Origin of the sequence: Roseinatronobacter ekhonensis (assembly GCF_900499075.1) — a bacterium.
Classification (GTDB): Bacteria; Pseudomonadota; Alphaproteobacteria; order Rhodobacterales; family Rhodobacteraceae; genus Roseinatronobacter; species Roseinatronobacter ekhonensis.
Genome location: NZ_UIHC01000008.1, coordinates 56,446 through 112,197 on the forward strand (window position 1 = coordinate 56,446; position 55,752 = coordinate 112,197).

At 62.8% G+C, this 55,752-nt stretch carries 55 protein-coding genes, 1 tRNA gene, 1 other RNA gene and 1 pseudogene (2 of these 58 cut by a window edge); 35 read left to right on the plus strand and 23 right to left on the minus strand.

Annotated features, from left to right (window positions below):
- Positions 1–458: the 5' portion of an ABC transporter ATP-binding protein gene (locus ROE7235_RS05745; protein ID WP_183073338.1), read on the minus strand. 235 nt of this gene lie to the left of the window's left edge; the window shows 458 of its 693 coding nt (coding positions 1–458); it begins with the start codon at positions 456–458; the stop codon falls past the left edge of the window.
- Complete coding sequence (locus tag ROE7235_RS05750; protein WP_121093716.1) at positions 451–1,737, minus strand: lipoprotein-releasing ABC transporter permease subunit; 1,287 nt, start codon at positions 1,735–1,737, stop codon at positions 451–453. Before ROE7235_RS05750 ends, ROE7235_RS05745 begins: the two co-directional genes overlap by 8 nt.
- A 150-nt stretch (positions 1,738–1,887) precedes the next feature.
- Between ROE7235_RS05750 and ROE7235_RS05755 the strand changes: the two genes are divergently transcribed.
- Positions 1,888–2,793 carry a class I SAM-dependent methyltransferase gene (locus ROE7235_RS05755; RefSeq protein ID WP_245963887.1) on the plus strand — a complete coding sequence of 302 codons (906 nt, stop codon included), beginning with the start codon at positions 1,888–1,890 and terminating at the stop codon, positions 2,791–2,793.
- A 6-nt stretch (positions 2,794–2,799) separates the two neighbouring features.
- Here the strand turns inward: ROE7235_RS05755 and ROE7235_RS05760 are convergent, their stop codons facing one another.
- From ROE7235_RS05760 to ssrA, 4 genes are all read right to left on the minus strand, one after another.
- Positions 2,800–3,756 carry a serine hydrolase domain-containing protein gene (locus ROE7235_RS05760; protein WP_121093717.1) on the minus strand — a complete coding sequence of 319 codons (957 nt, stop codon included), beginning with the start codon at positions 3,754–3,756 and terminating at the stop codon, positions 2,800–2,802.
- Between the two features lie 84 nt (positions 3,757–3,840).
- Positions 3,841–5,235, minus strand: coding sequence for a class II fumarate hydratase (fumC, locus tag ROE7235_RS05765; protein WP_121093718.1), 1,395 nt, complete (start codon positions 5,233–5,235; stop codon positions 3,841–3,843).
- 80 nt (positions 5,236–5,315) lie between these two features.
- Positions 5,316–5,783, minus strand: coding sequence for an SspB family protein (locus ROE7235_RS05770; RefSeq protein ID WP_121093719.1), 468 nt, complete (start codon positions 5,781–5,783; stop codon positions 5,316–5,318).
- Positions 5,784–5,880: 97 nt separating this feature from the next.
- Positions 5,881–6,230: a transfer-messenger RNA gene (gene ssrA, locus ROE7235_RS05775) on the minus strand.
- Between the two features lie 183 nt (positions 6,231–6,413).
- Here ssrA and ROE7235_RS05780 point away from each other — a divergent pair.
- The 4 genes and pseudogenes from ROE7235_RS05780 (at position 6,414) to ROE7235_RS05795 (ending at position 9,965) form a co-directional block, all read left to right on the plus strand.
- On the plus strand, positions 6,414–7,364 hold the full coding sequence (locus ROE7235_RS05780) for a metal ABC transporter solute-binding protein, Zn/Mn family (protein WP_121093782.1): 951 nt from the start codon (positions 6,414–6,416) through the stop codon (positions 7,362–7,364).
- A complete protein-coding gene (locus tag ROE7235_RS05785; protein ID WP_121093720.1) occupies positions 7,361–8,128 on the plus strand; it encodes a metal ABC transporter ATP-binding protein in 768 nt (255 codons plus the stop codon). The genes ROE7235_RS05780 and ROE7235_RS05785 overlap by 4 nt, the downstream gene beginning before the upstream one ends.
- 2 nt (positions 8,129–8,130) lie before the next feature.
- Positions 8,131–9,033: pseudogene (locus tag ROE7235_RS05790) on the plus strand (metal ABC transporter permease); the annotation flags it as partial.
- 11 nt (positions 9,034–9,044) lie between these two features.
- On the plus strand, positions 9,045–9,965 hold the full coding sequence (locus ROE7235_RS05795) for a metal ABC transporter permease (RefSeq protein WP_370743484.1): 921 nt from the start codon (positions 9,045–9,047) through the stop codon (positions 9,963–9,965).
- Positions 9,966–9,970: 5 nt separating this feature from the next.
- Here ROE7235_RS05795 and ROE7235_RS05800 read toward each other — a convergent pair whose 3' ends face one another.
- The 3 genes from ROE7235_RS05800 to ROE7235_RS05810 all read right to left on the minus strand — a co-directional run bounded on the left by ROE7235_RS05800 (position 9,971) and on the right by ROE7235_RS05810 (position 11,964).
- Positions 9,971–10,561, minus strand: a complete 591-nt coding sequence (locus ROE7235_RS05800) for a hypothetical protein (protein WP_245963888.1) — start codon at positions 10,559–10,561, stop codon at positions 9,971–9,973.
- 93 nt (positions 10,562–10,654) lie between these two features.
- Positions 10,655–11,320, minus strand: coding sequence for an alpha/beta hydrolase (locus ROE7235_RS05805; protein ID WP_121093722.1), 666 nt, complete (start codon positions 11,318–11,320; stop codon positions 10,655–10,657).
- On the minus strand, positions 11,317–11,964 hold the full coding sequence (locus tag ROE7235_RS05810; protein WP_121093723.1) for a DNA-3-methyladenine glycosylase family protein: 648 nt from the start codon (positions 11,962–11,964) through the stop codon (positions 11,317–11,319). Before ROE7235_RS05810 ends, ROE7235_RS05805 begins: the two co-directional genes overlap by 4 nt.
- Before the next feature lie 48 nt (positions 11,965–12,012).
- Here ROE7235_RS05810 and ROE7235_RS05815 point away from each other — a divergent pair, with 48 nt between their 5' ends.
- From ROE7235_RS05815 to ROE7235_RS05825, 3 genes are all read left to right on the plus strand, one after another.
- A complete protein-coding gene (locus ROE7235_RS05815) occupies positions 12,013–13,230 on the plus strand; it encodes an MFS transporter (RefSeq protein ID WP_121093724.1) in 1,218 nt (405 codons plus the stop codon).
- Between the two features lie 101 nt (positions 13,231–13,331).
- Positions 13,332–15,212: an acyl-CoA synthetase gene (locus tag ROE7235_RS05820; RefSeq protein ID WP_121093725.1), complete on the plus strand. Its 1,881-nt coding sequence runs from the start codon at positions 13,332–13,334 to the stop codon at positions 15,210–15,212.
- A gap of 116 nt (positions 15,213–15,328) precedes the next feature.
- Positions 15,329–16,147 (plus strand): transferrin-binding protein-like solute binding protein, encoded by an 819-nt coding sequence (locus ROE7235_RS05825; RefSeq protein ID WP_121093726.1) that lies wholly within the window; start codon positions 15,329–15,331, stop codon positions 16,145–16,147.
- Between the two features lie 65 nt (positions 16,148–16,212).
- On the opposite strand, the gene ROE7235_RS05830 is transcribed toward ROE7235_RS05825, so the two are convergent.
- The 4 genes from ROE7235_RS05830 to pdxH all read right to left on the minus strand — a co-directional run bounded on the left by ROE7235_RS05830 (position 16,213) and on the right by pdxH (position 18,069).
- Positions 16,213–16,289 (minus strand) — tRNA-Pro (locus ROE7235_RS05830).
- 67 nt (positions 16,290–16,356) lie between these two features.
- Positions 16,357–16,827, minus strand: coding sequence for a DUF192 domain-containing protein (locus ROE7235_RS05835; protein WP_245963889.1), 471 nt, complete (start codon positions 16,825–16,827; stop codon positions 16,357–16,359).
- 19 nt (positions 16,828–16,846) lie between these two features.
- Complete coding sequence (locus tag ROE7235_RS05840) at positions 16,847–17,374, minus strand: cold-shock protein (protein ID WP_121093728.1); 528 nt, start codon at positions 17,372–17,374, stop codon at positions 16,847–16,849.
- A gap of 89 nt (positions 17,375–17,463) precedes the next feature.
- On the minus strand, positions 17,464–18,069 hold the full coding sequence (pdxH, locus tag ROE7235_RS05845) for a pyridoxamine 5'-phosphate oxidase (RefSeq protein WP_121093729.1): 606 nt from the start codon (positions 18,067–18,069) through the stop codon (positions 17,464–17,466).
- Between the two features lie 195 nt (positions 18,070–18,264).
- Between pdxH and fabI the strand changes: the two genes are divergently transcribed.
- The 7 genes from fabI (at position 18,265) to rimO (ending at position 26,328) form a co-directional block, all read left to right on the plus strand.
- Positions 18,265–19,086 carry an enoyl-ACP reductase FabI gene (gene fabI / locus ROE7235_RS05850; protein WP_121093730.1) on the plus strand — a complete coding sequence of 274 codons (822 nt, stop codon included), beginning with the start codon at positions 18,265–18,267 and terminating at the stop codon, positions 19,084–19,086.
- Positions 19,087–19,089: 3 nt separating this feature from the next.
- Positions 19,090–19,593 (plus strand): xanthine phosphoribosyltransferase, encoded by a 504-nt coding sequence (gene gpt / locus ROE7235_RS05855; RefSeq protein WP_121093731.1) that lies wholly within the window; start codon positions 19,090–19,092, stop codon positions 19,591–19,593.
- 88 nt (positions 19,594–19,681) lie between these two features.
- A complete protein-coding gene (locus ROE7235_RS05860) occupies positions 19,682–20,446 on the plus strand; it encodes a MipA/OmpV family protein (protein ID WP_121093732.1) in 765 nt (254 codons plus the stop codon).
- A gap of 100 nt (positions 20,447–20,546) precedes the next feature.
- Positions 20,547–22,394, plus strand: a complete 1,848-nt coding sequence (locus ROE7235_RS05865; RefSeq protein WP_121093733.1) for a SurA N-terminal domain-containing protein — start codon at positions 20,547–20,549, stop codon at positions 22,392–22,394.
- Between the two features lie 3 nt (positions 22,395–22,397).
- A complete protein-coding gene (gene trpE, locus ROE7235_RS05870; RefSeq protein ID WP_121093734.1) occupies positions 22,398–23,924 on the plus strand; it encodes an anthranilate synthase component I in 1,527 nt (508 codons plus the stop codon).
- A 12-nt stretch (positions 23,925–23,936) separates the two neighbouring features.
- The gene (locus tag ROE7235_RS05875; protein WP_121093735.1) at positions 23,937–24,899 is read left to right on the plus strand and encodes a class I SAM-dependent methyltransferase; all 963 of its coding nucleotides are present in this window, start codon (positions 23,937–23,939) and stop codon (positions 24,897–24,899) included.
- Positions 24,900–24,942: 43 nt separating this feature from the next.
- Positions 24,943–26,328: a 30S ribosomal protein S12 methylthiotransferase RimO gene (gene rimO / locus ROE7235_RS05880; RefSeq protein WP_183073345.1), complete on the plus strand. Its 1,386-nt coding sequence runs from the start codon at positions 24,943–24,945 to the stop codon at positions 26,326–26,328.
- Between the two features lie 36 nt (positions 26,329–26,364).
- Here the strand turns inward: rimO and ROE7235_RS05885 are convergent, their stop codons facing one another.
- On the minus strand, positions 26,365–26,733 hold the full coding sequence (locus ROE7235_RS05885; RefSeq protein ID WP_121093737.1) for a DUF6746 family protein: 369 nt from the start codon (positions 26,731–26,733) through the stop codon (positions 26,365–26,367).
- A gap of 122 nt (positions 26,734–26,855) precedes the next feature.
- Positions 26,856–27,896, minus strand: coding sequence for a hypothetical protein (locus ROE7235_RS05890; RefSeq protein ID WP_147434171.1), 1,041 nt, complete (start codon positions 27,894–27,896; stop codon positions 26,856–26,858).
- 436 nt (positions 27,897–28,332) lie between these two features.
- Between ROE7235_RS05890 and ROE7235_RS05895 the strand changes: the two genes are divergently transcribed.
- The 5 genes from ROE7235_RS05895 to ROE7235_RS05915 all read left to right on the plus strand — a co-directional run bounded on the left by ROE7235_RS05895 (position 28,333) and on the right by ROE7235_RS05915 (position 33,416).
- The gene (locus ROE7235_RS05895; protein ID WP_121093739.1) at positions 28,333–29,232 is read left to right on the plus strand and encodes a phosphoadenosine phosphosulfate reductase; all 900 of its coding nucleotides are present in this window, start codon (positions 28,333–28,335) and stop codon (positions 29,230–29,232) included.
- Positions 29,233–29,390: 158 nt separating this feature from the next.
- Complete coding sequence (locus tag ROE7235_RS05900) at positions 29,391–29,987, plus strand: VOC family protein (RefSeq protein ID WP_121093740.1); 597 nt, start codon at positions 29,391–29,393, stop codon at positions 29,985–29,987.
- A 59-nt stretch (positions 29,988–30,046) separates the two neighbouring features.
- The gene (locus ROE7235_RS05905; protein WP_121093741.1) at positions 30,047–31,519 is read left to right on the plus strand and encodes a tetratricopeptide repeat protein; all 1,473 of its coding nucleotides are present in this window, start codon (positions 30,047–30,049) and stop codon (positions 31,517–31,519) included.
- Positions 31,520–31,593: 74 nt separating this feature from the next.
- Complete coding sequence (gene proS / locus ROE7235_RS05910) at positions 31,594–32,934, plus strand: proline--tRNA ligase (RefSeq protein WP_121093742.1); 1,341 nt, start codon at positions 31,594–31,596, stop codon at positions 32,932–32,934.
- Positions 32,935–33,056: 122 nt separating this feature from the next.
- Positions 33,057–33,416, plus strand: coding sequence for a hypothetical protein (locus tag ROE7235_RS05915; RefSeq protein WP_245963890.1), 360 nt, complete (start codon positions 33,057–33,059; stop codon positions 33,414–33,416).
- A gap of 57 nt (positions 33,417–33,473) precedes the next feature.
- On the opposite strand, the gene carA is transcribed toward ROE7235_RS05915, so the two are convergent.
- Positions 33,474–34,637 carry a glutamine-hydrolyzing carbamoyl-phosphate synthase small subunit gene (carA, locus tag ROE7235_RS05920; protein WP_121093743.1) on the minus strand — a complete coding sequence of 388 codons (1,164 nt, stop codon included), beginning with the start codon at positions 34,635–34,637 and terminating at the stop codon, positions 33,474–33,476.
- A gap of 193 nt (positions 34,638–34,830) precedes the next feature.
- On the opposite strand from carA, the gene ROE7235_RS05925 reads away from it, so the two are divergent.
- The 9 genes from ROE7235_RS05925 (at position 34,831) to ROE7235_RS05965 (ending at position 44,029) form a co-directional block, all read left to right on the plus strand.
- Positions 34,831–35,286 carry a GatB/YqeY domain-containing protein gene (locus ROE7235_RS05925; protein WP_121093744.1) on the plus strand — a complete coding sequence of 152 codons (456 nt, stop codon included), beginning with the start codon at positions 34,831–34,833 and terminating at the stop codon, positions 35,284–35,286.
- Position 35,287: 1 nt separating this feature from the next.
- Positions 35,288–36,523, plus strand: a complete 1,236-nt coding sequence (locus ROE7235_RS05930; RefSeq protein WP_121093745.1) for an AGE family epimerase/isomerase — start codon at positions 35,288–35,290, stop codon at positions 36,521–36,523.
- Between the two features lie 144 nt (positions 36,524–36,667).
- A complete protein-coding gene (locus ROE7235_RS05935) occupies positions 36,668–37,705 on the plus strand; it encodes a rod shape-determining protein (protein WP_121093746.1) in 1,038 nt (345 codons plus the stop codon).
- Between the two features lie 16 nt (positions 37,706–37,721).
- On the plus strand, positions 37,722–38,780 hold the full coding sequence (mreC, locus tag ROE7235_RS05940) for a rod shape-determining protein MreC (RefSeq protein WP_121093786.1): 1,059 nt from the start codon (positions 37,722–37,724) through the stop codon (positions 38,778–38,780).
- Entirely contained in the window at positions 38,773–39,351 is a 579-nt protein-coding gene (locus ROE7235_RS05945; RefSeq protein ID WP_121093747.1) for a rod shape-determining protein MreD, read from the plus strand. The genes mreC and ROE7235_RS05945 overlap by 8 nt, the downstream gene beginning before the upstream one ends.
- Positions 39,348–41,285: a penicillin-binding protein 2 gene (mrdA, locus tag ROE7235_RS05950; protein ID WP_121093748.1), complete on the plus strand. Its 1,938-nt coding sequence runs from the start codon at positions 39,348–39,350 to the stop codon at positions 41,283–41,285. Before ROE7235_RS05945 ends, mrdA begins: the two co-directional genes overlap by 4 nt.
- The gene (gene rodA, locus ROE7235_RS05955; protein ID WP_121093749.1) at positions 41,282–42,430 is read left to right on the plus strand and encodes a rod shape-determining protein RodA; all 1,149 of its coding nucleotides are present in this window, start codon (positions 41,282–41,284) and stop codon (positions 42,428–42,430) included. Before mrdA ends, rodA begins: the two co-directional genes overlap by 4 nt.
- The gene (locus tag ROE7235_RS05960) at positions 42,427–43,347 is read left to right on the plus strand and encodes a 2-hydroxyacid dehydrogenase (RefSeq protein ID WP_121093750.1); all 921 of its coding nucleotides are present in this window, start codon (positions 42,427–42,429) and stop codon (positions 43,345–43,347) included. Before rodA ends, ROE7235_RS05960 begins: the two co-directional genes overlap by 4 nt.
- Positions 43,348–43,447: 100 nt before the next feature.
- Positions 43,448–44,029 carry a hypothetical protein gene (locus tag ROE7235_RS05965; protein WP_147434172.1) on the plus strand — a complete coding sequence of 194 codons (582 nt, stop codon included), beginning with the start codon at positions 43,448–43,450 and terminating at the stop codon, positions 44,027–44,029.
- Between the two features lie 38 nt (positions 44,030–44,067).
- Here ROE7235_RS05965 and ROE7235_RS05970 read toward each other — a convergent pair whose 3' ends face one another.
- Positions 44,068–44,667 carry a rhodanese-like domain-containing protein gene (locus tag ROE7235_RS05970; protein ID WP_121093752.1) on the minus strand — a complete coding sequence of 200 codons (600 nt, stop codon included), beginning with the start codon at positions 44,665–44,667 and terminating at the stop codon, positions 44,068–44,070.
- A 250-nt stretch (positions 44,668–44,917) separates the two neighbouring features.
- On the opposite strand from ROE7235_RS05970, the gene ROE7235_RS05975 reads away from it, so the two are divergent.
- The 3 genes from ROE7235_RS05975 (at position 44,918) to ROE7235_RS05985 (ending at position 46,613) form a co-directional block, all read left to right on the plus strand.
- On the plus strand, positions 44,918–45,649 hold the full coding sequence (locus tag ROE7235_RS05975) for a 50S ribosomal protein L21 (RefSeq protein WP_121093787.1): 732 nt from the start codon (positions 44,918–44,920) through the stop codon (positions 45,647–45,649).
- A gap of 6 nt (positions 45,650–45,655) precedes the next feature.
- Positions 45,656–45,925 carry a 50S ribosomal protein L27 gene (gene rpmA / locus ROE7235_RS05980; RefSeq protein WP_121093753.1) on the plus strand — a complete coding sequence of 90 codons (270 nt, stop codon included), beginning with the start codon at positions 45,656–45,658 and terminating at the stop codon, positions 45,923–45,925.
- Positions 45,926–46,070: 145 nt separating this feature from the next.
- Positions 46,071–46,613 carry a GNAT family N-acetyltransferase gene (locus ROE7235_RS05985; protein ID WP_121093754.1) on the plus strand — a complete coding sequence of 181 codons (543 nt, stop codon included), beginning with the start codon at positions 46,071–46,073 and terminating at the stop codon, positions 46,611–46,613.
- A 59-nt stretch (positions 46,614–46,672) separates the two neighbouring features.
- Here the strand turns inward: ROE7235_RS05985 and infC are convergent, their stop codons facing one another.
- On the minus strand, positions 46,673–47,230 hold the full coding sequence (gene infC, locus ROE7235_RS05990; protein WP_306418853.1) for a translation initiation factor IF-3: 558 nt from the start codon (positions 47,228–47,230) through the stop codon (positions 46,673–46,675).
- Positions 47,231–47,387: 157 nt separating this feature from the next.
- Between infC and ROE7235_RS05995 the strand changes: the two genes are divergently transcribed.
- Positions 47,388–48,239, plus strand: coding sequence for a hypothetical protein (locus tag ROE7235_RS05995; RefSeq protein WP_121093756.1), 852 nt, complete (start codon positions 47,388–47,390; stop codon positions 48,237–48,239).
- 119 nt (positions 48,240–48,358) lie between these two features.
- Here the strand turns inward: ROE7235_RS05995 and ROE7235_RS06000 are convergent, their stop codons facing one another.
- From ROE7235_RS06000 to ROE7235_RS06020, 5 genes are all read right to left on the minus strand, one after another.
- Positions 48,359–49,288, minus strand: a complete 930-nt coding sequence (locus ROE7235_RS06000; RefSeq protein ID WP_183073342.1) for an SPOR domain-containing protein — start codon at positions 49,286–49,288, stop codon at positions 48,359–48,361.
- Between the two features lie 76 nt (positions 49,289–49,364).
- On the minus strand, positions 49,365–50,000 hold the full coding sequence (gene upp / locus ROE7235_RS06005) for a uracil phosphoribosyltransferase (RefSeq protein ID WP_121093758.1): 636 nt from the start codon (positions 49,998–50,000) through the stop codon (positions 49,365–49,367).
- Positions 49,997–50,989 (minus strand): adenosine deaminase, encoded by a 993-nt coding sequence (locus ROE7235_RS06010; protein WP_121093759.1) that lies wholly within the window; start codon positions 50,987–50,989, stop codon positions 49,997–49,999. The genes upp and ROE7235_RS06010 overlap by 4 nt, the downstream gene beginning before the upstream one ends.
- Positions 50,986–52,188 carry a phosphopentomutase gene (locus ROE7235_RS06015; protein WP_121093760.1) on the minus strand — a complete coding sequence of 401 codons (1,203 nt, stop codon included), beginning with the start codon at positions 52,186–52,188 and terminating at the stop codon, positions 50,986–50,988. The genes ROE7235_RS06010 and ROE7235_RS06015 overlap by 4 nt, the downstream gene beginning before the upstream one ends.
- Positions 52,188–52,580, minus strand: coding sequence for a cytidine deaminase (locus ROE7235_RS06020; RefSeq protein ID WP_121093788.1), 393 nt, complete (start codon positions 52,578–52,580; stop codon positions 52,188–52,190). The genes ROE7235_RS06015 and ROE7235_RS06020 overlap by 1 nt, the downstream gene beginning before the upstream one ends.
- A gap of 164 nt (positions 52,581–52,744) precedes the next feature.
- Here ROE7235_RS06020 and ROE7235_RS06025 point away from each other — a divergent pair, with 164 nt between their 5' ends.
- A complete protein-coding gene (locus ROE7235_RS06025; protein ID WP_121093761.1) occupies positions 52,745–55,024 on the plus strand; it encodes an NADP-dependent malic enzyme in 2,280 nt (759 codons plus the stop codon).
- 250 nt (positions 55,025–55,274) lie between these two features.
- Positions 55,275–55,752, plus strand: the start of a protein-coding gene (gene prpE, locus ROE7235_RS06030) for a propionate-CoA ligase PrpE (protein WP_121093789.1). 1,421 nt of this gene lie beyond the right edge of the window; only the first 478 of its 1,899 coding nucleotides appear in the window; the start codon lies at positions 55,275–55,277; its stop codon lies beyond the right edge, outside the window.

Below are 55,752 nucleotides of genomic sequence, written 5' to 3' on the forward strand. Positions count from 1 at the left end.
CCCGACAGGGCGGCGGGGCGGTGGCCTGCGCGCCCGGCAACGCCCACCCGGTCCAGAAGTTGCTGCGCGCGCGCGGATGCCTGCGCGCTGCCAACGCCGTTGGCCAGTTGCGGCAGCACGATATTTTCCAGCGCCGAGAATTCCGGAAGCAGATGGTGAAACTGGTAGATAAACCCGATCTGGCCGCGCCGCGCGGCGGTGCGGGCATCATCGCCCAGCCGGGTCATGTTAGTGCCGTCCACCAGCACATTCCCGGTATCGGGCGTGTCAAGAAGTCCGGCAATGTGCAGCAACGTCGACTTGCCTGCGCCAGACGGCGCCACCAGCGCGACCACCTCGCCCCTGTCCAGCGTGACCGAGACATCGCGCAGCACACGCACCTCACCCGGTTTGCCGGCGTTGTAGGTCTTGCAGATGCCTTCGAGCACAAGGGCACGGTCCAGCGCAGGATCACTCATAGCGCAACGCCTCTACAGGGTTCATGCGGGCGGCACGACGCGCGGGAAAGATGGTTACGATAAAGGACAGCGACAAAGACAAAGCCACCGATTTCAGCACATCTTCCAGCCGCAACTGGGCGGGCAGCGCATAGATGCCGCGAATGGCCGGGTCCCACACCCCGCCGCCGGACACATAGTTCACAAGGCTAAAAATCGGGTCTATGTAGATGACAAAGACACAGCCCAGCACCACACCCGCAAGTGTGCCAAGCAAGCCCACACTGGCCCCGCAGATGAAAAATACCCGCAGGATGGACCCTTCGGTCAGCCCCATGGTGCGCAGAATGCCAATGTCGCGGCCCTTGTTCTTGACCAGCATGATAAGGCCGGAAATGATGTTCATCGCCGCAATCAGCACAAGGATCGAGAGGATGACGAACATCACGTTATCCTCCACCTCGAGCGCGCGCAGGAATGACCCCGCGCTGTCGCGCCATGTCCAGAGCATGGCCCGCTCGCCGCTGGCCCGCAGAAGCGGCGCGCGCAGGCTGTCAATCTCGTCAGGATTCTCGACCATGACCTCCATCTCGTCGGCCACACCATCGCGGTTGAAATAGATCTGCGCGTCAGAAAACGGCATATAAAGCCTGGTGCGGTCGATGTCGTAGCGCCCGGCGGTGAAGATATACACCACCTCGTAGGCCGAAATGCGCGGGCTGGTCCCGAACGCCGTGCGCACCCCGTCGGGGGAAATAAGCCGGATACTGTCGCCGACGCCAAGGTTCAGCTCTCGCGCCACGCCCGACCCGATCGCAACGCCGTCGCTGAACCGCCCGATATCGCCCGAAGAGAATTCGGGATTGGCGACGCGCGGCAAGGTTGCCAGATTATCGGGGCTGATGCCGAACACCTCTACCCCGGTATTGCGGCTGTTGGCAGAGGCCATGACCTGCCCTTTGATCAGCGGAGCAACCCGCGTGACACCGGGGATCTCGGCCAACCGCTCGGCCATTTCGTCATAATCTTCAATCACGCGGCTGGTGCGCCCCGCTTCATCCACATGGACGGCGGAATACACCGTGACATGGGCATTCGCGCCCAGAATGGTATCGACGAATTCGGCGCGGAACCCCGAGCGCACGGCCAGAGTGGCGATAAGCGCGAAGACCGCAAGCATGACGCCGACGAATGAAATGACCGTCATCACGCTGACGCCGCCTTCGGCCCGGCGCGCGCGCAGGTAGCGCCACGCGATCATCCACTCGAAGGACGCGAAGGGCGGGGTGCTATGGGACATGAGCGGCTCTGGGGTTCGGGGCTGAGGGTTTGTCCCCGTCTGTCTAGCCCCTGCCCGCCACAAGCGCAAAGGCAAAGCACATCAAGGCGACTTGAACTTGGCGACATTTACGGTCACGGTTCCGCAACCAATCTGTGACAAGGTCACTCCATGCAATCCTATTCACGTGGCATCCGCAGCTTGCGCGGCCTTCTGGTTGAATTGATCGGGCTGTATCGTCGGCAGACGCGGGATATTCCGCTTCAGGTCTCTCAGGCGCTGGAGATCCAGCGCGATACCGTCGCGGCGATCGAAGAATTGCGCGGCGCGCCACTGATGGACTGCGATATTCTGGAAATCGGTCCCGGTCAGACGCGGCTGTTCCTGATGGCCACCGGGCTGACCAACCGCGCGATCGGCGTGGATATGGAACGCACGCCCGACCGGCTGGGGCCGGCGGCGCTGTGGCGTATCTGGCGTCAGAATGGCAGCTTGCGGCTGGTCAAGACGCTCGGGCGCTCTGTCATGGGCATAGACCGGCGCACGCGGGCCGAACTGGCGCGGCAACTGGGGGTGCGGCCTGCGCAGTTGCACAACCGGATCGTGCAGGGCGACGCGCAGGCGCTGCCCTTTGAGGATTCCAGTTTCGATGCCGTTGTCTCGACCTCGGTGTTCGAACATCTGGAACACCCCGATCAGGCCGCCGCCGAGGTGGCGCGCGTGCTGCGCCCCGGCGGTGTGGCCCGGATGATCACCCACCTGTATACCAGCCATACCGGCGCGCATGACACGCGCCTGTTTCTGGACCCGCACGCTCTGCCGCCATGGCCACATCTGCGCGCAGGCACACGCGACATGGTGCAGTCAAATTCCTACCTGAATGAATGGCGGCTGGCCGATTACCGGCGCGCGTTCAAGGACCAATGGCCGGGGCATTCGGACTGGTTGGGGATAGAGGACTATCCCGCGCAATCGGATCTGGACCGGCTGCGCGCGGCCGGCGAGTTGGAAGGCTTTGTCGATGACGAATTACGCGCTTCCGTGCTGATAACAAGCTGGCGCAAACCGGGCGGCTGATGCGCCTCAATATCCCAGCGCCTGATAGGTCCAATCCGTGTCGGCATCCGGGCGTGCCGCAAGCATGATCGCCAATGCGCCGCTATCACGGTCAAGGCGCACATCGCTCGAAAACCCCAGATCACCGCCCGAATGCCCGACCAGCGGGCCGTCGATTTCAAGGCCAGTGCCATAGCCCGCGCCCGTAGGGTCATGCAGAAGGTCTGCCATCAGGACCGGCGGCAACAGCGCGCCACCGAAGAGTGCGCGATAAAACCGCGCCAGGTCGCGGGCAGAGCCGATCACGCCGCCATCGCCCATCCCTTGGGTGATGTAGTAATCGCGCACGTTCCGACCATCCTCTACCGCTGCGGGAAAATCGCTGGGCAGAGGGCCCGACCCGAACACGAAGGCGGTTTCCATACCTGACGGATCAAAGACCAGATCGCGCATCACCTGCGCGTAGTCCTGCCCAGTCAAATGTTCCAGTATCAGCCCCAGCAGCACGTAATTGGTGTTGGAATAGTCAAAGCCTGCGCCCGGCGCGAAGACAGGTTCCATGCCATGGGCATAAGTCAGGGCCACGCGCGGGTTGTGCACTGCACGGCCCTGCGCCAGCGCATCTTCGACAAAAGCGTCGCCCAGATAATCCGGCAACCCGCTGGTCATGGTCAGCAGATGGCGCAGCGTCAGGGTATTGGGCAGGTCCAGATCGTCCGCAATGCCATCGGGCAGATAGGTTTGCGCGGCGTCCTCCAGTTGCAAACGCCTCTGCCCGACAAGGTGCAGGACTGCGACCGCCGTCATCGTCTTGCCGATAGAGGCGAGCGCGAAGGGCGTATCCGGCCCCGCGCCGCCCGCACCATCTACCCAGAGTGTCCCATCTGCGTCTTGCAGAAACCGGACCTGTGCCGTGTCAGCGGACTGGACCCCGCTGCCCAAAAGGGTCAGCACACAGGCAAATGCCGCAATCAGACCCTTCATCACCCGCGCCTTTCATGGACAGGAAATCGCGCATCGTGGTGCACCGCGAAAGGAACCGGGGGGTTTCCCCCCGGCGTCGCGACATCAGCCCTTGGGGCCGATCATATCCTCTGGCCGCACGACGCGGTCGAAGGTTTCGGCATCGACGAAACCCAAAGCAATCGCCTCTTCTTTCAAAGTGGTGCCGTTTTTATGCGCCGTCTTGGCCACTTTGGTGGCGTTGTCATAGCCGATGGTCGGCGCAAGCGCCGTGACAAGCATCAGCGATTCCTTCATCAGCTTGTCGATGCGGTCCACGTTGGCGCGGGTGCCCACGACCATATTGTCAGTGAAGGATGACGCCGCATCCCCCAGAAGCTGCATGCTCTGCAACACGTTGTAGGACATCATCGGGTTGTAGACGTTCAACTCGAAATGCCCCTGCGACCCGGCGAAACCCACCGCCGCATCATTGCCCATGACATGCGCGCAGACCATCGTCAGCGCTTCGGCCTGCGTGGGGTTGACCTTGCCGGGCATGATGCTGGACCCCGGCTCATTCTCCGGCAGGATCAACTCGCCCAGCCCCGAACGCGGGCCAGAGCCGAGCAGCCGCATATCATTGGCGATCTTGAACAGGCTTGCGGCGACCGTTTTCAGCGCGCCGCTAAACATGACCATCGCGTCATGCGCGGCCAAAGCCTCGAACTTGTTGGGTGCGGTCACGAACGGCAGATCGGTGATCTGCGCGATATGACCCGCGACCGCCATGTCCCAGCCCTTGCGCGTATTCAGGCCGGTGCCAACGGCAGTGCCGCCCTGCGCCAGCTCGTAGATGTGCGGCAGGCACATTTCCACGCGCGCAATACCCATTTTCACCTGATGCGCATAGCCGCCAAATTCCTGCCCCAGCGTCAGAGGTGTCGCATCCTGCGTATGGGTGCGGCCGATCTTGATGATGTCCTTGAATTCCTCGGATTTCGCGGCCAGCGCATCATGCAGCTTGGCCAGCCCCGGCAACAGCACGTCGCGCGCCAGCATGCCGATGGCGACATGCATCGCGGTCGGGAATGTATCATTGCTGGACTGGCCCATATTGCAATGGTCATTGGGGTGGACAGGGTCTTTCGACCCCATCTCGCCGCCCAGAATCTCGATCGCGCGGTTGGAAATCACCTCGTTCGCGTTCATGTTGCTTTGGGTGCCGGACCCCGTCTGCCACACGACCAGCGGAAAATTGTCATCGAACTGGCCGTTGAACACCTCGGTCGCCGCTTGCACAATCGCCGCGCCCCGACGGTCATCCAGCGTTCCCTGCTGCATGTTGACCAGTGCGCAAGCCCATTTGATCGCGCCGAGAGCGCGGATGATGGGCACCGGCTGCCGTTCCCATCCAATCGGAAAATTGATGATAGAGCGCTGCGTCTGCGCACCCCAATACTTGTCGGCGGGCACGTCCAGCGGGCCAAAACTGTCGGTCTCAACGCGGATGGTGGTCATTGCGGCGCTCCTTGCGGCTGTTTGTGCTTGGCTTAGCGCCAAGTTGCCGCAAGATCAATCAGCATACAGCCGCATACCGCCTACTTGCGGAACTGGTCCAGACTGACGACATCGGCGCTTTTTTCCTCGCGCTCGGCATCTTCCAGCATCGGCGCTTCCAGATCGTCGTCATCCTCGTCATCGGCGTCGTCATCCTGCTGCAACTCGAACCGCAGGCCGAATTCGACCGACGGGTCGACGAAGGTCGAGATGGCGTCGAACGGGATATACAAGGGTTCCGGCGCATTGCCGAAATTGAGCGTGATGGCAAAGCCGTTCGGGTCCACCACAAGGTTTTCGAACCAGTGCTGCACCACGAGAGTTATCTCTTCGGGGTAGCGGTCGCGCAGCCAGTCGGCCATCTGCACGTCGGGATGGCCGGTATCGACAGTAATGAAGAAATGATGCTCGCCGGGCAAACCATCTTCCGCCACACGGTCCATCACGGACCGGATCAGACCGCGCATGGCGTCATGCATCAGGTTGCCATAGTCGATTTCACCACTCATGCCGATCTTGCCTTCTCTCTCGCTATGCGCACCAACATAACCGAGTCGGACCCAAATGAAAGGGGCGCAATCGGGTTCGGTCACAAAATGCGGGGAAAGTGCAGGCTTCTGTTGCCAGGTGCCTGCGAACCCCGCCTTACGCGGCTAAGCGCAAGGGCTTAAGTTTCGGTTTGGTTACTGCTTACGCAGCAACTGCTACCGGAGCACGGTTGTCATTTGCAACTGTACGTTTTGCACCGATAACGGTGGTGGCTCACCGAGGCAAAGCATAACCCCTTTACACGTTCGTCGATCCTGTTTCGGCCCCATGATCCCCAAATGAAGGATGTTGGTGGAGCCGCCGGGTACCGCCCCCGGGTCCGATCCGCTTATTCCGAGCGCGTTTATGCCCATAGTCCCTTGCGAGACATGACAGATGTAAGCGCCTCGGGCGACCAGTGCAAGGGGGCGCGCAAACGGGCCATGCGTCGGCTGCCCTTGGATTATGCGCCAAGCCCCGCTCCGGGGTTTGTGATCGTTGCGTGATCGGGTTGCGCTTGTTTATGAGAATGATTTGCATTTACGTTGACGTTGCGACTTATTCGCAATAGATATCATCCAAGATCAAGGAGAACTGTTTCGATGCGTGCCATGACACGTTTTTTCAAAGGCCTGACGCTCGCCGCTGCCGCTGCCCTGTTTTCGGCCCCTCTGGCGGCGCAAGACCGGGTGCAAGTGGTGGCCACCACGGGAATGATCGCCGACACCGCCCGCGCCGTGGGCGGCGACTTGGTCGAGTTGCAAGCGCTGATGGGTCCGGGCGTGGACCCGCATGCTTTCCGCCAGACCCGCACCGACATTGTCGCACTGGCCCGTGCCGATCTGGTGCTGTGGAACGGCCTGTTTCTGGAAGCGCAGATGGAAGATTTCCTTCTGGAACTTGGGGAAACCGGAAATGTCGTGGCCGTGACAGAGGCATTGGCGCAAGATCGCCTTCTGGCCTCTGAGGATTACGAGGGCCGCTTCGACCCGCATGTCTGGATGGACCCGGCGCTCTGGGCAGATGTGACACTGGCAATACGCGACGCGCTGAGTGTGACACTGCCCGAGGGCGCCGACACATTCGCTGCCAACGCCGATGCTTACCTGCAAGAGCTTGCGCAGCTGGCAAGCTATTCGGACGAGGTTCTGGCCAGCGTGCCGCAGGATGCGCGCATTCTTCTGACATCGCATGACGCATTCGGCTATTTCGGGGCAGCTTACGGGTTCGAGGTGGTTGGCATTCAGGGCCTGTCCACCGCGTCAGAAGCCGGTCTGCGGCGCATTGCCGATCTGGTCGATATGCTGGTTGCGCGCGACATCGGCGCGGTGTTTGTCGAAACCTCTGTCAGCGACCGCAACATTCGCGCGCTGATCGAAGGGGCGGCGGCACAGGGCCACGAAGTCATCATCGGCGGCGAATTGTTTTCCGACGCCATGGGCGAAACCGGCAGCTATGAAGGAACCTATATCGGGATGATCGACCATAACGTGACCACCATCGCGCGCGCGCTTGGCGGCAGCGCCCCTGAACGCGGAATGAACGGACAGCTTGCCCAATGACGGATTTGCCCGCTCATAGCCCCCTTGCGGTGCGCGGCCTGAGCGTGACCTATGGCGACAAACCCGCCGTGCAGGCGGTGGACGCCACCTTCCCACGCGCGGCCCTGTCTGCGATTATCGGGCCGAACGGGGCGGGCAAATCTACCTTTCTAAAGGCCTGCCTTGGCATAATCCCGCGCCTGTCGGGCGAGGTGTCGATCTTTGGACAACCCTTTGCACAAGCGCGCGGGCGCGTGGCCTATGTGCCGCAACGCGCCAGTGTCGACTGGGATTTTCCGACAACCGCGCTGGAGGTGGTCCAGATGGGCCAATACCGCCGTGCGGGGCTGTGGGGTCGGCTGTCGGGCAGCGCCCGCGCGCAGGCGTTGGACTGTTTGAACCGCGTTGGCATGGCAGATTTCGCCACCCGCCAGATCGGACAATTATCGGGCGGACAGCAACAACGCGTGTTTCTGGCCCGTGCCCTGGCCCAAGAGGCCGATCTTTATCTGCTCGACGAGCCGTTCGCCGGGGTGGATGCCGCGACAGAGCGCGCGATTGTCGATGTGCTGCGCGGGCTGCGCGCCGAGGGGAAATCGGTCATCGCCGTGCATCATGACCTGTCCACGGTCGAAGACTATTTCGACCATGTGTTCCTTATCAACCAGCGTGCGATGGCCGAAGGGCCGGTTGCCCGTGCCTTCACCCCCGATGCATTGCACGCCACGTATGGCGGTCGGCTCGGTCTGGCAGCCGCCCCGCAGACGGTGCAGGCAGCGGAATGAGCCTGGTTCTGGATGCGCTGACTTTGCAAGCGGGCTATAACGCCGCGCTGGTCGCCACAGGTGCGGCGCTGCTTGGTGTGGCCGCCGGAGCGTCGGGCAGCTTCTTGCTGTTGCGCAAGCGGGCACTTGTGTCGGACGCGGTCGCGCATGCTGCGTTGCCGGGCATTGTTCTGGCCTTCATGGTGATGGTGGCCTTTGGCGGTGCGGGCCGGTCGCTGGCGGGGCTGTTGCTGGGTGCGGCCCTAAGCGGCGGCGTGGGCCTGCTGGCCATGACATGGATCACCAAGCGCACCCGGCTGGCCGAAGATGCCGCCATCGGCGCGGTTCTGGGCGTGTTTTTCGGCGCGGGCGTGGTGTTGCTGACACTGGTGCAGACCATGCAGGCCGGGCGTCAGGCCGGGCTGGAAGGGTTTTTGCTGGGGTCCACCGCAGGGATGCTGCGCGAGGATGCGATCCTGATTGCGCTTGGCGGCGCGGTGGTGCTGGCGTTGTGCTGGCTTATGCGCCGCCCCATGACGCTGGTGGCGTTTGACCCCGCCTATGCCGCCACGCTTGGCTATAACACGCGCGCGATTGACCTTGCGATGATGGGTCTGGCAACAGCGGTCACGGTCATCGGGCTGAAGCTGGTCGGGCTTGTGCTGATCGTGGCGCTGCTGATCATCCCGCCCGCCGCCGCCCGCTTCTGGACCGAACGCACCGGCGTCATGGTCTGGGTTGCGGGCGGTATCGGCGGGGCGGGTGCCTATCTTGGGGCGGCCATCTCGGCCACCGCGCCCGCCCTGCCCACCGGCCCGATCATCGTGCTGGTTCTGGCGGCGGGGTTCACATTGTCGATGCTGTTTGCCCCCGCGCGCGGCATCCTGGGCGGGGCGCTGCGCCATGCGAGGCTGCGCCGCCAGATGCAAAGGGGCGAATAATGGGGGCGGAATTCGTTCAATTCTCGCTGACCCCCATCCTGATCGGGATGTTTGCGGCCATGGCCTGCGCCCTGCCCGGCAACTTCCTGATCCTGCGCCGACAGGCCCTGATCGGCGACGCAATCAGCCATGTCGTCTTGCCCGGCATCGTCGTGGGCTTTCTGGTCAGCGGCACGATCGCGGCGGGACCGATGGGGCTTGGCGCGGCAGGCGCGGCCCTTGTCGCCGTGGTACTGATAGAGGCGATCCGCCGCTTTGGCAGGGTCGAACCGGGCGCTGCGATGGGCGTTGTGTTCACAACCATGTTCGCCGCCGGCGTGCTTTTGCTGGAACAAACCGGAAGCGCGCAGGTGCATCTGGACGTGGAACATGCGCTGATGGGCAATCTTGAACAGTTGATCTGGCTGCGCGCGTCTGGCTGGGCGTCACTGACCGACCCTGCGGCACTGGCCACCCTGCCCCCCGAATTGACGCGCATGGCGCTGGCTTGCGCGGTTATCACTGGTCTGGTGCTGGCCTTCTGGCGCTGGCTGAAAATTGCGACCTTTGACGAAGGCTTCGCGCAGTCGCTGGGCATTCCCACGGGCGCTTTGGGCTTTGGGTTGGTGATTGCCGCCGCCCTTGCCGCCGTGGCCGCGTTTCAGGCGGTGGGGTCCATTCTGGTCATCGCCATGTTCATCTGCCCGCCCGCCGCGGCACGGTTGATGACCAACTCTCTGACATCCCAAGTCTGCTGGTCGCTGCTATTCGCCGCGCTCTCGGCCATCTTCGGCTATGTGCTGGCAGGCTACGGCCCACTCTGGCTGGGCGGGCAGCACGCGGTGTCCGCCGCCGGCATGATTGCCGTGGTGTCAGGCATAATTCTTGGGCTGGCGGCGCTGCTCGGACCGTGCCGCAAGGGCGCACAGGCAATCTGACCGGATCAGCCGCCCTGCATCATCTTTTCATGCACCGCTTGCATGCCGCGCTCGGCCATGTCGCTGACCTCGGCCGCATGGACATGCAAAGCTGCCACCATTTCGGGATCGTCAGAGGTCTGCACCACGACGATTCCTGCCTCTGTCATCTCGATCTCTGTCTCGATCGCGTCGGGACGTTCGAAGAAAATGTCTAGCGTCCGGCTTTGGATAGCGATCTGCGGATCGCGCCCCTCTTCCACCCACGCGATCATGCCGACAACATGGCTGATAAGAGCGGCCATCACATCGGGATCGGTCGCGCTTGTGACGGTGCGAATTCCATTGGGAAGCAGGTCGACCTCGCGGCGCAGGGTCTGGAAGTTGCGGAACATCACTGCGAGTTCTTCGCTTTCCAGCTCCGTCGCATCAAGGCCGCGCAAACCGGGCATGGCCGCCTCGTCATGGCCGGTGCCGTCCGCTCCGTGCCTATGCGCATGGATTCCGCCATGCCCTATCATCTGCGCAATGGCGCGGTGGTCGGACAGGTAAAAGGCCGCTCCAAGCGCGCCTGCTCCAAGCAGAACACCGGCGATCACGGCCTGTTTCAGATGCATGTCTCTCTTCCACTCACATGTCGCCATATTGCACGGCTTTGGGGCTGGGACACGCGCAATCTATGGCCGTCACACGATTGTGCGGGCAGCGCGCTAGCTCGGCAGTTTGTCGCGCAGAAACGACAAAGCCAGTGACAGCCCGTCATGCGCGATGCCATGCGCCGTGCCTTTGGAAATGTGGCTGTAGGTCTCGAACCCTTCGGCGACCAGCGCGTCGGCGGCCTCGGGCAAAGAGGCAACCGGCACCACGTCGTCCTGATCGCCATGGACCAGCAACACTGGCGGGCGGCTGACGGTTTCGGCCTCTAGCAACTCTGGCGCAAGCAAACGGCCCGAAAAACCGACAATGGCCGCTACGGGCGCGGCGCGGCGTGGCGCGACATGCAGGCTTAGCATCGTGCCTTGGGAGAAACCAACCAGCGCCAGCGCCTCGGGGGCAAGCCCCTCGGTTTCCAGAATACCGTCCAGAAAGGCGTTGAAATCCTCCGCAGCCGCGACAAGCCCCGCGCGCGCCTGCTCTTCGGATGAGCCGTCGATCCACGGGATCGGGAACCATTGGAACCCCATGGGGTTTGCGGCGCTGCGCTCTGGCGCGTCGGGCGCGTAGAACACAGTATTCGGCATGTGTGGCCCCAACGGATCGGCCAGCCCCAACAGGTCGGACCCATCCGCGCCATAGCCATGCACGAACACCACCGCAGAGCTTGCTTTGCCCCCGTTTGCCGGTCCGCGCTTTTCCGATTGCAATACCCGTGTCATATGACGCCTTCCCTGTCGGTTTCCACCCGGTAATAGGCCCACAATAGCCCCGCCGCAACCGTGCGCCACGGCGACCACGCCTCGGCCATGCGGCGCATGGGGGCCTCTCGCGGGCGGTCGGGCAACTCGAACAGGCGGCGCGCGGATTCTTGCAGCGCCAGATCGTTGGGCGCGAAGACATCGGCGCGGCCAAGGCTGAACATCGCGTAGATCTCGGCGGTCCAGCGGCCAATGCCGGTGACTTGCACCAAGGTCGCCGTCACCTCGGCATCGGGCGCGTGGCGCAGCGCGTCAAAATCGATCCCCGCCTCTGCCAGCGCCCTTGCATAGCGGATTTTCTGGCGCGACAGGCCGGGGGCGCGCAACGTCTCGTCATCGGAGGCCAGAACGGCCTCTGGCGTGGTCAGGCCCGCCGCCTCCATCCGCTCCCAGATGGCGCGCGCGGCATGGGTGCTGACCTGCTGGCCAATGATCGCCCCCAAGAGATGCGCGAACCCCTCGGGCCTGCGCCGCAGCGGCGGAGTGCCTGTCAGCGCCAACGCATGGGCAAAACGCGGCTCGCGCGCGGCCAGCCATTCCGCCCCTTCGGCCATGCAATCCTCTGTGGTCAGGATGCGGCCAATCGGCGCCGGTTCATTGCACATGTAAAACACCTCTTCCAAACGGGCCAGAGCCGCGCTAATCCTGCGCGCATGACAGATACGATTGCAACCCCCGCCAATGCCCGCGCAAAACGCAACGTCCTCGTGCTTGTGGCCGCGCAGGCCGTGGTCGGGGCGCAACTGCCGGTCATGTTCATCATCGGCGGGCTTGCAGGGCAGATGCTGGCTCCCAACCCGTGTTGGGCCACGCTGCCCATTTCGATGATCGTGCTCGGGTCCATGCTGGCCGCGACGCCGCTTGCGGGCATTATGCAAGCCTACGGTCGGCGCGCCGGGTTCTGGCTGGCTTGTGCCTGCGGTGCGGCGGGCGCGATGCTGGCGGCGTATGGGTTGTATCAGGGGGCGTTCCTGATCTTTCTGGCCGGCAGCTTGCTGTCGGGCGTCTACATGTCCGCCAACGGGTTCTACCGCTTTGCCGCGACAGACACCGCCACCCCGGAATTCCGCCCCAAGGCGATTTCCTATGTTATGGCGGGCGGGTTGTTTTCAGCGATCTTCGGGCCTCAACTGGTTTCGGCCACCTCCGATTCCATGGCGATCCCCTTTCTGGGCACCTATCTGGCGGTCATCGTGCTGAACGTCGCGGGCGCGGCGCTGCTGGGGTTTCTGGACATCCCGACACCCCCCAAAGCCGAAGAGGGCGCCTTTTCTGGCCGCCCTGTGCGCGAATTGCTGTCCAGCCCGGTGATCGCGGTCGCGATCATCTGTGGCACGGTGTCGTATGCACTGATGAACCTTGTCATGACCTCTACCCCTTTGGCGGTGGTCGGCTGCGGGTTTGAAACCGGCGACGCGGCCAATATCGTCTCTGCGCATGTTCTGGCGATGTATGCGCCGTCATTCTTTACCGGCCATCTGATCGCGCGGTTCGGCTCGCGGGTTATCGTGGCGGCGGGACTGGTCATCCTGGCACTGGCGGGCGCAGTTGCCATGTCGGGGGTAGAGCTGGAGCAGTTCTACATCGCCCTGATCCTGCTGGGGATTGGCTGGAATTTCGGCTTTATCGGTGCAACCACAATGCTGACCGCTGCCTATTCGGTGGAAGAGCGTGGGCGCGTTCAGGGGTTGAACGACATGATCGTGTTCGGCGGCGTGTTTCTGGCCTCGCTCAGTTCGGGCAGCCTGATGAATTGCTCTGGCGGGACCACGCAAACCGGATGGCAACTGGTCAACATGGCGATGGTGCCGTTTCTGGTGCTGGCGGGGTCTGCGCTGATCTGGCTTGCGGCACGCCCCAAGGACGCCTGAAACCCGCCTGACGCAACGTGATATACCTGTTTCACTTGCGCGCCCTCCGTGCCGGTGCTTTTCTGTGCGCTACAAAAACGCCGGAACGGGAGGGGGAAGGCATGCGGGATTTCAGATCACCCGAGGATGTGCGCACGGTCGAGGCCGAAAGCACATGGGATACGCGCGACTTGCCTGTGTCGGTCTATGACGCGCTGACCCGCGCGCGCGACCGCTTCGGGGACCGCCCGGCGATCTCGTTTCAGCTATTCTCTGACCCAAAGGCCAAGGCCGAAACCTACACATGGTCGCAGCTTCACAACCGCGTCACGCAGGCAGCGAACTTGTTTCGCAGCCTTGGCGTGCAAGAGGATGACACGGTCGCCTATGTCCTGCCCACGCTGAACGACACGGCGATCGCGCTGTTGGGCGGCATGACCGTGGGGCGCGTGAACCCCATCAACCCCTTGCTGGAGCCGGACAAGATCTCTGCCATCCTGCGAGAAACGGGCGCGAAAGTGGTGGTCACGCTCAAGGCGTTTCCGAAAACCGATGTCGCGCAGAAAGTGGCAGAGGCGGTCGCCCATGCCCCCGATGTGAAACATGTTCTGGAAGTGGATCTGCTGCGCCACCTGTCACCGCCCAAAAGCTGGATCGTGCCGTTCATCCGTCCCAAGGTGACGGTGCATCACCACGCCAAGGTGCAGGATTTCCACGCCGCGATGTTCGAATGCAGCAAGGCGCTATCCTTCGCCGCGCCCGATGCCGACCGCGTGGCAGCCTTTTTCCACACCGGCGGCACAACCGGCACACCGAAAGTGGCGCAGCACCGCTTTGGCGGCATGATCTACAATGGATGGCTGGGTGCGGAGTTGTTGTTCACCGAAAAGGATGTGCTGCTCTGCCCCTTGCCGCTATTCCATGTCTTTGCCGCCTACCCGATCCTGATGTGTTGCATCATGTCCGGCGCGCATGTGGTCTTTCCGACCCCGCAAGGCTACCGCGGCGAGGGCGTGTTCGACAATTTCTGGAAACTGATCGAACGCTGGGGCGTGACCTTCATGATCACCGTGCCCACGGCGCTCTCGGCGCTGATGCAGCGCCCGGTCGATGCGGATGTGTCGAGCTTGCGCACCGGGATATCCGGGTCCGCGCCGCTGCCAAAGGAGCTGTATCGCCGGTTCGAAGAGGCGACAGGTGTGCAGATTTCCGAAGGCTACGGGCTGACAGAGGCCACATGCCTTGTGTCCTGCAACCCGGTGGACGGGCTGAAAAAGGTCGGCTCTGTCGGCATCCCGCTGCCTTATACAGAGGTGAAGATCCTGCGCGCCGGACCGGATGGTTTCAGCGAATGTGCAACCGACGAGGTGGGCGAGATCTGCATTTCCTCGCCCGGCGTGTTCGAACGGTCCACCTATACAGAGGCCGACAAGAACCACGACCTGTTCGCGCATGACCGCTTTTTGCGCACGGGCGATCTGGGGCGCATCGACGCCGACGGTTACTTGTGGATCACGGGACGCGCGAAAGACCTGATCATTCGCGGCGGCCACAACATTGACCCCGCAGAGATTGAAGAAGCGCTGCTGACCCATCCCGCCGTCGCCTTTGCCGGTGCAATCGGCCAGCCCGACCCTGTGGCGGGCGAAATGCCCTGCGCCTATGTCGAACTGGTGGACGGGGCAGAAGCCAGCGCCAGCGACCTGCTGGCCCATGCGACACCCCGCATTTCGGAACGTGCGGCCATTCCCAAACATATCGAAGTGCTGGATGAGCTGCCCAAAACCGCCGTCGGCAAGGTTTTCAAACCCGATCTGCGCAAACGCGCGATCACCCGGGTTCTGGATGGCGCGCTGTCCGGCGCGGAGCTGGATGCCCATGTATCAGAGGTTGTCGAGGACAAGAAACGCGGACTTGTGGCGCAGATTGCGGGGCCCGATGCCGCAGACCCGCGGCTTGCCGCCCTGATGGACAGGTTTACCGTCGCGTTTGACCCGAAATAGAGTCTTTCGCGCCACATTCGCCGACTCATCGCCCATGCGCGCCCGCCTGATCGCTTGACAAGACGGGGGCACGGTTGGATTCTTGTGTCAAAACAAAGAACTGATCGAGGCAGATAATGAGCAGGCACGCAAAAACCGCAGGCGCGGTATTGTCCGTTGGCGTTCTGGCCGCTTGCGGTGGCGGCGGCGGAACAGCACAGATCGACCCGCCCAACAGTTTCACACTGGGCACCAGTGGAAATGTCAGCGCGTCGCGCGCGGATGTATCCCGTAACTCGGATGGGCGCATCGTTCTGAACATGACCGAAGGCGAGATGTCCGGCATGACGGTTCTGTGCGAAGACCAAACCATGGGGCGCTGTCAGGTCGTCGGCGGCCCAGCGGGCACCAGCGCGGATGGCACCTTGGTCCAGCGATTGGCCGGAAGCTACGCCTTTGTCGGCAACTTCGCCGTTTTGCAAATGGTCGATGGCGTTTTGGTCAGCAACAACCAGCTTGTGCATGCGGCTTTGCCGGAAACGTCCAGCATCACCCCGACATTGCCCGCAGCGCAAGCAAGCTATACGGGCGCGTTTCAGGCCGGATACGGGCTGGAAAGCGGCGAATCCGGTCTGATGTCGGGTAGCGCGCAATTGATCGCCGATTTCAACACCGGCCAGTTGTCGGGCGCAATCGACGGCGCGACCGAAGGCGGCACCGGCATCACCGCAAGCTTCAACAACATCACCATAAACGCCACAAATGGCGAGTTCACCTCGACCGATGATACGTTGATCCTGTTTCAGGGGGCAGAGGCTGGCGGCGACATTCACGGCGCGTTTTACGGGCCAAATGCAAATGAAGCGGCTGGCATCTTCAACTTCGGCAATGCCGCGGGCGGCATGAGCGGGTTGTTCCTGACCTGCCACGGCAACAGCGCCGACTGCCTGAACTGATCCAAAATTGCGCGCCGTGGCCGATCAGTCGGCCCGGCGCATCCCAAGTCTGCAAATTTGAAAGATGGTCGGGGCGATAGGATTCGAACCTACGACCTACGGTACCCAAAACCGTCGCGCTACCAGGCTGCGCCACGCCCCGACAAGGTTGCTTTACTCGGCCCTGCCAGCAGAGGAAAGAGCGAATTCGCCGCCCGCGCTGATTTCTTTCATTCGCTGGCGGCAGGCGGGCAAGGCCAAAGCGCCTCGTCTTGATCCAGCCGCGGGTGACGCAGCGTGCTGCCCGTTTCGATGCCGAAAGTCTGGGACAGCCCGCCGTTGATTTCCAACACCATCAACACGTTATCTCCGCCGGGGATCGGCGTTTCGTCCAAAGGGCGCGCGTTATGGTGTATATGCGTGATCTCGCCATCGGGCTCGACAAACAGCATATCCAGAGGGATGAGCGTGTTTCGCATCCAGAAAGAGGCATTGGTCGGCGCCTCATAGATGAACAGCATTCCCGCAGAGCGCGGCAGGCTTTCACGATTCATCAAGCCTTGGGCACGGGTAGCAGGCGTGTCGACCACTTCGACCGAAAACCGCGCCTGCCCCCACGGGCCACGCAGGTCCACGCGGTCGGGCGCGCATTGCGCGCCGGCCTGCGCCGCAAAGACCGCCACCATGGCACCAGCGGCCATGACCGCCCTGCCCCAAAGCCTAGCTTTCATGCAGCGCGACCTCCCACGGTTCAATGACCACCGCCATACGACCGCGTTCGCCATCGACCACACGAATGGCGATAGCTTCACCCGGCATCAACTCTGCCAGACCGGCCCGGCGCAGGGTTTCCATATGGACAAAGACATCTTCGGGCTTGCCGAAGCAATTGGCAAAACCAAAGCCCTTGACCTTGTCGAACCATTTGACTCGCGCGGCCTGCAACGGAACGGAACGGTCTATTTCCGGCGTCGCGCTGTCGGGGTCATCGGATTGCCCAACGCTGTCCACAGGCGGCAACACAGCGAACACCTCTGTGACCTGCAACCCGCGCGCGGTGCGCTGCACGGTGACGGTCATGCGCGCATTATCGCAAACAGAGCTCAGTCCGAAATTGCGCAACGCATTGGCGTGTAACAAAATATCGGGCCCGTCATCTTCGGCCACAATAAACCCAAACCCCTTGGACGGGTCGAACCACTTCACGGTTCCCTGAACCTTTTGGTCTGGATCATAGTCAGATGCCATGCTGTCTCTCGCTCGTCTTCGTGGCGCTCTGTGGCGCAATTTTGTGAGATAGCCGGAACTTTGGCCAGTACAAACCCGTGCACGTCCCGCTAGGGAGCAAGCCGTGTGATCGCCCAGTCGGCGGCGGGATCCGCTCTGCGCCATTGAAAGCGGTCATGCAAGCGAAAAGCACCATCTGCCCAGAACTCTACTTCGCTCGGCACAATGCGCACACCCCCCCAGAATGGGGGGCGTGGCGGGTTCGTGCCGTGCTTTGCCGTCTGTCGCGCAACCTCTGCCATCAAGCTGGCGCGCGAGGCGATCGGCTGCGATTGCGGAGAGGACCATGCTCCGAGCCTGCTTTTCAGAGAGCGGGACGCGTAATAGGCATCCGCTTCGGGCCCCTCAAAGCGCGTCGCCTGACCACGCACGCGGATCTGGCGGCGCAGCGATTTCCAGTGCAGGACAAATGCTGCCGATCCGCTGGCGCTGATTTCTTGGCCCTTGGCGCTGGTGTAGTTGGTGTAGAACACGAAAGAGTCGTCCAGAATGTCCTTCAACAACACCATCCGCGCGTTTGGCAGACCATCCGCGTCCACGGTGGCCAGCGCGATTGCGTTTGGATCATTCGGTTCCAGCGGTTCCGCCTCTGCCAGCCATCTCCGCGCAATCTCGAATGGACTATTTCCGGCAAATATGCCGTCCCGTTCGGTCACTCGTCTACCACTTTCGCGTGTGTTTCAAAGGTCAACTAAAGCAATGCGTGCGCAGCGACCCGGTTGAAAATAATATGTATCATTAAAGTCAGATGATGCAAGCGCAGCGCCGCGACCAGATGTTCCTGCGTGCAGTCGCTTGCAGCGTTCGGGCCGATAGCCTAAACCATGTGCAACGGGTTTAGGAGCAAGATCATGTCCCTTTTGATGAGCGGCAAACGTGGCCTTATTATGGGCGTCGCCAATGACAAGTCCATCGCATGGGGCATTGCCAAGGCCCTGGGCCAGCACGGGGCCGAACTGGCCTTCAGTTACCAAGGCGAGGCCCTGAAGAAACGCGTGTTGCCGTTGGCTGAAAGCCTGGGCACAGCGCATCTGTTTGAATGCGACGTGACCGACATGGACTCCGTCGACGGATTGTTCGCCGCTCTGGAGGCGCAGTGGGGCACGATTGATTTCGTCGTCCATGCCATAGGGTTTTCGGACAAGGCCGAATTGCGCGGACGCTATGTCGATACCAGCCGCGACAATTTCAACATGACGATGGACATCTCGGTCTATTCCTTCACCGCCGTGTGCCAGCGCGCGGCCAAGCTGATGCCCGAGGGCGGCAGCTTGCTGACCATGACCTATTACGGCGCCGAACAGGTCATGCCGCATTACAACGTCATGGGGGTGGCGAAAGCGGCCTTGGAAGCGTCGGTAAAGTATATCGCCGAAGACCTTGGTAAAGACGGCATCCGCTGCAACGCCATCAGTGCCGGGCCGATCAAGACGCTCGCGGCCTCTGGCATCGGGGATTTCCGCTATATCATGAAATGGAACGAGCTGAACTCTCCGCTGCGCCGCAACGTCACGCAAGATGAGGTCGGCAAGGCTGCGGTCTACCTGCTGTCGGACCTTGGCACCGGCACCACGGGCGAGAACCTGCATGTCGATGCGGGCTACCATGTCGTGGGCATGAAAGCCGTGGACGCGCCCGATATCGACGTTGTCACCGGCAAGAAGGACGCCTGAGCCATGAATGACCGCCTGCCGCATGAAAAAGGCTTTCACATCAGCTGGGACCAGATCCACCGCGACAGCCGCGCGCTGGCGTGGCGGCTGGACAAGCATGGCCCCGATGGCGGCGACTGGCGCGCAGTGGTTGCGATCACACGCGGCGGGCTGGCCCCGGCCATGATCATCGCCCGCGAACTGGACATCCGCGTGGTCGATACGATCAGCGTGAAATCCTACGATCATCAGACGCAGGCAGAGGCCACGGTGCTGAAAGCCCCGCAAGCCGGGATCATGGGCGATGACGGCGAGGGTATCTTGATTATCGACGATCTTGTCGATACGGGCAAAACGCTGGAACTGGTCCGCCGCATGTTCCCCAAAGCGCATTTCGCCACCGTCTACGCCAAGCCGCAAGGGCGCGAGATGGTCGACAGCTTCATCACCGAGGTCAGCCAGGACACATGGATTTTCTTTCCGTGGGACATGGCGCTGCAATATGTCGAACCCTATCGCGGAACCTAAGATTCAAGCTTCGTAAACCTTATGTGACTAGACTCCGCGAGGATTGCGGCCAACTGTCGTGGGTAGCAATTTCGCAGAAAGCCAATCTATGCCTGTCATGCGCCATATCGCCATCGCGTTCGCTGCGTTCGCCTCCGCCGCGCCTGCTGCGGCGCAAGACTCTGCTCTGGCCTTTTCGCTGACGGGCGGCGCACGGGTTGCGCCCAGCTATTTCGGTGCCAGTGGTACAAGCACGACGCCCACTTTCGGCTTCGGGTTTGGCGGTCTACGGTTTGGCGGCGTTGAACTGGGCGATCCAGATGCGCCTATGCTGTTTGCGCCCGGTGCCGGGCTGCGTGGCGCGTTCCGCTATATTCCGGAACGTGAAGGGCGGAACGAACTTGCGGGCCTGAACGATGTGGACGCGGCGCTGGAATTGGGCCTTGGCCTGCATTACACGGCGGATCTGTGGCAGGTCTATGCCGACCTGCGCTACGGCGCGGTCGGGCACAAGGGGCTGACCGCAGAGGCGGGCGCAAACCTGATTTACCGCACCGATAGCGGCTTGGTGCTGCATGGCGGGCCGCGCGCCGAATTCGGCTCCAGCCAATTTACCAACAGCTATTTCGGGGTCACGGGCGCAGAATCACTGGCCTCTGGCTTGGGGGCTTTCACGGCTTCGGGGGGCGTCTATTCCGTCGGTCTGGAACTGGGTGCCTACCAGCCGCTGGGCGACACATGGGGCATAACCGGCCTGTTGCGCTATGACCGCCTGCGCGGGGATGCCGCGCAATCGCCGATCACCCAACAAGGCAGCCGCGACCAGATCAGTGCCGAAATCGGGCTGACGCGGCATTTCAACTTGCGATTCTGAGGGCTTGGCCCGCATCCCGGTACGGGCAACGCTTGCCCCCGCCCGACGCATTCTCTAGACAGTCGGAAACGTCTTTCCCCTGCTGAACGAGAGTGGCCGCATGTCATCGAACAAGAATTCCACAGGTAAGAAACTTGGGGCCGGTTTGCTAATGGGCCTGCTGGCACTCAGCCTGTTGGGGTTCGGGGTCGAAGGGTTTGGCACCGCGCGCCAAACAATCGGCACAGTGGGCAGCCGCGACATCACCGCCGATGAATACGCCCGCACGCTGCGCAACGATATGCAGGCGTTGCAGGGCCAGCTTGGCCAGCCTGTCACGATGGAACAGGCACGCCTGTTCGGTTTGGACCAGCGCGCGCTGGAACAACTGATCGACCGTGCGGCGCTCGACACCGAAGCAGAGCGGCTTGGCGTCTCGGTGGGTGATCCGACAGTGCAGGCCGAAATTCTGGCCATCCCGAATTTTCAGGGGTTGAATGGCGGCTTCGACCGCGAATCCTACCGCTTCGCACTGGAAAATGCGGGGCTGTCGGAATCGGAATTCGAAACCTCTATCCGCGAGGAAATCGCCCGGTCCATCCTGCAACTGGCCGCCGTCGGCGGTGCCAGCGCTCCAGATGGGCTGGTGGACCCTTTGTTGAACTATCAGGCGCAAACCCGCGATTTCACCATGGTCACGCTAGGACCGGATGACCTTGAAACCCCTGTCGGCCAGCCCGATGACGGCGCGCTGACCGCGTATTACGAGGACAATCTGGACCGCTACACCCTGCCCGCCGGGAAACGGTTGGACTACGCATGGATCACACCGGAAATGCTGCTGGATACGCTGGAGGTGGACGAGGATGAGTTGCGCGAGGCTTACGAAGCCCGCAGCGCCCAATACCGCCAGCCAGAACGCCGCCTTGTAGAGCGGCTGATCATGCCCGACATGACCGCCGCCGAGGACGCGATTGCGCGCATCAATGCCGGAGAGACTACCTTTGAAGAGGTCGTCGAGGCGCGCGGCCTGTCGCTGGAAGATACCGATCTGGGCGACGTGACCCAAGACGCGCTTGACGCCGCCGGGAATGCCGTTTTCGCGCTGTCAGAGCCCGGCATGGCCGGACCGGTCGAGACCAGTCTTGGCCCCGCGATCTTTCGGATGAACGCCATTCTGGCTGCGCGCGAAACCCCGTTTGAGGACGCCCGCGAGGAATTGCGCGACGAGGTCGCGCTGGACCGCGCCCGCCGGATATTGGGGGATAACCTTGATCTCTATGAAGATCTGCTCGCAGGCGGAGCCACCGTCACGCAACTGGCCGACGAAACAGAGATGCAGGCGGGCCAGATTGACTGGCGCCCCGACACCCAAAGCGGCATTGCGGCCTACGAGGAATTTCGCGACGCCGCCCGCGCCGTCGAAGCCGGGGATTTCGCAGAAATCACCATCCTTGAAGATGGCGGCATGTTCGCGCTGGAATTGGTCGAAGAGATCCCGGCCGCCCCGCGCCCGCTGGACGAGATTCGCACGCAGGTCGTGCGCGACTGGCAGACCGAGGAAATCCAGTCGCGGCTACAGGCACAGGCGGATGACCTGATCGCAGAGGTCAATTCGGGGACCGCGATTGACGCCCTCGGCCTTGATAGCCTGCGGTTTGCCGATCTGTCGCGCTCTGACCCCGTGCCCGACCTGCCGCGCGCCGTTCTGACCCGTGCATTCGAACTGAACACAGGCGCGCTGGACACCGTGGCGAATGGTGCGCAGGTCTATCTGGTGCAACTGCACGACGTGGCCGCCCCCGCCCCGGACGAAGACAGCACCCAGCAAATTCGCAGCGCGCTGGAAACGCAGATCACACAAAGCTATACGCAAGACCTGTTCGGCTATTTCGGGTCCGCATTGCGTCAGAACATGCAGATCCAGATCAATCAGCCGATGATTGACGCGGTTCAGCAGAGCTTCTGACCGATGGCCCGGCTGACCCCCGATTTCGAGCAATTCGAGGCCGCATGGGCGCGCGGTGAGAACCAGCTTGTCTATATGCGCTTGGCGGCTGATCTGGATACGCCGGTGTCGCTATATCTGAAGCTGGCGGGGGCGGCGCGTGATAGCTTTATCCTTGAATCCGTCACCGGCGGAGAGGTGCGCGGGCGCTATTCCATCATCGGGATGAAGCCCGATCTGGTTTGGCAATGCCGCGATGGCAAGGCCAGCCTGAACCGTCAGGCGCGCTTTGATCCCGACGCATGGGACGCGCAGCAGGCCCCGCCATTGGATGCCCTGCGCGCGCTTCTGGCGGAATCGCGCATGGATATTCCCGAAGACCTGCCCGCCGCCTGCGCGGGTTTGTTCGGCTATCTGGGCTATGACATGATCCGGCTGGTCGAACACCTGCCCGATGTGAACCCCGACCCGATCGGTGCGCCCGATGCGCTGATGCTGCGCCCCTCTGTCGTGGCGGTGCTGGACGGGGTGAAGGGCGAAGTGATCGTGGTTTCGCCCGCATGGGTCGCGGGCGGTCTGCCCGCGCGCGCAGCCTATGCCCAAGCCGCCGAACGGGTGATGGATGCGGTCCGCGATCTGGAACGCGGTCTGCCAAGCGCCCCGCGCGAGCTGACAGAGACCGATGCCCCCATTGGCGCGCCGGTGTCGAATTTCGCGCTGGATGACTATCTGGCAGCGGTCGAGACCGCCAAGGACTACATCCGCGCAGGCGATATTTTTCAGGTCGTGCCCTCGCAGCGCTGGTCGCAGCGGTTCAAACTACCTCCATTCGCGTTATACCGGTCCTTGCGGCGGATGAACCCTTCGCCCTTCATGTTCTATTTCGACTTTGCCCTGTCCGAAGGGCCGTTTCAGGTGATCGGCGCGAGCCCCGAAATTCTGGTGCGCTTGCGCGATGGCGAGGTGACGATCCGGCCGATTGCGGGCACGCGCCCCCGTGGCGCGACCCCCGAGGAAGACCGCGCGCATGAGCAAGACCTGCTGGCCGATGAAAAGGAACTGTCCGAGCATCTGATGCTGCTGGACCTTGGCCGCAACGATGTCGGGCGCGTGGCCCGCATTGGCACTGTGCGCCCGACAGAGGAATTCGTGATCGAGCGCTACAGCCATGTCATGCATATCGTGTCGAACGTGGTGGGCGAATTGGCGGACGGTCAGGACGCGCTCTCTGCGCTGTTGGCGGGGCTGCCCGCAGGCACCGTTTCGGGCGCGCCGAAGGTTCGGGCCATGCAGATCATTGACGAGCTGGAGCCGGAGAAACGCGGCGTCTATGGCGGCGGCGCGGGGTATTTTTCCGCCAATGGCGAGATGGATATGTGCATCTGCCTGCGCACCGCCGTTTTGAAGGATGAGACGCTCTATATTCAGGCCGGTGGCGGCGTGGTGTATGACAGCGACCCGCAGGCCGAATATGAGGAAACCGTCAACAAATCCCGCGCGCTAAGGCGTGCCGCCGAAGAAGCCGGGCGTTTCGCGCGCGGCAACGGCTAACGAGAGCCGCCCATGCCGCACGCCAAAACAACCCCGTTCGCCATGCCCTTGCCCGACGCACTGGCCCATGTCGACCGCGTGTTCGGCATAGGCACGATACTGGCCGACGAAGGGCAGGACATTGTCGCGCCCTATTATGTGCAGTCAGAGCCGGGCTATAAACGCGTGCATTCCGAGAAGGGCTGCATGCATATGGCGCTGAACACTGACGGGGTTTACACCGCCGACGGGTATTTCACGCAAATCCGCGAAGTGGCCGACCAGATCCGGCAGGTTCAGGCAACCCGTGTTCTGGAATTGGGCAGCGGCATGGGGTTCAACACCATCGCGCTGGCCCCGGATCATGGGCAGGTGACCTTCACGGGTCTTGACCTGATGGCGCATCATGTCAGCACCGCGCGCAACGATGCCGGTCATCTGCCCAATGCCAGCTTTCGGCAGGGCAGCTATACGGAGATTCCGGAGGATCTGCGCGGGGCAGATGTCGTGTTCGGCTTTGAAACCTTGTGCTATGCCGCCGATCTGGATGCCGTAGCAGACCAGATCGCCGCCGCGCTGGCGCCGGGCGGGCGGTTCGTGATGTATGACGGATTTCGCCGCGCCGATTTCGCCGCAGCGCCCCAAGATGTCCAGACCGCCGCGCGCCTGTTCGAGGTGACGACGGCCGTGACCAACGGGTTTCACACCATCGAAGCCTGGGACGCAGCGCTTCGCCGTGCGGGGCTTGTGGTGCTGCGCTCGCAAGACCTGACCGATGCCTCTATCGCGGGGCTGCGCTATCTTCACAACCGCTCTGCGCGGTTCTTCCGGTCGTGGAAATACCGGCTGTTGCGCCATGTCATGCCGAAATACCTGATCCGAAACGCAGTGGCCGGGCTGGTTGGGCCATATATGATCGAAGGGGCCGGACCGCGCTCTGGCGACACGATGGGCGCGATCACCTATTCGGTGCTGGTCGTGGAAAAACCACGCTGATTTAGCACTTTTCCGAAGGGCCACGCGCGCGTATATGGCGGATATGTCCCAGAACCCGCCCCAGCTTCGCCCCGATCTCGCCCCGCGCGCGCAACTGCGCGATGCCGCCCCCCGTCCCGATCAGCCCACCATCGGCATGGTCAGCCTTGGCTGCCCCAAGGCACTGGTCGATAGCGAGCGCATCCTGACGCGGCTGCGGGCCGAAGGGTATGCGATTTCGCCCGATTACACGGGCGCGGATGCGGTGATCGTGAACACCTGCGGGTTTCTGGACAGTGCCAAGGCCGAAAGCCTGGATGCGATTGGCGAGGCGTTGACCGAAAATGGCCGCGTGATCGTCACCGGCTGTCTGGGGGCGGAACCCGACTACATCACCGGCGCGCATCCGCGCGTGCTGGCGGTGACCGGCCCGCACCAGTATGAACAGGTGCTGGATGCGGTGCACCGCGCCGTGCCGCCCAAGCCCGACCCGTTCATAGACCTTTTGCCGGAAAGCAGCGTCAGCCTGACACCGCGGCACTACAGTTACCTCAAGATTTCAGAGGGCTGTAACCACAAATGCAAGTTCTGCATTATCCCCGACATGCGCGGGCGGCTGGTCAGCCGTCCGGCCCATGCGGTGGTTCGGGAAGCTGAAAAACTGGTTGCGGCGGGCGTGCGCGAATTGCTGGTCATCAGCCAGGATACCTCGGCCTATGGCGTCGATATCAAACATGGCGAAGACAGGGGCCACCGCGCGCATATCACCGATCTGGCGCGCGACCTTGGGTCTTTGGGCGCTTGGGTGCGGTTGCACTACGTCTACCCCTACCCGCATGTGCGTGATCTAATTCCGCTGATGGCCGATGGGCTGGTGCTGCCTTACTTGGACATTCCGTTTCAACACGCCCATCCCGATACACTGAAACGCATGGCGCGCCCTGCCCATGGGGAACGCACGCTGGACCATATCGCGGCATGGCGCGACATCTGCCCCGAAATCGCGCTGCGCTCGACCTTTATCGTCGGCTATCCCGGTGAGACCGAAGAAGAATTCCAGACCCTGCTGGATTGGCTGGACGAAGCACAGTTGGACCGTGTCGGCTGTTTTCAATATGAAAACGTCGCCGGTGCCCGCGCCAATGCCCTGCCCGACCATGTGCCCGACGCGGTCAAGGCCGAGCGCTGGGAGCGCTTCATGCACAAGGCCCAAGCCATTTCAGAGGCGAAACTGGCCGCCAAAGTCGGACAGGTGATGCAGGTGATTGTCGATGACGTGGACAGCGATGGCATTGCCACCTGCCGTACCAAGGCGGATGCGCCGGAAATCGACGGCAACCTGTTCATAGACGAGGGCGCGGGTGGGCTGACGCCGGGCGATATTGTCACCGTAGAGGTGGACGAGGCTGGCGAGTATGACCTTTGGGGCAAACTGCACGCGCCGAGCTGAGGTGGCGGCGCGGAATGCTCCGCGCCGCGATACCGTTTACGGCACGATTTTTTGCGCCGTCTCCAGATAATCCAGGCCGTATTCGCGCAGCCGCGCGCCATTGCTGCCCTCGGATGCCTGATGCACATATTCCAGCCTGACAGCCAGATCTTCGCTATCCGCGATCAGCTTGGCCAGTGCAACTTCAAGCGTATAGCTTAGCTGGTGCACATCTTCCATGTCATTGGGGGTCAGGCTGTCCTTGGCAAGAATCGTCGCCATGATCTGGTTATACTCGGAAAAGTTGGACAACGCCTGTTCCAGCGCTTCCGAGGGCTGCGGTGCGTAATGATCGACAGCGTCTTGAGACAGCGCAGGCGTGGCCGCGAGCAAGGCGGCAAAAGCCAGCGGGGCAAGATATTTCATAGGTTTGGTCCTTCAGCCATGAGTTTGCGAATGGTCAGGAATGGCTTTGACCGCAATTGCGCATGGCTTGCCCTAACCCGAGTATTATTATCGGGTATTTGGACAACAGGCAAGACCCGCAGTCAGTTTTCTGCGGCGGGAATGGCGCGGGGGGTATGCGCCTCGTATTGGGTGCCCAGCCAATCGGTTGCGCAGCTATCGACCGCCGAAAGCTTCTCGCGGTCGGCCTCGCGCATGCGTGTGGACCGCATCAGCATGATCCGCCGCGCCAATGCGGCCCGTCCGCGCGGGCTGGCGGCAAACACCTCGTCAGGAATAAGCGCGTTGGCAGGCGTGCCATGGGTCAGCAACGCCTGATAATCCCCCAGCGCATGATACAGCGCCATAACGCAGTGCTCTTGGGTGGCAGGGCAGACCGCTTCGCAGGTGGCGCGCAAATGCAGCGCGGCAGGGGCCTGCGCCAGCCAGTCGGCCAAGTCGGCCTTGGTGGGCCGTGCGCCCTTGTGATAGCGGTGTTGCGGGTCGCCCGGGTGCAGCGCGGCGGCGCGTGCCTGCGTCAAAGTGCGATCCCGCCCCAGAAACAGCAGCGTGTCTGGATACCAGTCTTGCGCAATCACGCTGTCCTTGAATCCGTGTTCCTGACGCTTTGCCAAGCTTGTCAGGGCAAGCGCCAAGGCGCGCGGCTCTGACATCGCTGCGAATTGCGCCGCGGTGTCCAGATCGGCACCGGGCCGGAACACAGATGTCCAAGCCTGCGCAAGCGGATCCCCCTCTTTAGCCGCAAGATGCAACCAGTTTTGCCCCGATATGCCGCCGGGCGCGCGCAACAGCGCGATACGCCCGTCGCGGGGCAACGCCAACACAGCCGGTCCCTGCAAGGCGGCGTGCTTGTCGATCAGACCCAACAAGACCTGCGCCGTAACATCGCCCGCTTGCGCCAGACCGGCCAGCGTCTGCAACCCTGCCAATTCGTCATCCGAAAGCCACGCGTCAATCGCGGCATCAAGACGCGCCGAGGACATGCCAGAGGTCTGCGCCTGCGCCGCTTGGTAGGGCGCGAAACCAGCGATAGCCATAAGCCCCAGAACCGCCACAAGCCCGAAGAGCAAGGGTCGTTTCCCCGCCCCTTGCGTTGCTGCCAATGGACGCCTGCGTGTTGTCATGCCACGACTATGACGCGCACCATGCCGCGCGACAAGCACCTAGATGAAAAAAGCCATAGCACCCGGACAGACCCAGACCGCGCCAGAAAAAACCCGCCCTTCGCAGGGCGGGTCACTCACCCGCGTGTCGGCGGGACAGGGAGGAAAGTGTTTCCGACCCGATCGCCGAAAACATATATATGACTATGATGTTTGACGCGCATCCACCTTGATCTGGATCAAGGAGATTTGGGCAAGACCCCGATTGCGCGTAAAAATGCGCGAACAATAGACGCCGAAACACCGAATATGGGCAATATTGAGAACAATTATTTCTTCCCGCCATGTTTTTGCCCGATTTCTGCCGCGTCCCGGCCATGTCTCGTTTGCCAGCCCCATAGGCGGGCTGTAGTTTGGGCGCCACACATGCCTTCATCCATGACCCGGCAGGACACAGATGACAGATATTGATCTTTCCACCGCGCGCACAGACGCCGAATGGCTGGCCCGCCTGGACGAACTGGGCGATGAGCTGGGCGCATTCACACCCTTGGGCGCGCATCATGCGGCGTTTTATGCTGATGGCGACGACACACTGGTCGTCAGCTTTGAAACCGTGGCCGAATGCCGTGCAACCGGCCCCGAGCACAAGCCCTTGGGGCTGCTGGTCGCTCAAGCCAATGGCTGGTCGAACCTGAGCGTGATCGCCCGCGCCCCGCGCTGGTTTCGCGACACCGAAGTGCTGGATTTCTTCGACGCGCAGATTGACGAGGGTTTTTTCGAGAGCTTCAAGCGCGTGCTGTTCTACGGCGCGGGCATGTCCGGCTATGCCGCCTGTGCCTTCAGCCTGACCGCACCGGGCGCTACCGTGCTGGCAATTGCCCCGCATGCCACGCTCGACCCGAAAATCGCACCGTGGGAGCGGCGGTTCAAATGGGCCCGGCGGCTGGACTTCCGGTCGCGCTTCGGCTTTGCGCCAGACATGCTGGACGGCAGCCGCAACGCGTTTGTTCTGTATGATCCGTCGCAGCGCGCCGACAGCATGCATGCCACGCTGTTCCGTCGCCCGTTTGTGCATCTGCTGCGGACACCCCGCCTGTATGCCCCAACGCAAGAAGCGCTGGCACGGATGGACCTGCTGGCCCCCATGATCGAACTGGCCGCAACCGGACACCTGAACGGCCAAAAGGCGGCGGCGCTGCTGCGCACTCGCCAGACCGATCAGGGCTATCTGCACGCCCTGACCCGCAAGATGGCCCGCAGCGGCCGCCCCACCCTGACCGCCATCGCGGCCCGACACGCGCTGGCGCTGGCCCGACCAAAAGCCAAGCACAAACAGGCCGAACCCGTGGCGTGACCCATCCCCGCCTGTCGCGGCGGACAACGGTCAGCCATGAGTATTTTTGGCAAGATGAAATAGGCGTTTCAGCCCCAAACAGGCTCTGTGCAGGGGCGAACATGACATCGCGGGCGGTTCGGGCTAGTGTTATGGCACCGTCAGACACGAGGCCCGCCATGACCGACACGACCCTTCGCAAGATCCAGACCCAAGGCGTACACCATATCACGCTGATCGGGGCAGACCGGGACAGCTCCATTGCCTTTTGGGAAGGGGTGTTGGGGATGCCGTTCATCTTCGACCAGCCCAATCTGGACGACCCGGATGAGGGGCACCTGTATTTCGACCCGGGCGACGGGCGGTTGATCACGATTTTCACCAACGAGACCCGCAAGCCCGACCCCGCTGCCGTGCCAGAGGCGACGGGCAGCCTGCACCATCTGGCCTTCAACGTCTCTCAGGCGAGTTTCTGGCAAATCGCGGCGCGGCTGGATGCGCGCGGGGTGCGGCATTCGGGGCCGGTGGATCGCGGGTTTATGGACTCGATCTATTTCCGTGACCCGCTGGGCCTGCGCATTGAATTGGCCAGCTACCGGTTCGAGCCGCCCGAAGGCTGCCGCCACGCCGATGTGATGATAGAGGCGCACCGCGTCCGCGTGGCAAACGGCGACCGCAACATCCAACGCGAACATCTGGCCGATGCGATAGAGGCGCTGGTGGAGCGACGGCAGGACTCGCTGAGTGCGGATCGGAGCGCGAAGAAGGGGTATTGAGGGCGCTGGACAGATGACCACCTTGAGGTCAGACTGCTTGTACAATTTGAGCAGGCAGCATGATTTCAAATATCCTTTCAAAACTCGAAGAAGAAGCAACATTGGTGCAAGCACTGGCGGCAATGGCCGCGCTTGCTCTGTTTGGTTTTGGCATCTTCAAGGGCATGATCTGGCTTTGGAATAGGCTGTTCGCACAGCCCAAACCCGCAAAAGTAGAAGCCAGGGTTACCTTCGCTGACGAGCAAACCCGGCTGACCATGCCGGAGTTTCTGCGCATGCGAAAATTGCTGCGCGACGATATCATCGCCGAACTCGACCGCGCGGATGATGAGGAACGCAAGCGCCTGCAAGCGCGCATCAACGACCTGACCGCACAGATCAATGACCCCGAAGGCGCGTTCGAGGCAGAGCGCAAGCGCTTGGCCGATCTGGAAGACAAGCTGTTGCGCGAGGGCAATGAACTGGGCGCGGAGCGGCTGAATTCTGCCATTGCGAAGCTGCGCGCGGGCAACACGGATGAGGCGGAAGCGATCTTTTTGGAAATCGCCGCACGCGAGGCCATGGCCGTGCAAGGCGCCGCGCGGGCCGAATTCGGCTTGGGCGAAATCGCGGAATCGCGGGTGGAGTGGCGGGCGGCGGCGCAGCACTACGCACGGGCGGCGGAGCTGGACCCAAGCTATGACACGCTGATCAAGGCCGGGGATTTGTTGTGGCGAGCGGGGCAGTATGAGGCGGCTTTTGAAAAGAACAAACGCCTTGTCGAATTGTCAAAGCAGGACTTCGGCGCGCGCGACCCGAAAACAGCGACGGCTTTGAACAACTACGCAGAATCACTCCGCGCTGCTGGCCAATATGCAGAGGCAGAGCCGCTTTACCGCGAGGCGTTGGAGATCGGGCGCGAAACGCTCGGCGACCGGCATCCCTCTTTAGCCATCCGCCTCAACAACCTCGCCGGGCTGCTGCGCGCCACCGGGCGGCTTGCAGAGGCAGAGCCGCTTTACCGAGAGGCGTTGGAGATCAGGCGCGACACGCTCGGCGACCGGCACCCCGACACGGCCCAAAGCCTCAACAACCTCGCCGGGATGCTGCACGCCACTGGACAGCATGCAGAGGCAGAGCCGCTTTTCCGAGAGGCGTTGGAGATCGGGCGCGACACGCTCGGCGACCGGCACCCCGATGTGGCGAGCAGCCTCAACAACCTCGCCGCGTTGCTGGAAGACACCGGGCGATATGGAGAGGCGGAGCCGCTTTCCCGAGAGGCGTTGGAGATCGGGCGCGACACGCTTGGCGACCGGCACCCCGATGTGGCGATCTGGACCAACAACCTCGCCTTTTTGCTAGAAGCCACCGGGCGGGCTGACGCGGCGACGCCGCTTTTTCTGCAAGCGACCGCGATTTTCCGCGCCGCGTTGGGCGATGACCACCCCAACACGCAAACAGTCGCCCGCAACACGCTGATCCACCTGCGCGAGCACGCCCCCGCCCACCCCGACCGGGCGGCGCTCGACGCCGTGTTCGGCGCGGCGGAGTAAGCACAACCCGCCTTGCCCCTGCCCGCGTCACCCCTTACACCTGCGGCGAAACGCCCGCTGCCAAAGGACCCACCATGCGCCTGACCCGCTATTTCCTGCCCGTGTTGAAGGAAACTCCGTCCGAGGCGCAGATCGTCAGCCACCGGCTGATGCTGCGCGCCGGTATGATCAAGCAGGCCAGCGCCGGGATCTATTCGTGGCTGCCCTTGGGCTACAAGGTTCTCAAACGCATCGAGCAGATTGTGCATGAAGAACAGATCCGCGCGGGGCATATCCCGATGCTGATGCCGACGTTGCAATCGGCGGACCTGTGGCGCGAATCCGGGCGGTATGACGCGTTCGGGGCCGAAATGCTGCGCATCACCGACCGGCACGGGCGCGACATGCTGTATGGGCCGACGAATGAGGAATTGATCACGGATATTTTCCGTTCCCATGTCGGCAGCTACAAGGATTTGCCGCTGACGCTGTATCACATCCAGTGGAAATTCCGCGACGAGGTGCGCCCGCGTTTCGGCGTGATGCGGGGTCGCGAGTTCCTGATGAAGGACGGGTATAATTTCGACCTGACCAAAGAAGACGCGCTGCACGCCTATAACCGCCACCTGGTCAGCTATCTGCGCAGCTACGAGCGGATGGGGCTGCAAGCCATCCCGATGCGGGCGGATAGCGGCGCAATGGGCGGCGACAACACGCATGAATTTCTGGTGCTGGCCGAAACGGGCGAGTCGGAAGTGTTCTATGACAGCGCGATCACCGACCGGACATTCGGCGACCGCGCGGTGGATTACGACAGCGTGCCAGAGTGCCAAGCGGTGCTGGAAGAGTTCACCAGCCGCTACGCGCGCACGGATGAAACCCATGACGAATCCGCGTTCCACCAGCAGGTGCCAGAAGAGCGCCGCCGCGTAGCGCGCGGGATAGAGGTGGGGCAGATCTTCTATTTCGGCACCAAGTATTCCGAGGCGATGGGCGCGACCGTCGTGACCCCCGATGGCGGCCGCGTGCCGGTGCATATGGGCAGCCACGGGATTGGCGTGTCGCGTCTGCTGGGCGCGATCATCGAAGCGAGCCATGACGACCGCGGAATCATCTGGCCCGAAGGTGTGACGCCGTTCCATTGCGGGATCGTGAACCTGAAGCAAGGCGATGCGGCGGCGGATGCGGCGTGCGAGAGCCTGTATAAGGCGTTGACTGCCAAGGGGTTGGAGCCGCTTTACGACGACCGGTCCGAGCGCGCGGGCGCGAAATTCGCCACGATGGACCTGATCGGCCTGCCATGGCGCATGACCGTCGGGCCACGCGGGCTGCAAAAAGGTGTGGTCGAACTGACCTCGCGCCGCACGGGCGACAGCGAGGAACTGACGCCAGAAGCGGCAGTGGACCGGATTGCGCAGATTTACGCGCAAATATAGCCGGCGGTCTGCCCCGGCCCAGCGATAACGCCGATGTTATGCGGTGTTATCTGCGTGGCGATTGCCACAATCGCGCGCGATACACAGATGTTAGTTACCTTAACATGAAAGGACTTACATCAATGTATCGCGCGGCTTTCCTGCCTGCACTTACAACCGCTGCCCTGATTGCGCTGCCCTTTGTCGGGATGGCCGGATCAGCGATGGCCGACACCGTCATCCCCATATCAGAGGCCAAGCGCGGCATGATGGTGACGGTCGCCGGCACGGTCGAGCAGATTACCGATGAGGATGAATTCATCCTATCGGACCCCAGCGACAGTATTCGCGTTTATGTCGGGCCAAACTGGGTGCCCGCCGATGTGGGCGAGGCCGTGACGGTGCACGGCTTTATCGACAATGACCTGCTGCGCGAGCTTTATGCCCGCACGATCACCGTGGCCAATGGCGAGATTGTCACCTTCGAGCGCATTTACGAGTAACACGAACGGGTCAGCCGCCTGCGGTAGCTGGCCCGCACCAATTGGGTGGCGTAGCCCTTAGCTGGCAGCGACCTTTCGCGCGGACATGGCGTCGGCGAAGCGTTCGAACAGGTAGAAGCTGTCTTGCGGGCCGGGGCTGGCTTCTGGGTGGTGCTGAACGGAAAACACCGGCTTGCCTTGCAAACGAATGCCGCAATTCGACCCGTCAAAGAGCGAGATATGGGTTTCCTCGACACCTTCGGGCAAGGTCTGGCTATCCACGGCAAACCCGTGGTTCATCGAGGTGATCTCGACCTTGCCAGTTGTGTGATCCTTGACCGGATGGTTCGCGCCGTGATGCCCATGGCTCATCTTGATGGTGCGCGCGCCAAGCGCCAGCGCCAGCATCTGGTGGCCAAGGCAGATGCCGAACACGGGCAGATCGGCTTTCAGCACGTCGCGGATCATCGGGACGGCATAGTCGCCCGTTGCAGCAGGGTCGCCCGGCCCGTTGGACAGGAACACCCCATCCGGGTTCAAAGCCAGCACATCTTGGGCGGTGGCCGTCGCAGGCAGCACGGTCACATCGCAGCCGGCAGATGCCAGACAGCGCAGGATGTTGCGTTTCGCGCCGTAGTCGATGGCGACAACCTTGTGCTGCGGGTCTGTCTGGCGGGTATAGCCCTCGGGCCAGGCCCACCGCATTTCATCCCAACGGTAGGATTGCGCGCAAGTCACCTCGCGCGCCAGATCAAGGCCGACAAGCCCTTTCCATGCGCGCGCTTTGGCGACCAGAGCTTCCAGATCGAACACACCATCGGGATTGTGCGCGAGCGCAACATGTGGCGCGCCTTGCAGGCGGATCGCGCGGGTCAGGCGGCGGGTATCCACACCGCCCATGCAGATGCGCCCGCGCCGTTCCAGCCACGCAACCAGATTTTCCTGTGCCCGCCAGTTGGATGGCGATGTCGGGTCCCATTTTACCACCATCCCGGCGGCGACGGGATCGGCGGTTTCGTCATCTTCTGCCGTCACGCCGGTATTGCCGATATGCGGGAAGGTAAAGGTCACGATCTGTCCGGCATAGGACGGGTCCGTCATGATCTCCTGATAGCCGGTCATCGCGGTGTTGAAACACAGTTCCGCCACCGTCTCGCCGGTCGCGCCGAACCCGTGCCCGTAAAAAATGGTGCCATCGGCGAGTGCAAGGCATGCGGTGGGTTTGAGTGGCTGGGCACACATTGCGACACGACTCCGGGCTGGTCTGAATTTGGCGCAACCTATTGACCGGGACGGAAAGAATCAAGCGAAACCGGCCAAGGGCGGAAATCTTGCTATGCTATTGTTTTATGATGTTTTAATACCCGTTGCCGCCGCCACGCCGTGCGCCTAGTATGCCAGCCTTAGCACCGCTTACCACAGGAAGGGACCGCGCATGTCCATGCGGGACAAGATTACGACCGCGCTGAAAACCGCGATGAAAACGCGCGACACCGACCGCCTTGCCGCGTTGCGGTTGATAAATGCGGCGATCAAGGACCGTGATATCGCCGCGCGCGGCGAGGGCGGGGCCGAGATTTCGGACGCGGAAATCATCACCGTGCTGACCCGTATGGTCAAGCAACGCCGCGAATCGGCCCGCGCCTATGAAGAAGCCGCACGGCTGGATCTGGCAGAGAAGGAAGCCGCCGAAATTTCGGTGATCGAGGATTTCCTGCCCCGCCAGATGAGCGAAGATGAAATCGAGGCTGCCGTCGCCGCCGTCGTGGCAGAGACCGGCGCCGCCAGTGTGCGTGATATCGGCAAGGTCATGGGCCTCTTGAAAACCCGCCATGCCGGAGAGATGGATTTCGCCAAGGCAGGCGCCGCGGTGAAAGCACGGCTGGGCTGAGATGGCCGCAGAGATGGCCCCTTTGCTGCACCATCCGTCGCATCGCGCAGCACTTGCTGCCGACGCGCGGGCGCTGCTGGCTTTTCACCGCACAAGCCTGTCGGCCGATGGCGGGTTTGTCCCGTTGGGCGTGGACGGAACCCGCCACCACGGCGCGGCGCAAGAACTGCATGCCACCACGCGCATGGTGCACGCCTATGCGCTGGGGCAGGCTTGGGGCGCGCCTGATTGCGCGCCGCTGATAGATGCCGGAATGCGCGCGCTTTGGAACTGGCACCGCGACCCTGACCATGGTGGCTACATTTGGGCCGTGCAGGGGCCGCGCGTGTCTGACAGCCGCAAGCTGGCTTACGGGCATGTCTTTGTGCTGCTGGCCGCCAGCAGTGCGACAGAGGTCGACCATGAAGATGCGCCGCACCTGCTGGCCGACATTACCACGGTGATCGAGCGCCTTTTCTGGGACGAGGATGCGGGCCGCCTGCGCGAGGAATTCGCGCGCGACTGGCAGCCCTTGTCGCACTATCGCGGTATGAACGCCAATATGCACGGGGTAGAGGCGTTTCTGGCCGCATATGAGGCCACCGGGCAGGAACAATGGCTTGACCGTGCGGGCCGTATCCTTGGCTTTTTTACCGGCGATATGGCGCAGGCCCACGGCCACCGCATTCCCGAACACTACACCGAAAGCTGGCAGGTCGATCCCGAGTTTCAAGGCGATCCGGTGTTTCGCCCGCCCGGCACCACGCCCGGCCATTCGCTCGAATTCGCCCGCCTGCTGTTGCAGCATTGGGATCTGACAGGGCGCGCGGATGCAACCGCCCTGCCCCGCGCCCGTGCACTGATCGAGACGGCATTGGCGGATGCGTGGCAATCGGGCGGCGGCTTGGCCTATACGCTTGCAACAGATGGCGCGGTGGATCGTGACATTCGGCTGTGGTGGCCCGTGGCAGAAGGTTTGGGCGCCTTGGCCATGCTGCAAAAGATTGAACCGCGCCCACAAGACATGGCGTGGTATGCCCGCCTGCACGATTTCGCGCGCGCCCATTTCACGGATGCGCGCCATGGCGGCTGGTTTCCCGAACTTGGGCCAGACGGGCTGCCCGCAGAAACCCTCTTTTCCGGCAAGCCCGACATTTACCACGCGCTTCAGGCCGATCTGCTGGCGCTGGTGCCGGGGGTGTCACGGGTGTTTGACGGGCTGCGTGGCCTGAACAATGCCGCGCAGGACACGCATTAGTGTCGCGCGCGGGCCATTTCCCGCCGATCGCCGCGTCAGGCCCCCTTTACCGCCTGCCCTGCCCCGCCCTATAAGGCGCGAAAGAATCCGGCCGTCCTGACCCCATATCTTGGGGTGTCCCGGCGCAAACACGGAAATATCAGCATGAACCCTTTCGCCAGCCTGTTCACATCCGACATGGCCATCGACCTCGGCACAGCGAATACGCTGGTCTATGTCAAAGGGCGCGGGATCATCCTGAATGAACCGTCGGTGGTCGCCTATCACATCAAGGACGGGCGCAAGGCGGTTCTGGCCGTGGGCGAGGACGCTAAGCTGATGTTGGGGCGCACCCCCGGCAGCATTGAAGCGATTCGGCCCATGCGCGACGGTGTGATTGCGGATTTCGACGTGGCCGAGGAGATGATAAAGCACTTCATCCGCAAGGTGCATCGCAACACGCTGTTTTCCAAACCCAAGGTCATTGTCTGCGTGCCCTATGGCGCGACCCCCGTGGAAAAACGCGCAATCCGTCAGTCGGTTCTGTCGGCGGGCGCACGGCGCGCGGGTCTCATCTCGGAGCCCATTGCGGCGGCTATCGGCGCGGGCATGCCGATCACCGACCCGACGGGCAGCATGGTGGTCGATATCGGCGGCGGCACGACTGAAGTGGCGGTGCTGTCGCTTGGCGACATCGTTTACGCGCGCTCTGTCCGCGTGGGTGGCGACCGGATGGACGAGGCCATCGTCAACTTCCTACGCCGCAACCAGAACCTGCTAATCGGGGATGCAACGGCGGAAAAGATCAAATGTTCCATCGGAACCGCGCGGATGCCCGATGATGGGCGCGGCAAATCCATGCTGGTGCGCGGGCGCGACTTGCTGAACGGCGTGCCCAAGGAAACCGAAATCACACAGGCCCAAGTGGCCGAGGCGCTGTCGGAAACCGTGACCACCATGTGCGAAGCGGTGATGATCGCGCTGGAAACCACCCCGCCTGACCTGGCCGCGGATATCGTGGACCGGGGCGTCATGCTGACCGGCGGCGGCGCGCTGCTGGGCGAGCTGGATCTGGCCCTGCGCGAACAGACCGGCTTGAGCATTTCGGTCGCGGATGAGGCGCTGAACTGCGTGGCAATCGGCACCGGCAAAGCCTTAGAATATGAAAAACAACTGCGCCACGCAATTGATTATGAAAGCTGACAGGTAGGGCTTGGCCTTGGCCAGCGAACGCCAGACAGATACGGATTATGTCCGCCCGCTGCGGCGCATCGTGGTCGGTGTGTTGGCCGTTGTGCTATTGTTGGTGTTTCTGGTCTGGCGGATCGACAGCCCACGGGTGGAACGCTTCCGTATGGCGGTGATCGACCGCGTTGTGCCATCGTTTGATTGGGCGTTGGCGCCGGTCACACAAGTGACCGCGCTGGCCGATGATTTCCGGTCTTATGCCCGCATCATGGAACAGAACCAGCAACTTCGCCGCGAATTGCAGCAAATGCGCGCGTGGCGCGAGGCCGCGTTGCAACTGGAACAGCGCAATGCCGAATTGCTCGACCTCAATCAGGTGCGGCTTGACCCGCAACTGACGCATGTGACCGGCGTGGTCATGGCCGATAGCGGTTCGCCGTTTCGCAATTCGGTGCTGCTGAATGTCGGCGCGCGCGATGGCGTGGTCGATGGCTGGGCGGTGATGGACGGGTTGGGCCTTGCGGGCCGTATTTCGGGTGTGGGCAATCGCACGGCGCGGGTTGTCCTGCTGACCGACAGCGCCAGCCGCGTGCCCGTGGTGGTACAACCCTCGGGCCAGCGCGCCATGCTTTCAGGCGATAACAGTGCCTTTCCGCTGCTGGATTTTGTCGAAGACCCCGACGATCTGCGCCCCGGCGACCGCGTGGTCAGTTCCGACGATGGCGGTGTCTTTCCGGCCGGGTTGCTGGTGGGCGAAGTCGTGATGTCACGCGACCGCCGCCTGCGTGTGCGGCTGGCGGCCGATTACGGAAGGCTCGAATTTCTGCGGGTGCTGCGCTCACGCCCGATGGAGCAGATCACCTCTACCGGCGATCTGGTTCTTCCGCAGCCCGAAGGCCCCGATCCCGCGCCAGAGGCTGCGGCGGATCGGGCATCGGGCTCGGAGACAGAGTCCGGACCGGACACACTACCCGATCAAACCGCCGACGGCCCCGCCCCCCGTGCCATCCCGGCCATGCCAGGGATCGTGGCGCCGAATACTGCGCCTCCGTTGGCCCCCGTTCCCGATGCGGCGCTGACAGATGGCTGAACGCAGTCTGTCGGGACGCTTGTGGTTTGCCGCGCTGTTTCTTGGGATCGGGGCACTGATCTGGCTGTTTCGTCTGCTGCCGCTGGAGGGTCTTGGCGATCCAAGCCTTGCCCCCGGCGAGACCGGCCTGACGCTGGCGCGCTGGCCCGCGCCCGATATCATGCTGGCACTGACACTGGCATGGGTGGTGCGCCGCCCCGACCTTTTGCCAGCGCCGGTAATCGTGGCGTATTTCTTTATCGAAGATATTCTGATGATGCGACCGCCCGGTCTTTGGGCGTTGATCATGCTGGGCGCGACCGAATTCCTGCGCCGCCGCAATCCGACGTTGCGGGGGCTTGTTTTCTGGCTGGAATTCGCGCTTGTCTCGGCAATGATGCTGGGCATGTTCCTGCTGAACCGCATGGTGCTCGGAATTGTGATGGTGCCGCAGGCACCGCTCGGCTTGAGCCTTGCGCAATTTGTCGGCACTGTGGGGGTGTATCCGGTCATGGTGGCCTGCCTGCATTTCGGTCTGGGCCTGCGCAAACCGGCAACCGGCGAGGTTGATGATCTGGGGCAGAAATTGTGAAACGCTCTGACCGCGAAAAGGAACTCAGCCGCCGCATGATAACGCGGCGTGCCTTGGGCTTGGGCGCGCTCCAGCTTGCTGTAACCGGCACGCTGCTCTGGCGGCTGCGCGACATGCAGTTGGAACAGGCCGACGCGTTTCGCCTGCTGGCAGAGGAAAACCGCATCAACCTGCGCCTGTTGCCGCCGACCCGCGGGCTGATCCATGACCGCAACGGGGTTTTGCTGGCGGGCAACGAGCAGAATTACCGTGTGGTCATGACCCGTGACGATGCGGGCGATATCGACCTTGTGCTGGCGCGGCTGTCGCGCCTGATCGCGCTGGACGATGCCGCGATTGCCCGCGCCCGCGAGGATATGTTGCGCAACCGTCCCTTTGTGCCCGTGACCGTCGCAGAGCGGTTGAGCTGGGAAGAAATCAGCCGTGTCGCCACCAATGCGCCTGCCCTTCCCGGTGTCACACCCGAAATGGGCCTGTCGCGGCTTTACCCGCTGAAAGCCGATTTTGCGCATGTTGTGGGATATGTCGGGCCGGTGTCAGAGCGTGACTTGCAGCGCGAGGAAACGCCTGACCCCGTATTGATGATCCCGCGCTTTCAGATCGGCAAGAGCGGGGTCGAGCGCGAGGCCGAAAGCCTGTTGCGCGGCAAGGCCGGGTCGCAGCGGGTCGAGGTGAACTCTGTCGGCCGTGTCATGCGAGAGTTGGACCGGGTCGAGGGAGAGCCGGGCGAGAACCTGCACCTGACGATTGATGCGCGTTTGCAGAATTACGCGCTGGAACGGCTGGCCGGCCAAAGTGCTGCCGCTGTCGTCATCGACATCCCCACCGGCGATGTGCTGGCCGCCGCATCCGCCCCAAGCTATGATGCGAACCTGTTCGTACGCGGCATTTCCAGCAAGGATTACAACGGCCTACTGGAAAACGACTATCGCCCACTGGTGAATAAATGCGTCCAAGGCATGTATCCGCCGGGATCGACCTTCAAGATGGTGACGGCGCTGGCCGCGCTAGAAGCCGCCGAGACCGACGGGCTGGAGCGCGTGTTTTGTCCCGGTCATATGGATGTGTCCGGCAACCGCTTTCACTGCTGGAAGCGCAGCGGACATGGCCGGGTCGATCTGGAAACCGCGCTGGCCGAAAGCTGCGACGTCTATTTCTACGAGATGTCGCAGCGCTGCGGGATCGACCGGATAAATGCCATGTCCGAGCGTCTTGGCCTGGGTATTCGCTATGACCTGCCGATGACCTCTGTCGCATCGGGCCTGAACCCGTCGCGCGAGTGGAAAAAGCGTGCCCGCGACGCCGACTGGCGTATCGGCGACACGGTCAATGTGTCTATCGGGCAGGGCTATGTGCTGACCACGCCCCTGCAACTGGCCGTGATGACCGCGCGGCTGGCCAGCAATCGCGCGGTGCTGCCGCGTCTGCTGCGCGACCCGCTGGAACGAGCCGTGCCACAGGCCACCAGCCTTGATCTGCGCCCCGAATGGCTGGCGATGATCCGTCGTGGCATGTCGAATGTGGTCAATGACCGGCGCGGGACGGCCTATTCCTCGCGCGTGGTAGACCCGACCATGGTGATGGCAGGCAAGACGGGCACCAGCCAAGTGTTCCGGATTACCCAAGCCGAGCGCGATTCCGGCATCCGCCGGCAAGAAGACCTGCCTTGGAACCGTCGCAACCATGCGCTGTTCGTCAATTACGCACCGCTCGACAACCCGCAGGTCGCCGTGGCCGTGATCGTGGAGCATGGCGGCGGTGGGTCCAGTGCCGCAGCCCCCATCGGGCGCGACATTCTGCTGGCGGCACTGAACGAGGGGCGGCCGCCGCTTGCAGCCTACCCGACCTCTCAGCGCAACCGCATCAGCGCAGAGCAAGACCTGCTGGAAGAACGGTTGCGCGATCTGGGATCCTACCGGGTCAGCCGCGCATGAGCTATCTGGAATACAACACCTCGCGCATGCCCAAGGGGCTGGCAAAGGTGCTGCACCTGAACTGGGCGCTCGTGGTGCTGCTGATCGCGGTGGCCTGCTACGGCTTTGTCATGCTCTATTCCGTCGCGGGTGGCAGCGCGCAACCGTGGATGGAGCCGCAATTGCAGCGCTTCGTTGCCGGGCTGGGTGTGATGTTCCTCGTCGCCATGGTCCCGATCTGGTTCTGGCGCTCGGTCGCGGGCTTGGGCTACGCACTCTCGACCGTGCTGTTGCTGGGGGTAGAGTTTTTCGGCGCCGTCGGCATGGGCGCGCAACGCTGGCTGGAAATCGGGCCCTTGCGGCTGCAACCCTCCGAACTGGCCAAGATCACCACCATCATGGCGCTGGCCGCGTTCTACGACTGGGCCGACATCAAGAAAATCTCGCGCCCCGTCTTTGTGCTGGTGGCGGCGGTGATCGTGCTTTTTCCGGTGTTTCTGGTGGTGCGCCAGCCCGATCTGGGCACGTCTTTGCTGATCGCAGCGGCGGGTGGCGCGGTGATTTTCGCGGCAGGCGTGCATTGGGGCTATTTCGCAGGCGTTATCGGGTCCGTTGCGGGGCTGGTTGTGGCGGTGTTCACGTCACGCGGGACCGATTGGCAATTGTTGCAAGACTACCAATACCGCCGGATCGACGCCTTTCTGGACCCCACGCTGGACCCGCTGGGCGCGGGCTACCACATCAACCAAGCCATGATCGCGCTGGGGTCTGGCGGCTGGTCGGGGCGCGGGTTCATGGAAGGAACGCAATCGCGGCTGAACTTCCTGCCCGAAAAGCACACCGACTTCATTTTCACCACGCTGGCAGAGGAATTCGGCTTTATCGGTGCGGGATCGCTTCTGGTGCTGTATGTGATGATTATCGGGTTTTGCCTGCTGACCGTCCTGCGGTCCTCCAACCGGTTTGCCGCGCTTCTGACGGTCGGGGTTACGGCCAATTTCTTTCTGTATTTCGCGGTCAACACCGCGATGGTCATGGGGCTGGCCCCCGTTGTGGGCGTGCCCCTGCCGCTGATCAGCTATGGCGGCTCTGCGATGATGGTGTTGATGGTCGGCTTTGGCCTGTTGCAATCGGCACATATCCATCGCCCAAGGCTGCCGACATGAGCCTGACAGCACTCTTTGCCGCAGGTGACGGGGTGTTCGCTGAGTATGACGCGCCTTTGCGCGCCGCGTTTGCGCGGGCCGGGCTGGATGTGACGGTGGTCACACAAGCCGCGCCCGACACCGTGGATTACATCATCTACACCCCGTCCAGCCCGTTGCAGGATTTCGCGCCCTTCACACGCTGCAAGGCCGTGCTGAGCCTGTGGGCGGGGGTGGAGCGTATCGTCGGCAACCCGACGCTGACGCAGCCGCTTGCCCGCATGGTCGACCCAAGCCTGACGCAAGGCATGATCGAATATGTCACCGGCCATGTGCTACGCTACCACCTTGCGCTGGACCGGCCCGCGACCGAATGGGTGCCTGTGGTGCCGCCCTTGGCGCAGGATCGCAAGGTCGGGTTCCTGGGCCTGGGTGCTTTGGGGCGCGCCTGCGCGGTGGCACAAGCGGCCATCGGGTTCGATGTCGCCGGCTGGTCGCGTACCCCCCGAGAGGTGGCAGGCGTGCAGTGCCATAGCGGCGCGGACGGGTTGGCGGCGGTGCTGGAACGCTCTGACATCCTTGTCACGCTCTTGCCCGATACGCCCGCGACCACGAATATCCTGAACGCCACCACGCTGGCGCAAATGCCGCGCGGTGCCTATGTCATCAATCCTGGGCGGGGCACGCTGATTGACGATGCGGCCCTGCTGTCGGCGCTCGATCAAGGGCAGATTGCCGCCGCCACGCTGGACGTCTTTCGCACAGAGCCCCTGCCCGCAGACCATGCCTATTGGCACCACCCGCGCGTGACCGTGACGCCGCATATCGCAGCCGCCACGCGGGCCGAAACCGCATCGGACGTGATCGCCGCCAACATCGCGCGGGTGCAGGCAGGACAGGGCTTGCTGCACGAAGTGTCGCGCGCGGCTGGGTATTAGGCCCGACATTCAAGGAATCGTAACGCGCGTGCGCTAAGCTGTCGCTATCGCGCGGGGTGGTGTTCTGCGCTATTGTCCTGCCATGAAAGCGCGCCGCCATATGCGACAGCCCTCGCAGCCTTTGCCAGAGCATCTGCGCCCGCTGCCGCCTGAACGCGGCGGCGGCGGCGCTTGGCTGTGGCAGGTGCCGGTCGCCGTGGCGCTGACACTGGGCCTGCTTTATCTGGCGTCGGGGCGCATCGACCATTGTGCGGCGGATGGCAGGTTTTGCCCACCGACCGATGAGCTTGCCGAATCCCAGTCCCCCTTGGTCGCATCCGCGCCCCCCGAGGCGCAAGCCCCCGCCATGCCAGAGCGGCCTGTGATGAGCCTTGCATTCGCCCCGTTGCCGTTAAGCATGGGGGACGGACCGCCCGCCCAAGGCTACAGCCTGCCCCCCGGTATGACAGTGCAGGACGCCGCTACAAGCCCGCGCGCCATCGCGCTGGACGAAATGAACCTGATTGCCGTTGTCGAAGCCGACGGGCACCGTCACGCGCTGGTGCGACTGCCCGACGGGCGCATTCTGCGCGTGCGCGAAGGCGACCGGCTGGACGGCGGCACAGTTGCCGCCATCGGTGCAGACACGCTCTACATGCTGCGCGCCAATAACACCCCGCACGCGCTGGTGCTGGGGGGCTAGCCGGCGCAGGGCAAGCGTCTTGGACGGCGGCGCGCGCCCTAACCCTCGCCGCCCGCAACAGTCAGCCCCAGCATCCGCCAGCCCTGCATGCCCCAGCGGTAATAGGCAATCTTCTCAACCGGATAGCCCGCGTCGATAATGCGCCGGATGGCAGCAGGCGATTGCCCGCACCATGGGCCGTTGCAGAACATCACAAGGTCCGGCACCACATCCGCGTCGCAGATAAAGCCCTCGAAATCGGGCTCGCAGCCCAGTTCGTGCAACTCATCCGCCATCTCTGTATAGGGCATGTTGACCGCACCGGGTATCGTGCCCGTCTGCCAGTCAGGGCGCACGCGCCCATCAACGACCAAAGTGTTTTCGTCCTGCAACGCGGCCAGCACATCCAATTCGCCCACCGTGCGGACACCCTCGGCAGGGCTCATCGGCTGGACGCAAAATTCGGGACAGGGGCGCGCGATGCGGGCAAATTCGCCCTCGATTACGGCGCTTTCATCCTGCTCGCGCGTAATCACGACAGGGCCGGACGGGGTTGTCACCGTCACACTGGCCATATCGGGGGTAATATTCACGCCTTCGGCCAGCGCGGGCGCGGCCAACAGGGCGGCAAAAGCGGTCATTGTGGCGATGCGGGTCATGGTCTCTCCTCGGGTCTTCGATAAATGCAGCCTAGCGCAGAACCAAAGCCGCGCAACACCCGGATTCGGGGCATGCACAGCGCTTGACACCGCAAGCCCGCTGCCGCATAGAGCGGCTTCCGTTCGGGCATTCGGCCCGCGCGGATATTCGGCTATGCCCCTCAGCGGGCACGCAGCCCGACGGCACCAAACGCCTGCGCCATGTCGCAGGGGCCACAGGGCGCGGCAGAAAGACAAAGGAATGACCGATATGTTCGCGGTCCTGAAAACAGGTGGCAAGCAATACCGGGTGCAGGCGGGTGACGTTCTGCGCGTGGAACGCATTGCTGCACAAGCTGGTGAAAAAGTCCAGTTCAACGAGATTCTGATGGTCGGCGGCGACAGCCCCGTCATCGGCACCCCCACCGTGGACGGTGCGGGCGTGCAGGCCGAAGTGATCGACCAGATCAAGGCCGATAAGGTTATCCACTATGTCAAGCGCCGCCGCAAGCACAGTTCGCAGCGCACCAAGGGCCACCGCCAGAAACTGACGCTGCTGCGTGTCACCGACATTCTGGCCTCTGGCGCGGATGCATCGGGCGTGCAAGCGGCCGTCGGCACCGGCTCTGTGTCTGGCTTCGCGATCGAGGCGGCTGCCCCTGCGGCCAAGCCCGCTGCCAAGAAGAAAGCGGCACCCAAAGCCGCAGCAAAAGCAGACGCTGCGCCCGCCGAGGCTCCAGCTGATTCGGTTGACGCCACCAAGCCCTCCAACCTGCTGACCGAAGCGCGCGACGGCAAGGCCGACGATCTGAAAAAGATCTCTGGCGTCGGTCCCAAGCTGGAAGGGCTGCTGCACGAAAACGGCGTGTTCCATTTCGACCAGATCGCCGCTTGGGGTCCGTCCGAGATTGCCTATATGGATGACCGTCTGTCGTTCAAAGGCCGGATCGAGCGTGATGGCTGGATCGACCAGGCCAAGCAATTCGCATCTGAACAGGAGTAACACCTCATGGCACACAAAAAAGCAGGCGGTTCCTCCCGCAACGGTCGCGACTCTGCCGGACGCCGCCTTGGCGTCAAACTCTATGGCGGTCAGCACGCGATCCCCGGCAATATTATCGTGCGTCAGCGCGGCACCAAGCACTTCGCCGGTGAGGGCGTCGGCATGGGCCGCGACCATACGCTGTTTGCGCTGACCGAAGGGCGCGTGTCTTTCAGCAAGGGTCTGAAAGGGCGCAGCTTTGTATCGGTCCTGCCAATGGCGGATGCTGCCGAATAAGCCGAACTGTAACATTTCGCATGTACATCAGGGTCGGCAGAAATGCCGGCCCTGTTTCGTTTTCGCGCGCCATGACGATTGGAGGAGCAAGCGTCGGGCGCTGAAACCGCGAAAGCACCGGGTGAGGGCCCGATTGGAGGACGTAATGACATTGGACACCACAGTGACCACCGGTCAGCCGGTCTTGACCGGCGCGCGGCTTGTTCTGCGCCCGTTGCAGCCATCGGACGAGGGGCTGCTGGAGTTCTACACCCGCGACGCGCGTGTGGCCGAGGGCACACGGTCCATCCCGCATCCGTTGCCACCGGGGGCGACGGCGCAATTCATCGCGCGCGCGACATCGGCCGAGCGCGCAGAGGATGTCTGGGTCATGGACGGCGCTGGCCATGACAAGGCGTCGGTTCTGGGGCTGGTCTCGCTCAAACCGCTGGACAGGCAACAAAGCCAGATCGGCTACTGGGTCGCGCCCGCCTTCTGGAACGCGGGTTATGCGTCTGAAGCGGTCGCCACCCTCATAAAGGCTAACCCGCACAAGGCCCGGACCCTGTTTGCAGAGGTATTCCAGGACAACACCGCATCGGCCCATGTGCTGACCAACGCAAGCTTTGACTATCTGGGCGATGCCGAGGCCTATTCGGTGGCCCGCCGCGCAACCGTTCCAACATGGACGTATATCCGGCGGATGTAGTGCCTATGAAAAAGCCCGGCAGAAAATGCCGGGCTTTTTCATGTCAGCAATGCTCGGTCTTAGCGCGGCGCGATCATCATGATCATTTGCCGCCCTTCCATCTTGGGCATGTTCTCGACCTTGCCGATCTCTTCAACATCGGCGGCCACACGGTGCAGCAGGTCCGACCCAAGGTTCTGGTGCGCCATCTCGCGCCCGCGGAAGCGCAATGTGACTTTCACCTTGTCGCCACCTTCCAGAAACCGCATCACGTTGCGCATTTTGACATCGTAATCATGCGTATCGGTGTTGGGGCGGAATTTGACTTCCTTGATCTCGATGATGTGCTGCTTCTTGCGGGCCTCAGCCTCGCGCTTTTGCTGCTCATACTTGAACTTGCCGAAATCCATGATCTTGCAGACCGGCGGGGTCGCGTTGGGCGAAATTTCGACCAGATCAAGTCCGGCCTCTTCGGCCAGCATCATGGCTTGAGACGGTTTTACCACGCCCAGATTTTCCCCTTCCGCGCCGATCAGGCGTATTTCCGGCGCACGAATGCGGTCATTTACGCGGGGTCCGGTATCGCGGGGGGGCGGGGCATTGTGCGGTCTGCGGGCTATGGCTGAATTCCTTGTCAGTGGCTGTTACGTCGCGCGCAATCTAAGGGCAGGACATGCGTGTTTCAAGCGCGAATTGGCCCGGCTATCACGATGGTTTATGCTGCACCCGCTTTGCAAGGTCGCAAATATCTGGCATACGCGCGCCAGTAGTAACAAGGTTTGAGAGGACCGTGACATGAACAAGATGGTTTTGACATTGATCGCCATTGCCGTTGCCGCTGTTGGCATCTGGCTGGGCGTTCAGTCGCGCACACCGACAGAGGTGACTGCGCCGATCGAGGCCCCCGCTGAAGAGGCCGTCGAGACGACCGAAGCCCCTGACGCCGACGTGGACGCGATGGAAGAGGCCATGTCAGAGGCCGAAACCGCCGTTGAAGAGGCCACCGACGCTGCGGAGAGCGCTGTCGACGAGGCCGTGACCGCCGCCGAGACCGCTGTCGAGGATGCGACCAACGCAGCGCAAGACGCAATGAACGACGCCGCCGAGGGCGCAGAGAACATGGTCAACGACATGATGGGCGCGGGCGACGAGGCCGCAACCGATGCCGCGGACATGGCCGAGGATGCCGCAGACGCGACCACCGACGCCGCGACCGATGCCGTTGATGCGACCGAAGATATGGCCGAGGATGCCGCAGACGCAACGACAGATGCCGCAACTGACGCGGTCGATGCGACCGAGGATATGGCCGATGATGCGGCAGAGGTGACAACAGACGCTGTCGATGCGACCGCCGACATGGCTGATGATGCGGCAGAGGCAACGACCGACGCAGCAACTGACGCCGCCGATATGGCAGAAGATGCCGCAGAAGCGACAACTGATGCAGCAACAGACGCTGTCGATGCAACCGCCGACATGGCCGATGATGCGGCAGAGGCGACAACCGACGCTGCAACAGACGCTGGCGATGCAACCGCCGACATGGCTGATGATGCGGCAGAGGCAACTACCGAGACGCCTGCCGACGGTAGCGATGCGGCAGAAGAAATCCTCGAAGAGGGCGAAGGCGCGACCACGGAATAAGCAGCGGCCCGCTATTGCGGTCAGAGCGGCCGCGCTGCACTATCCGATAGACAAAATAAAACCCCCGGCACGTTCGCGCGTGCCGGGGGTTTCGCGTTGCGACCGATCAGCACAAGCTGTCAGCGTCGCAAAAACGCGTCACCGAAGCCCATGGCCTTCACCGTTGACAGCGCGCCATGCGCGGCACCAGCGCTGGCGAATGGGCCGACCGTGACCACGTTCAGCCCGCGCGAGCGATAGGTTCCAGCCGCCAAGCCGCGCGCGTTCAGACGGGCCACAAGCCGCTGCGCATTGCCCGGAACGGCGAAACTACCCACCTGAATGCGGGCACCATGCCCTGCCGATGCGCGCGGGGTATGGGCGACCTGTTGCGGTGGACTGTTCACATATTCGTCCAGAAACAGCGACGGGCTGGTCACGCAGCGCACCATCTTGCGGCCCAATTCGGTGTCAACCAACTGGCCATAAGGCGCACTGCCGGGGCAGGATGGGTGACGCCCCGACGCGTCTGCGTGTTGCAGGCGGGGTTTGGACGCGGCGCGCCGGACCTGTTGGCGGGGCGCGACACTGGATACCGTCTGTTCCTTGCCCAGATAGCTGGGCGCAGGGCGGCGTACAGGGTCGTCAACCGCGCCAACCACCTCGATCCGGCCACGCGCGGGCTCGGCGGCGGCCGCAGGCTCTGGCGCATTGGCGTCGGCCACGTCCTGCTCCGACGACATGGGTTCCATATCATCGTCCGCGCCGGTTGCATCCGCCTGATCCGTCATGCCAGCGTCCGGGTTTTGCGCTGGTTGCGATGCCGCGAAATCCGTCGGTGTCTGGTCGCAGATCGGGTTGCGATCGGGACCGTAGCGCGGCACCCATGTCACCTCGCCACCAAAGGTGGAGCGCAGAAACGCACAGCCCGCGCTATCGGTGAATTCGCGCCCTTCAAACCCGGCGGGTGGCAGGTTGGCCGGGTCCAGCCCGTTGGTCTGCGCCAGAGCGCCCTGTGCCATCCCCAATGACAGCGCGGCCATGCTTGCGGCCTTCAAAAATTTATTCATCGTAACCCCCCGGTTATCTGGCACAAGTTTGCCGCTGCAAGCCTTGGAAAGTAAAGCCGATTCGCCCCTGCCCCGCTTAAACTGTGCCGAAAATGCGGTCGCCCGCATCGCCCAGGCCTGGCACGATATAGCCTTTTTCGTTCAAATGGCTGTCAAGCGAGGCTGTGACGATCCGAACATCGGGGTGATGTTCGGCCATCACCGCAACCCCCTCGGGCGCGGCCAGCAGGCATATGAAACAGATGTGCGCAGCGCCCGCGCGTTTCAGAAGGTCAATCGCGGCGGCGGCGGAATGGCCGGTGGCCAGCATCGGGTCGACGGCGATGGTAAAACGGCCCGGCATGTCCTTGGGCAGCTTGTTGTAATATTCGATCGGGCGCAGCGTTTCCTCGTCACGGTAAAGCCCGACAAAGCCGACTTTCGCGGTCGGCACCACATCCAGAACACCGTCCAGCAAGCCATTGCCCGCGCGCAGGATCGACACCACGGCCGGGTCGGGGCCGGCCAGCATTGGCGCATCCATCGCCGTAAGCGGCGTGTCGATGCGCTGCGTGGCGATTGGCAGATCGCGCGTGGCCTCGTAGCTCAGCAATAGGGCGATTTCGCGCAGCAGGCGGCGAAATTCGGGGCTGGGCGTGCGATTGTCGCGCATCAGGCTCAGCTTGTGCTGCACAAGCGGATGGTCGATCACGGTCAGGTCGGGATGGGTCATGCCGCCTCCAGTCTTTTGGCAAGGGTGTCGCGGGTGACGGCGTCGCAAAACGCCGCACGCAGGGCCGTCTGCGCCAGCGTGTCAAATTCGGGTTGATCCCAGCCAAAGCTGCGGTGCAACCCCGCGTATTCCGCACTCATATCGGTATGAAAGAACGGCGGATCATCGGTCGAGACGGTCAACGCCACACCCGCGGCGCGCAACCGCTCGACAGGGTGATCGCGCAGGCTGCGATAGACGCCAAGCGCGATATTGGAGCCGGGGCACACCTCCAGCACCGTGCCGCGTTCGGCCAGATCCTCGACCAGCGCCGGGTCTTCGATGGCGCGCACACCGTGGCCGATGCGGCTCACGCGCAAGTGCTTTAGCGCCGCGCGCAGCTCGTCCGGCCCGCGCCATTCGCCTGCATGCGCAGTCAGGCCCAGCCCGGCCTCGCGTGCTGCATCAAAACTATAGATGAAATCCGCCAGTTCGCCCGCATTCTCGTCACCCGCAATACCGAAGCCCGTGATGAAATCGCCCGCTGTTTCCTGCGCGCAAGCCGCGACCCTGCGCGCTTGCTCTGGCCCGAAATGGCGAATGCAGGTGATGCAGCCGCGCAGGGTGATGCCCATTTGCGCCTCGGCTGTTGCCCCAGCGGTCTGGATCGCCGCCAGATAGTCGCGCCACGCCGACAGATCGCCGCCGCCGCAGAAATCGGGCGACAGGAACGCCTCGGAGTAGATCACGCCATGGGCCGCCGATTGCTCCAGAACCGCCAGCGTCAGGTCGTGAAAATCCTGCGGAGTGGTCAGCACGGTGCACGCGGCCTCGTAGACGCGTAGGAAATCCACGAAGCCGGTGTATTTATACGCGCCCTGCTCATCGAAAATGCCCGACAGGTCCACGCCTTTGCGTTTGGCCAAGGCGCGGATAAAGGCAGGCGGCGCGGCCCCTTCCAGATGCAGGTGCAATTCCAGCTTGGGGGTTTTGGCGAAATCAACGCTCATGTCAGAAAGCTCCGTCCCGGCCCTTGGGCAGGCACGCCCAAGTGATGCGCGACACTTGCCGCGACATCGACAAAACCGCAATGCCCGATTTCACCTGCACCCAGACCCGCCACCAGCACCGGCACCCGTTCGCGGGTGTGGTCCGATCCGGGGGCGGTCGGGTCATTGCCGTGGTCCGCCGTGATGACCAGCATGTCGCCCGCGCGCATCCGCGCCAGCACCTGCCCGATCACGCCATCGACCCGTTCCAGCGCACGCGCATAGCCCGCCACATCGCGCGGGTGGCCATATAGGCTGTCGAACTCGACAAGGTTGCAAAGGGTCAGCGCGCCGTCTTCGGCCACATCCACCAGCCGCAGCAGATGGTCGCACAGCGCCGCGTCATCCGGTCCCTTGTGACTATGGCTGATTCCGCGACCCGAAAAGATATCGGAAATCTTGCCAATGCCATGCACCATGCGGCCCGCGTCCGACACCCAGTCGCACAAGGTGGGCGCAGGCGGGGCGATGGCGTAGTCGCGCCGGTTATATGTGCGGCGAAAGCCGTCCTTTTCGCTGCCCACAAACGGACGGGCGATCACCCGGCCCACGCGCATATCATGCAAAACAGGTGCCAGATCGGCGCAGAGCCGTTGCAGGCGGTCCAGACCGAACGCGTCTTCATGCGCGGCAATCTGGAACACACTGTCGGCGGATGTGTAGCAGATGGGCCAGCCCGTGCGCAGATGCTCTGCCCCGAACTGGTCGATAATCGCAATCCCGCCGGCGTGGCAATTGCCCAAGATGCCGTCGGTTCCGGCCAGTTCGCAGACCTTCGCTGTCAGCTCATCGGGAAAGGCGGGGGTTTGGCGGGGGAAATATGTCCAGTCCCACGGCACCGGCACGCCCGCCAGTTCCCAATGCCCCGACGGCGTATCCTTGCCCCGGGAGATTTCGGTCGCAGCCCCCCACAGCCCTGTCGGCGCGGCACCCAACCCCGGCGCATCCATCCCAGAGGCCAGCTTGATCGCAGCCCCCAGCCCAAGGCCGTCCAGCACCGGCACGCGCAAAGGCCCGGAGCGTCCGCGCTCTGCCCGCCCCTCTGCACACGCCTGCGCGATATGGCCCAGCGTATTCGCGCCGGTATCACCAAACTCCGCCGCGTCGGGCGCACCCCCGCAGCCCACGGAATCGAGCACAAGCACGAAAGCGCGGGGCATTACCCGCGCTCCATATGATCCGCGCCAAAGGCTCCGGGCAGAAGCGCGGCAACAGTGGTGTCCAGCCGCGCGCCGTTCATCGACAGCAGCGTGACCGGCACGTCACCTGCCGCAAATTCCGCGATCTTCTGACGGCAACCGCCACAAGGCGGCACCGGCGTTGGGCTATCCGCAATGACAACGAGTTCCTTGATCTGACGCGCGCCGCCCGCGATCATGGCGGCAATCGCACCCGCCTCGGCGCAGGTGCCTTCGGGGTACGCGACATTTTCCACGTTGCAGCCGACGAAAACCGCGCCCGTATCCGCGCGCAATGCCGCCCCGACCTTGAAGTTGGAATACGGCACATAGGCCATTTCGCGCACATCGCGCGCCGCATCTTCCAGTGACATCATTCACCCCTGTTTTGACCCCAAGTTTGCGCTGCACTGCAAGACGATGCAAGCCTTGGCCATTGCGATCTTCAAGACTTGGGCACAACAGCTAAAGCCCGACAATGGCTTGCAGCGATCCGGCATTTGTTTAAGGGTAAACCAAATTTCGGCAGGAGGGACAGATGACCGAGCAGACCCATGATGACAATCGCCACCCTGCCCTGTTGTATCATGAATACCCACGTCCGGGGAAACTGGAGATCCGCGCGACGAAGCCTTTGGCCAATGGGTATGACCTGTCGCGCGCCTATTCGCCCGGCGTGGCCGAAGCCTGTATGGAGATCAAGGCAAACCCCGACACCGCCGCCCGCTACACAACGCGCGGCAACCTTGTGGCGGTTGTCACCAACGGCACGGCGGTTCTGGGCTTGGGCAATATCGGGGCGCTCGCGTCAAAACCCGTGATGGAAGGCAAGGCCGTCCTGTTCAAGAAATTCGCCAATATCGACTGTTTCGACATTGAACTGAACGAACCCGACCCGGTCAAACTGGCAGAGATCGTCTGCGCGATGGAACCGACATTCGGTGCCATCAACCTAGAAGATATCAAAGCTCCCGATTGCTTTATTGTGGAAAAAATCTGCCGTGAGCGGATGGGCATTCCGGTGTTCCATGACGACCAGCACGGCACGGCGATCGTAGTAGGTGCTGCGGCGACCAATGCGTTGCGCGTGGCGGGAAAGCGGTTCGAGGATATCAAGATTGTCAGCACCGGCGGGGGCGCGGCGGGAATTGCCTGTCTGAACATGCTGCTGAAGCTGGGGGTGCAACGTGAAAACGTGTTCCTGTGCGACATTCACGGGCTGGTTCATGCGGGCCGTGAGGTGGATATGAACCCGCAAAAAGCCGCCTTCGCGCAAGCAACCGACGCGCGCAATCTGGATGACGTGATCGACGGGGCCGACCTGTTTCTGGGCCTGTCCGGCCCCGGCGCGCTAACGGTCGAGCATGTCGCCCGCATGGCCAAACGACCGATTATCTTTGCACTGGCCAACCCAACGCCAGAGATTTTGCCCGATCAAGTCCGCGAGATCGCACCCGATGCGATCATCGCCACGGGCCGCTCGGATTTTCCCAATCAGGTCAATAACGTGCTGTGCTTTCCCTTCATCTTTCGCGGCGCGCTGGACGTGGGCGCAACGGAGATCAACGACGCCATGCAGATCGGCTGTGTCGAAGGGATCGCGGCGCTGGCGCGCGCGACCACCAGCGCCGAAGCCGCCGCCGCCTACAAAGGCGAGCAACTGAGTTTCGGCGCGGATTACCTGATCCCCAAGCCGTTCGACCCGCGCCTGATGGGTATTGTCGCCAGTTCGGTGGCGCGCGCGGCGATGGACTCTGGCGTGGCGAAACGCCCCATGGCCGACCTGGATGCCTACAAGGCGGGGCTGGATGCGTCGGTCTTCCGGTCCGCCATGATCATGCGCCCGGTGTTCGAGGCCGCGCGCGCCGCCTCGCGCCGGATTGTCTTTGCCGAGGGCGAGGATGAACGCGTATTGCGCGCCGCCAGCGCCATGCTCGAAGAAACCACCGAAGTCCCGATCCTGATCGGGCGGCCAGAGGTGATCGCCAGCCGTCTGGAACGCGCGGGGCTGTCCATTCAGCCGGGACGTGATTTCGAACTGGTCAACCCGCAGGATGACCCGCGCTACCGCGATTATTGGCGCAGCTATCACCAGATCATGCAGCGGCGCGGCGTGACCCCCGATCTGGCGCGCGCGATTCTGCGCACCAACACCACCGCGATTGGCGCGATCATGGTGCATCGGGGCGATGCCGACAGCCTGATCTGCGGCACGTTCGGGCAATATCTGTGGCACCTGAACTATATTACCCAAATTCTGGGCACGCCCGAACGGCACCCTGTGGGCGCGCTGTCTTTGCTGATCCAGCAAGAAGGCAACCTGTTCGTCGCCGACACGCAGGTCCACCCCAACCCGACCCCAGAGCAGATTGTCGAAACGACCATCGCCGCCGCGCGCCATGTGCGCCGCTTTGGTCTGGACCCGAAAATCGCGCTGTGTTCGCATAGCCAATTCGGCAATCTGGACACGCCATCAGGCCGCAATATGCGCGGCGCGCTGGAAATTCTGGACCAGATGGGGCTGGATTTCGATTACGAGGGCGAGATGCATGTCGATGCCGCGCTGGATACCGATCTGCGCGCACGGCTTTTGCCCGACGCGCGGTTCAGCGGGCCGGCCAATGTGCTGATCTTTGCCAATACCGATGCCGCGAGCGGGGTGCGCAACATTCTGAAAACCCGCGCCGATGCGCTGGAAGTGGGGCCGACCCTGATGGGGATGGGCAACACCGCGCATATCGTGACCTCGTCGATCACGGCGCGAGGGCTGCTGAACATGGCAGCACTGGCAGGCACGCCGGTGGCGCAATACGGGTAGGGGCAAGCTGCGTCTGCATCGGCAGGCCGAGAGACGGCCCTTCGATGCTGCCCTGGACAGCGTCCCTGTCCCACACTAATTTGCAAACCCGCTATCGCCGCTCAGATTCCTGCAAGCGGACACCTCTATTTGCAAACTCTGGCAGAATAATTGCAAACTTTCCGCACCGCATACCCCATGTTGCCGGTAACACCCATTGCGCAGGCGTCCTGCGCTCGGCTAAGCCATTTGCATTCTGAGGAGGATGACCATGGCCTATGCCGACCTTTACCGCGCGTCACTGGACGACCCGAATGCATTCTGGATGGAACAAGCCAAATCCATCGACTGGATAACCCCGCCAACCAAAGCGCTGTTCGACGAGGCCGCACCGCTTTTTGAGTGGTTCAAGGATGCACAGGTCAACACCTGCTGGAACGCGGTTGACCGCCATGTCGAGGCAGGGCGCGGCGAGCAGACGGCCATCATCCATGACAGTCCAATAACCCACACCAAGCGGGAAATCAGCTATGTCGAGCTGCGCAACCGCGTGGCCAATCTGGCCGGTGCCTTGCGCGCCAAGGGCGTGGAAAAGGGCGACCGCGTCATCATCTACATGCCGATGATCCCCGAAGCGTTGGAAGCGATGCTGGCCTGCGCGCGGCTGGGCGCGGTGCATTCGGTTGTGTTCGGGGGGTTTGCGGCCAACGAACTGGCCGTGCGGATTGACGACGCGACGCCAAAGGCCA

What these genes read in the sequence shown, in the direction of transcription:
- ROE7235_RS05750 (WP_121093716.1), bottom strand. Translation starts at nt 1,737, where the DNA reads ATGTCCCATAGCACCCCGCCCTTCGCGTCCTTCGAGTGGATGATCGCG.
- ROE7235_RS05755 (WP_245963887.1), top strand. Translation starts at nt 1,888, where the DNA reads ATGCAATCCTATTCACGTGGCATCCGCAGCTTGCGCGGCCTTCTGGTT.
- ROE7235_RS05760 (WP_121093717.1), bottom strand. Translation starts at nt 3,756, where the DNA reads ATGAAGGGTCTGATTGCGGCATTTGCCTGTGTGCTGACCCTTTTGGGC.
- fumC (WP_121093718.1), bottom strand. Translation starts at nt 5,235, where the DNA reads ATGACCACCATCCGCGTTGAGACCGACAGTTTTGGCCCGCTGGACGTG.
- ROE7235_RS05770 (WP_121093719.1), bottom strand. Translation starts at nt 5,783, where the DNA reads ATGAGTGGTGAAATCGACTATGGCAACCTGATGCATGACGCCATGCGC.
- ROE7235_RS05780 (WP_121093782.1), top strand. Translation starts at nt 6,414, where the DNA reads ATGACACGTTTTTTCAAAGGCCTGACGCTCGCCGCTGCCGCTGCCCTG.
- ROE7235_RS05785 (WP_121093720.1), top strand. Translation starts at nt 7,361, where the DNA reads ATGACGGATTTGCCCGCTCATAGCCCCCTTGCGGTGCGCGGCCTGAGC.
- ROE7235_RS05800 (WP_245963888.1), bottom strand. Translation starts at nt 10,561, where the DNA reads ATGCATCTGAAACAGGCCGTGATCGCCGGTGTTCTGCTTGGAGCAGGC.
- ROE7235_RS05805 (WP_121093722.1), bottom strand. Translation starts at nt 11,320, where the DNA reads ATGACACGGGTATTGCAATCGGAAAAGCGCGGACCGGCAAACGGGGGC.
- ROE7235_RS05810 (WP_121093723.1), bottom strand. Translation starts at nt 11,964, where the DNA reads ATGTGCAATGAACCGGCGCCGATTGGCCGCATCCTGACCACAGAGGAT.
- ROE7235_RS05815 (WP_121093724.1), top strand. Translation starts at nt 12,013, where the DNA reads ATGACAGATACGATTGCAACCCCCGCCAATGCCCGCGCAAAACGCAAC.
- ROE7235_RS05820 (WP_121093725.1), top strand. Translation starts at nt 13,332, where the DNA reads ATGCGGGATTTCAGATCACCCGAGGATGTGCGCACGGTCGAGGCCGAA.
- ROE7235_RS05825 (WP_121093726.1), top strand. Translation starts at nt 15,329, where the DNA reads ATGAGCAGGCACGCAAAAACCGCAGGCGCGGTATTGTCCGTTGGCGTT.
- ROE7235_RS05835 (WP_245963889.1), bottom strand. Translation starts at nt 16,827, where the DNA reads ATGGCCGCTGGTGCCATGGTGGCGGTCTTTGCGGCGCAGGCCGGCGCG.
- ROE7235_RS05840 (WP_121093728.1), bottom strand. Translation starts at nt 17,374, where the DNA reads ATGGCATCTGACTATGATCCAGACCAAAAGGTTCAGGGAACCGTGAAG.
- fabI (WP_121093730.1), top strand. Translation starts at nt 18,265, where the DNA reads ATGTCCCTTTTGATGAGCGGCAAACGTGGCCTTATTATGGGCGTCGCC.
- gpt (WP_121093731.1), top strand. Translation starts at nt 19,090, where the DNA reads ATGAATGACCGCCTGCCGCATGAAAAAGGCTTTCACATCAGCTGGGAC.
- ROE7235_RS05860 (WP_121093732.1), top strand. Translation starts at nt 19,682, where the DNA reads ATGCCTGTCATGCGCCATATCGCCATCGCGTTCGCTGCGTTCGCCTCC.
- ROE7235_RS05865 (WP_121093733.1), top strand. Translation starts at nt 20,547, where the DNA reads ATGTCATCGAACAAGAATTCCACAGGTAAGAAACTTGGGGCCGGTTTG.
- trpE (WP_121093734.1), top strand. Translation starts at nt 22,398, where the DNA reads ATGGCCCGGCTGACCCCCGATTTCGAGCAATTCGAGGCCGCATGGGCG.
- ROE7235_RS05875 (WP_121093735.1), top strand. Translation starts at nt 23,937, where the DNA reads ATGCCGCACGCCAAAACAACCCCGTTCGCCATGCCCTTGCCCGACGCA.
- rimO (WP_183073345.1), top strand. Translation starts at nt 24,943, where the DNA reads ATGTCCCAGAACCCGCCCCAGCTTCGCCCCGATCTCGCCCCGCGCGCG.
- ROE7235_RS05885 (WP_121093737.1), bottom strand. Translation starts at nt 26,733, where the DNA reads ATGAAATATCTTGCCCCGCTGGCTTTTGCCGCCTTGCTCGCGGCCACG.
- ROE7235_RS05890 (WP_147434171.1), bottom strand. Translation starts at nt 27,896, where the DNA reads ATGACAACACGCAGGCGTCCATTGGCAGCAACGCAAGGGGCGGGGAAA.
- ROE7235_RS05895 (WP_121093739.1), top strand. Translation starts at nt 28,333, where the DNA reads ATGACAGATATTGATCTTTCCACCGCGCGCACAGACGCCGAATGGCTG.
- ROE7235_RS05900 (WP_121093740.1), top strand. Translation starts at nt 29,391, where the DNA reads ATGACCGACACGACCCTTCGCAAGATCCAGACCCAAGGCGTACACCAT.
- ROE7235_RS05905 (WP_121093741.1), top strand. Translation starts at nt 30,047, where the DNA reads ATGATTTCAAATATCCTTTCAAAACTCGAAGAAGAAGCAACATTGGTG.
- proS (WP_121093742.1), top strand. Translation starts at nt 31,594, where the DNA reads ATGCGCCTGACCCGCTATTTCCTGCCCGTGTTGAAGGAAACTCCGTCC.
- ROE7235_RS05915 (WP_245963890.1), top strand. Translation starts at nt 33,057, where the DNA reads ATGTATCGCGCGGCTTTCCTGCCTGCACTTACAACCGCTGCCCTGATT.
- carA (WP_121093743.1), bottom strand. Translation starts at nt 34,637, where the DNA reads ATGTGTGCCCAGCCACTCAAACCCACCGCATGCCTTGCACTCGCCGAT.
- ROE7235_RS05925 (WP_121093744.1), top strand. Translation starts at nt 34,831, where the DNA reads ATGTCCATGCGGGACAAGATTACGACCGCGCTGAAAACCGCGATGAAA.
- ROE7235_RS05930 (WP_121093745.1), top strand. Translation starts at nt 35,288, where the DNA reads ATGGCCGCAGAGATGGCCCCTTTGCTGCACCATCCGTCGCATCGCGCA.
- ROE7235_RS05935 (WP_121093746.1), top strand. Translation starts at nt 36,668, where the DNA reads ATGAACCCTTTCGCCAGCCTGTTCACATCCGACATGGCCATCGACCTC.
- ROE7235_RS05945 (WP_121093747.1), top strand. Translation starts at nt 38,773, where the DNA reads ATGGCTGAACGCAGTCTGTCGGGACGCTTGTGGTTTGCCGCGCTGTTT.
- rodA (WP_121093749.1), top strand. Translation starts at nt 41,282, where the DNA reads ATGAGCTATCTGGAATACAACACCTCGCGCATGCCCAAGGGGCTGGCA.
- ROE7235_RS05960 (WP_121093750.1), top strand. Translation starts at nt 42,427, where the DNA reads ATGAGCCTGACAGCACTCTTTGCCGCAGGTGACGGGGTGTTCGCTGAG.
- ROE7235_RS05965 (WP_147434172.1), top strand. Translation starts at nt 43,448, where the DNA reads ATGCGACAGCCCTCGCAGCCTTTGCCAGAGCATCTGCGCCCGCTGCCG.
- ROE7235_RS05970 (WP_121093752.1), bottom strand. Translation starts at nt 44,667, where the DNA reads ATGACCCGCATCGCCACAATGACCGCTTTTGCCGCCCTGTTGGCCGCG.
- ROE7235_RS05975 (WP_121093787.1), top strand. Translation starts at nt 44,918, where the DNA reads ATGTTCGCGGTCCTGAAAACAGGTGGCAAGCAATACCGGGTGCAGGCG.
- rpmA (WP_121093753.1), top strand. Translation starts at nt 45,656, where the DNA reads ATGGCACACAAAAAAGCAGGCGGTTCCTCCCGCAACGGTCGCGACTCT.
- ROE7235_RS05985 (WP_121093754.1), top strand. Translation starts at nt 46,071, where the DNA reads ATGACATTGGACACCACAGTGACCACCGGTCAGCCGGTCTTGACCGGC.
- ROE7235_RS05995 (WP_121093756.1), top strand. Translation starts at nt 47,388, where the DNA reads ATGAACAAGATGGTTTTGACATTGATCGCCATTGCCGTTGCCGCTGTT.
- ROE7235_RS06000 (WP_183073342.1), bottom strand. Translation starts at nt 49,288, where the DNA reads ATGAATAAATTTTTGAAGGCCGCAAGCATGGCCGCGCTGTCATTGGGG.
- upp (WP_121093758.1), bottom strand. Translation starts at nt 50,000, where the DNA reads ATGACCCATCCCGACCTGACCGTGATCGACCATCCGCTTGTGCAGCAC.
- ROE7235_RS06010 (WP_121093759.1), bottom strand. Translation starts at nt 50,989, where the DNA reads ATGAGCGTTGATTTCGCCAAAACCCCCAAGCTGGAATTGCACCTGCAT.
- ROE7235_RS06015 (WP_121093760.1), bottom strand. Translation starts at nt 52,188, where the DNA reads ATGCCCCGCGCTTTCGTGCTTGTGCTCGATTCCGTGGGCTGCGGGGGT.
- ROE7235_RS06020 (WP_121093788.1), bottom strand. Translation starts at nt 52,580, where the DNA reads ATGTCACTGGAAGATGCGGCGCGCGATGTGCGCGAAATGGCCTATGTG.
- ROE7235_RS06025 (WP_121093761.1), top strand. Translation starts at nt 52,745, where the DNA reads ATGACCGAGCAGACCCATGATGACAATCGCCACCCTGCCCTGTTGTAT.